Raw genomic sequence first — 42,957 nt, forward strand, 5'->3', positions numbered from 1 at the left:
AAAATGAAGAACCCAAAGAAGGCACTGCTGAGTATAGCAAATGGCAAGAGGCAATGGAGCAAGCCAAGGGCAAAGCTGAGGTTATTATAGCAAAACAACGCCATGGTCCGACAGGAATCGTCCCACTGGCATTTCAATCGGATTTTACACGCTTTAGTGATTTGGAAAAATAGGAGCAGAAAAATGCGTTAAAGGGAGCTTTAAATACCCTTTGAAAGGCATTTGAAGACCCTTTGAGAACATCTTTAAAACTCTTTGAGAAAAAATAAATTGGTACAAAACCTAGTGGCAAATTATACAAAACCTGCTGGCAAGCTACACAAGTGTAGTTTGACACTAGGTTTTATACTAAGTGGGATTAGGTGGGATTAGTTAGGAATACGTGGTAATTTGTTGTTTTTATGGTTATTTTTTACCATTAAATGCGCGTTTTGTCAAAATAGATTTTGACACCTAAAATTGCGAAAATTAGCGAAAATCAGAAAAAAGTGCGTTTTCATGGTAAAAATGAGAGAAGGCTTTGAAAGGTCTTTGAAAACCCTGTGAAAAATTTTGAAAAGTCTGTGAAAGCCCAGAAAACCGCCTTTGAAGACCCGGTGAAAAAAATTCGGTAAATTGTGAAGCTCACTCCAAAATCAACCAAAAATGACCAAAAAAGCAAAAAAGATTTTCACCTATTGATGATTATCTATTTTTAGAGGCAATATATACTTATTAATCAAATAGTTATATTATTTTTTTAATGTAAAAAGATTTTCATATCGATTTTTGATTTTAAAGGGGCATTAAGGCGTATCTTATTTAGTTTCTGGATGTGCATTTTCAGCCTCTATTTGACGCTTTAAATGCAATTTTAAAAGAGGCAAGGTGAGCTCGACCTCTTCCGTGTCGTTGATGTCTTGAACAAGCTCTTGCAACTTTATACAAAGCTCTGCCGCTAATTCCGCTATATCTTCAGGGGGGAGTTTTATATTTGCATCGCGATAGGTTGTATAAGCTATGCGACCGAGCTTTTTCATGAGACCAGTAGGGATAGTTTGTGGTTTAAAACCAGCTGCTTTCGCTTTTGCCATGTCACTAAACATTTCGCCTTCACCAGTGAGAAGCCAATGAAAGTCTACGCCATAAATTTTGTGATAGGCAATTGCGATAGATGCTGGTGGCTCATTTATACCAAGCTCATAATTTGCAAGCGTATTTTTTGCCAAATTAAGAGATTTGGCAAAAGCACCGCGTTCTTCGTTTCCGAGGATTCGTCTTATTTCACGTAGGCGTTTTGCTAATGGTGTTTTAGGTTCTAGTTCGGGGCGTGCCAAAAATGCTCCTTATTTATATTGAGATTTGTTTTAAATTACAGGATTTTAAAACGTAAAGAGATTCCCCCATTGATTTTAGAGTAGCATTAAGCCGTATCTTGTGTAGTTTCTAGATGTACTCTTTCAGCCTCTATTTGACGCTTTAAATGAATTTTAAGAAGAGAGAAAGTCGCTTCGACCTCTTCCATGTCGTTGATGTCTTGAACAAGCTCTTGCAGTTTTTTATAAAGTTCCGCCGCGAGTTCCGCTATATCTTCAGGGGGGAGTTTTATTTTAGCATCGCGATAGGTTGTATAAGCTATGCGACCGAGCTTTTTCATGAGTCCAGTAGGAATGGTAGGCGCTTTAAAACCAGCTGCTTTCGCTTTTGCCATGTCACTAAACATTTCACCTTCACCAGTGAGAAGCCAATGAAAGTCTACGCCATAAATTTTATGATAGGCAATTACGATAGATGCTGGTGGTTCATTTACACCGAGCTCATAATTTGCGAGCGTACCTTTCGCTAAATCAAGAGTTTTTGCAAAAGCGCCGCGTTCTTCATTTCCAAGCATTTTTCTTATTTCACGTAGGCGTTTTGCCAATGGTGTTTTTGGTTCTGAATCGGGACGTGCCAAAAAATACCTCATAAATTCATTTTTTATGTTTACAAAGCATAAAAAATGAATTAACTACATATTACCGCCCGATATAGAGGGCAGATATTTTACAATTAACCCCACAAAAAACGGATGTGGGAGCATCCGTTTAAAGCAGGAGCGAAGTTATGACAACCACCCAAACATGCATTCAAGTATGGGATCGCCATAGTATTTTAGCTGAGCTACGCCGCCGTAATATGACCTTGGCGGAGCTCGCGAAAGCTTATCAACTACCGTCATCCAGTGTTCAACATATCTGGACACGGACCAACGAGAAAGCTGAACGCGCTATTGCCGATTTTATCGGTTTGCCCGTCGAGCAGGTTTTTAGCGACCGCTACCCCAAAAGTCGCCGTCGCATTTTTAAAGCAGCAAAACATGCCAACACAGATTCGCGTGCGCATTCTGCTTTGCGTGGGAATGCTGCTTGAATTTCGTTACACGGCTTTGCGCTTTTGCGCATTTGCCATGAATTTATTACCATAAGATGAAAAGGTTTATCAATGTCTAAAGATCAATACGAAATGGGCAAGATAAATTGCAGAGAGTTGCATCATAGAACAGCCGTTTGCATGAGTTGGTTTTGGCGATTAGATGGTGGTCATATTGTTTTTATAGGGGGTGGTTATGGTTGCTGCTTGTAATTTATGGACCCCAGATGCCAGAAGCGATATCGTTAATCCTTATTCAGAAGTTGAACGTTTGGAAGCTATGCTTTCCTGTTCTTTAAAAGCCGTGAGTAGTGGATTTAAGCATCTGCCGATCCGGTATATTATTGACCCTCCGCATGGCTTATTTGATGCGGCGTTAGCACGACAGATTGTTATTCATATCTTGCATTATCAGTTTGAGGTACCGCGGCGGCGGCTTGTTGCCATGCAAGAGCGTGAACGCACTGCTGTTGCTCGCTCTTTGCGTACAATTAACCGGCGTTTGGAAGAACCCGTTTTTGCAAAAGCTTATCGAAGATGGGCAGGGCGTGCGATGGATTTATTCTTTAAAGAGATCAGAAAGGCGGCAGCGTGATGGCACAGTTTCAAAAGCTTGCTTTAGATTTGATTGTTGTACCGGAGCGTATACGCCCTGTTGATGATGAGCATGCCAAGGCGCTTGCGCAATCGATGGCACGAGAAGGGTTAATGAACCCGATTACGGTGCGCCATACCCCTAATGCGAAAGAGGGCAATTATACGCTTATAGCTGGTGCGCACCGGCTTCGTGCTGCTGAGCTTTTGGGCTATAGTGACATTGATGCGGTTGTGGTGCAGGCTGATAAGGATAATGCTGCGCTTTTAGAAGTAGCGGAAAACCTCTTTCGTAATGAGTTGTCTGTTATTGACCGTGCGCTTTTTGTCCAGACTTACCGCGAATTGTGGGAAAAGAAATATGGGGAAATTAAGGTTGGTGGTGACCATGGTAATCAATATACAAAGGACAAAGTGGCAAAGGGACAAGTTGTCCCTTTGCCAAAAGATGGTTCTTCAGAGCACCATGAAACTGGGTGTGAAGGGGATGAAAAATCAAAGGGACAACTTGTCCCTTTGATCGGTGGTGAGACAGATTTTGAGAAATTGGTGCAACTTGCACCTATTTCTCAAACAGAGGTAAAAGGTGAAAAAGGAACAGTTTTATCTTTTGCCGAACATGTGGCGGACCGCATTGGTTTGTCTTCAAAATCAGTAAGACGTCTCAACAACATTGCTCAGCATTTACAGCCGGAGTTGCGCTCTGTTTTGCGGGGGACAGCATTGGCGGATAATCAAGCGCAGTTATTGAAATTAGCAAAGATGGAGCCGGTTGCGCAACGGCGGGTGGCGATTGCTTTACAACAGGTTGAGGGGGATTTACGGCGGGCTGTTGATTTGGTCAATGGAGTTAATACACCTCCGCAAATTAATGAGCAGGAACGGATTTTTGCGCAGTTATTAGGGGTGTGGCAGAGGGCGGATGCGCAGACAAAGGCGCGGTTTTGTGATTATCTTGCAAGAGAACAAGGGGAGGAGCAGGCATGAGGAGGCATGGTTGCGGGCAGCTTGATTTTTTCCAAAAGCCGGTTTTTCCTTGTCGTGAACCCGTTGCGCAGATTGATTTAGGGCGGTTTCGCTCACGCATTAAGCGTGCGATGGCGCGGGCTTTGAGAGAATGCCGGCATGAGCGCAGTGTGATTGCGGAGCGTATGGCGCATTATTTAGGGATTGGGTGTTTAAGTAAGGCCAGTTTGGATGCTTATGTTGCGGAAAGTAAGCAGGTGGATATTTCCCTGCCGCGGTTTAAGGCATTTGTGCGGGCGACAGAGGCATTTTGGCTCTGGGATGAGGTGGTGAGTGAAGATGGATTGTTGCTGTTGCAAGGGGATGAGGCGCGGTTAGCAGAAATTGCAAGGTTGCAGCAGGAACAGCGGGAGATTGCAGCGCGATTGAAAGCCATGCGCGCAACGCCGGTTCGCATTAAAAGGGGGCAGCCATGAAGGAGTGGTTTCGTATTGCCGAATTGGCTGAGGCAGCTTTGCCAGGGTTGCCGAAAACAAAGATCGGTCTCAACAATCTTGCGCTTAAGAAATGGCGTTTGAATACACAATTGTTTCGCCAAACATTAGGTAAAACCAAGCCGGTTTGGGAGTATCACATTTCCTTATTGCCGGAGGTTTCACGGGCGGCATTGTTGGTGCGCTCTGGAGTGGGTGTTGATGTGAAACAAACGCAAGGGGAGCAAAAGGCAAGTATTTGGGTGCGTTATGAGGGGCTTTCAAAGGCGCATAAAAGGCGCTGTGAAGAGCGTTTGAAGGCACTTTGCTTTATGGATGATTTGCTCCATGCCGGTATGGGTGTGCATGATGCGGCAAGTTTGTGTGCGATGCAATTTGGTGTGAGCCGGATGTCGCTTTTTAATTGGCGGCAGATGGTTGAAGGCTATGAACGCCCTGATTGGTTGGCAGCGCTTGCACCTTGTTATGGTGAGGAGAATGTTTCGCAATTTGCGCCGTGTCATGAGGGGGCGTGGGAGGTTTTTTGTTCGGATTATTTGCGCCCCTCTCGCCCTGCTTTTTCGGCGTGTTATCGGCGCATGGTTTCTGTGGCGCAGGAGCGGGGTTGGGCGCCCATTCCTTCTGAGCGGGCTTTGCGGCGTCGTTTTAAGGCGCAAGTTTCCAAAGCGGTTGTGGTTTTAGCACGTGAGGGAGAAGAAAAGGCAAAAAAGCTTTATCCGGCACAACGGCGTGATCGCTCAAGCCTGCATGCACTGCAAGCGGTGAATATGGATGGACATAAGCTGGATGTTTTTGTGCGTGTTCCTTGGGGAGAGAAGCCTGTGCGGCTTTATCTGATTGCCATTCAAGATCTTTATTCGGGCAAGATTTTATCGTGGCGCTTATCGGATGCTGAGACTTGGGAAATCGTTCGTTTGGTGATTGGGGACATGGTGGAGGCTTATGGGATACCGGAGCGTATGACCTTGGATAATGGGCGTGCTTTTACCAGCAAGTGGATTTCTGGAGGTGTGCAAAACCGTTTTCGTTTTAAGATTAAGCCGGATGATCCGCAGGGGCTTTTGACGAGTTTGGGTGTGCAATTGCAATGGACCACACCTTATAGCGGACAGTCTAAACCGATTGAGCGGGCATGGCGTGATCTGGCAGAAGCGATTTCCAAACATCCCTTTTGTGCAGGGGCTTATACGGGCAATAAACCGGATGCCAAGCCTGAAGATTATGGCAAGCGCGCGATAGAATTTGAAGCGTTTAAAGCCCATGTTGGTGCGCAAATTGTGGCGCATAATGCGCAAGCGGGGCGTAAGGCGGTTAATTGTGCGGGGCGCAGTTTTGATGAGACCTTTACTGAGAGTTTGCAAGCCGAGGGGACGATAGTTCGGCAAGCAACGGCAGCACAACGGGCTTTATGGCTTTTAACCTCTGAGGCATTGCGTGCGCAAAAGGGTACGGGCGAGATCCATTTTTATGGCAATCGTTATTGGGCGCGTGAACTTAACCAGTATGCGGGGCAAAAGGTGATTGTACGTTTTGATCCGGATAATTTGCACCAAGATTTACGGGTTTATGATTTGAACAATCGGTTGCTTTGTTTGGCACCTTGCCTTTGCGATGTGGGCTTTTATGACCAGCATGCGGCGCGCTTGAATGGGCGTTTGCGTAAAGAATATGTGAAGGCTGTTAAAGCAGAAAAACAGCTGGCGGCAAAGCTTGCGCCTGATCACTTGGCCGATGTTTATGGGCGCCTTGAGAAAAAAGATGAAGCGTTGAAATCTAAACTTCCGATAAAGCCAAAGGTGAGCCGCTTGATGCCAAACCATGTGGGGAATTTAGCTTTGACAGCAGACGATGATGAGGTTTTGGAGAGCCAAGAATTTAGCACGCATTTGCATAAAGCTTTGAGAAAGCTTTCGGCCTCTGATGAGGGGCGTGAGGTGATCAAGTTTCCTAAACGATAGGAAAGGAAAGAGGGGGGATTTGTAAGAATTCTCAAAAGGAAGCTGGTTTTGTATCGCGTACCAGCTTGAAGCGTTAACAAAGAAAGGGGGGGAGAAGTCTTAATCCTTTAAAAGTTTAAATCAATACAATTAAATTTTCAGGTGCCTTTGCCTTAATCGGGCGAGGAGCGTGAAGTTAGCAAGTTCCCCGATGTGTAAGAAAGAGAGGGGAATTTATAAGGTTAGCCGTTTTAGTATCGCGTACGGCTTTAGAGTAACAAAAATGGGTAGGTGGGAGCCTACCCATTCAATAAAATCTAAAATCCATAAGAATCTAGATCAATACGAGAGGGAGATTATAGATGAAAAACGCGATAAATGCAACGGTCGATAAAAATCCTTGGGCGCGACCAAAAATCCAGCCCAATGGAACAGCACAAAACCGCAACAGTGATGACATTGCTTTATGGAATGAGCTTGTGGATTCAGTCAGAGCTTTGGGACAAATGAATGATTGGTCGAAAGCAGAGGTGGCGCGGCGCATAGGGATGCCGGATGGGACGTTTTCGCAATGGTATGCTGGCAGTTATGCGGGGCAATTGGGTAAGCAAAATGCGAAGGTTCAACAATGGGTTGAGGTTTTAAAGGAAACGGCGGGTTTTTTGGAGAAGATCCCTGAAAAGCCAGCCTTTCAGAGGAATCGTATAGCCAGTGAGATTATTGATACTTTAACGCTGGCACAAAGCACGGGGGATATGGTGATGATTACGCTTGATGCGGGCAGTGGCAAGACCGAAACTTGCCGCCATTATCGCTCTACCCGCCCGCATGTTTATCTGGTGACAGCCAGCCCGCATACGCGCAGTGTTCACGGTATTTTGAATGATATGGCAGCAGAATTGGAAGTGGTGGAATATAATCCCACCCGCTTAACGCGTGCGATTGGCAAAAAGTTAGAGCGTGTGGGCAGTGGCACGTTGTTGATCGTTGATGAGGCGCAAAATTTAACGGATGAGGCGATTAATCAGTTGCGCCATTTTGTTGATATCAATGGCACGGGGCTCGCTTTGGTTGGGAATGATGAGATCTCGGGGCGGTTGGTTCACCGTCAAAATGGTCCCTCTTATGCGCAAATTAAAAGCCGATTGGCGATGCATTTGAAACGGCGCAAGCCCTATAGTGAGGATATTGCTGCGCGCATTCATGATTGGGGGATTGAGGATGTTGGGGCGATAAAGTTTCTGACAGGGATAGGCTTAAAGGCTGGAGCTTTGCGGCAAATTGACAAAACCATGATGTTGGCACGCATGGCAGCGCTTGGAGATGGGTGTGAGGTGACCCTGAAACATGTCAAAGCGGCATGGAAAAACCGTGACGTGGAGGAATTGGCATGATCCCTTTATGTGACAAAGAATTATCCGATACGCTTGTTGGTCTTTATGACGATTATCAATGCGGTTTTGATATTGGAGAAAAGCTTAAATTGTGTGTTGATTTGGCGTTATTGCTTGAATTGGAGTTGAGTGTTCACCGTTTGGGGGAGGCGGATGCGGTTTTGGAAGCTGAAGTTGCAGAAGTTTTGGCTGAGTGTGAAGACTCTCATCGAGATGAAGATAAGAGCAATCGTGTGATTTATATGGATTTTGGAGGCGGAAAATGATGGAACGGAACCCTTATATGGTGAGAGATAGCTTGATTGCTTTGCGCTCTGCCTTGTTAAAACATGAAGTGAATGGGATTTTTTTGCATGGACAAGATGTTCGAGAATTAAATGAGTATTTGCGCCGCCTAGCGGGCTATAACCACATTTTAGGTCATGAGCTTATGCGGTGTCGTTGGCAATTGAAAGCGGGATGTGCGCCTTCTTCAGGGGATGTTGTGCCGTTTCGTCGTTTTCAAAAAACATAAGGAGGAAGTTGGTGATGAATCCACAAATTGAACTTGAAGGAACGCATTATATGAAGGATGCGAAAGGGGCTTTGGTGCCGGTAAGCTTGATCCGCCCTGCGGATTTATTGGAAGATGAAACGGTGCGTAAAATTATGGGATTTGCCAAAGAGTTATCGGCAAGGATTGCACGTTTTAACAACCATACGATTGCAGATTTGGGTGCTTTTGATAGCTTGCTTGCGCAAGAATATGGTGTGGAGCGGCGTGGCAAAAAGGGCAATTGTACTTATACAAGCTTTGATGGTTTGCAGCGTATTAAGGTGCAAGTTCAGGAGAGTTTTGATTTTGGACCGCAATTGCAAATTGCCAAAAGCCTTCTTGATGAATGTTTGAATGAGTGGTCTGCCGATGCGCGCCCCGAAATCCGCGCGATTATTACGCGTGCTTTTAATACGGATAAAGAAGGCAAGGTGAATCGGGGGGAGATCTTTATGCTGTTGCGTTTGGATATTGATGATCCACGCTGGAATGAGGCTATGCGGGCGATCCGTGAAGCGATCCGTGTGACGACATCTAAGGAATATGTGCGTTTTTATGAGCGCGATACATTAGAAAGCGCTTGGCGTGCTGTGACCATTGATCTGGCGAAGACGTGAGGGGGTGACATGTCTTTAGCTGTCCTTCATATGGGAAAACGCGCGTTAGGTCTTGATGATGAGACCTATCGCGCACTGCTCTATCGCTTGACAGGCAAGCAATCGGCGAAAGATTTGGATTTTTTAGAGAAACGTTTAGTCGTCGCTGAAATGAAAGCGTGTGGTTTTGAGCCGAATGTGAAGCGTTTAGAGGGTAAATATGCTAAGAAGCTCCAGGCGCTCTGGATTGCTGGGTGGAATCTTGGCATTATTCGTGATCGTTCAGACAAAGCATTGCTTGCCTTTGTGAAAAGACAGACGGGGATTGATCATATTCGTTTTTTACGCGATAGCGATGATGCATGCAGAGCTATTGAGGCGTTGAAAGGTTGGTTGCAGCGTGAGGGTGGGGTTGACTGGAAAGGAAAAAAGATTCAAGATTCATGGCAGAAAATGCCAGGATATTTGATTTTGTGTGCCCAATGGAAGCGTTTGAATCCCGATGCTGTGTTTGATGTGGAAGCTTTTCATCAAAGTGTTATGGCGTTAAGTGGTAAAGCTTTGGGCGAGATGGATGGGGGCGACTTTAGAGAAGTGATGAATGTTTGGGGGCGGAAAATCCGTAAAAGTGTTAAAAGCGAGGGGTAAGCATGCATGCACGAGGAAGTCTATAGCGATTTTCCTGCCTTATTGCGTGAAATAGCTGATGTTGCGGGCAGTGAAGCGGCATGGAATATGATGCGTGCTTTTGGCGGACGAGAAGTTTATATACCTGGGCGTCTTGAGAATGCGGATTGGTTGATTGAAATTGTTGGGTTTGAAGAGGCGCAGCAACTCATCAACCATTTTTGTTTTAATGGTTCTGGTGTGCGCCTTCTTATCCCCCTTGGTAGAGATGCTGAACGGCGGCAAAAAATGGTGCAAGCGTTGCAAAAAGGTTGGTCGGTGGATACTGCGGCTGCTGTTTCTGGTATGCATGTGCGTACAGCCTATCGCTTGAAGAAGAAAATTTCTTCAAAAGAACCACAAGGTTTATTATTTCCAGAGTTTTATGAGTATTGAGAGTTTTGACTGACAGTGTCAGTCTTATATTGGGGACGTGAGATTTCATAAACTGCGAATGGATTTTTATTCATTGAGTGGTTTGTTATGATTTCAATAGATGCCTCTTTTCTTCATCAACTTGCGCCTAAACTGACGCATCATGCGCGCCAAGATTTTATTATTGTTGAAATGGCACGCGTGTTGCCTGAAGCTTTGTCTTATGGTGCGATCACGACACATTTACGTGTTGCGCATTTTTTAAGCCAATGTGCCCATGAGAGTGATGGCTTTTTTACCCTGCGTGAATATGCCTCAGGGCGCGCTTATGAAGGACGGCGTGATTTAGGCAATGTCACTCCTGGTGATGGTGTGCGCTTTAAGGGGCGTGGTTTGATCCAATTAACGGGGCGCAATAATTATCGCCGTTTTACGAAGTTTTGGCGCTCAGTAGATGATCAGGCGGTTGATTGTGAAGCATTTCCAGAAGTGGTGGAACAGTTTCCAGCTGCTCTTTGGTCTGCTGTTTGGTTTTGGCAGACGAGAGGCTTAAATAGGCTTGCTGACCAAGATGATTTACTCAGAATTACTAGAGCAATTAATGGGGGGAAAAACGGTCTTGTGCAACGGTTGACGTATCTTAATCGAGCTAAAAAGCTTTTGGAGCTTTCATGCGAGGTGAAGGTATGAAACCGTCTTATCGTGGTTCTAGGCTCTATTTATGGTGGTCCTTTTGGTTTGCTTGGGGGGTTATTTTTTTGCTCGTTTCTGGTGGCTTGTGGGGAGCACCGCATATTGTTGATATGGCAGGCATTTCTATTCCTTCGATGGTGGCGATTATTGTTGGCAATTTGGGTGTGCATCGTGGTTTTGGTTCGTTGGATTTTTCCAATAGGAAACATTCCCATAAGCGGCGTAGCAGCTCCTATGATGGGGTGGAGATAACGGGGTGGGGAGATAAGCGCAATGTTTAGCCCACTTTCAAAACTGTCTTTTGGTTTGTTGTTTTTGGCAAGTGTGATGTTGGCGGCTTTTGGCTTTATGAAAGCGCAAGTTTTAAAGGCGGAAAGAGCGCGTGATTTGTACTGGCAGTTGGAGATTGCCAAGGCTTCTGCACGCGCACAGCTTGAGATGGAGCGACAAAGGCAAGCAGCGTTTGAAGCTGAGCATCAAGCGCAAGGGGTAATTTCGGCTTTGGAACAAAAGCTTGTGAAAATGGAGGAGGTCAATGCAGCATTGCCAACTACTGGCTGTGGTATTGGGCTTGAGCGTGTGCGCTTGCTCAACAACCAAGCCAAGGGATAGTTTTGCGTATCATTTTTTATCGGTTGAATTGCCGCCTGTTGTTCGCATGGCGTGTGCCCGCCCAGCTTTACTGCCAGAGCGTGCTTTGAATGCGCGCGAAGTGGTGCATTATTGGGGGCGTGATCGTGCTGCTTTATTGATTTGTGAACAACGCAGAAAATCTGTGGAGTGGGCGATTTTAGGCAAAAGAGAGGGGGGGTTCAAGTGAACTTGGATATCAGTGTTGCGAATGGCTGGTTGTCTTTATTGTTATCGGTTATTGCGATTTGTGGGGTTTTGAGAGCCTATTTTTCTTCAGGTGCGCGGGAAATGCTGAAAGACATGACAGTGCTTAAAGAGCGTGTGCAAAAGTTAGAAACGGAGATGGACTTTTTGCCTGATCGCGATGCGATGCAAAGATTAGAAGTGAATATGGAACGTTTGAATGGTCGTATCAACACGCTTTCTGCGCAATTGCAACCGGTGGCAGCCATTGGTGAGCGCTTGCAAGAGTTTTTACTGGAGAATGCCAAGAAATGAAAGCAGATATGGATAAAATTATCCGTGAAGAAGCGCGGTTAATTATTTTAAAAGGGCTTGCTTGTGAGCGCAGTGAAACTTTATCGAGTGCGATGATCGAGCGGCTTTTATACAGTTATGGCATCAGACGCGATCGCGATTTTGTGCATAATGAACTGGCTTTTATGGAAGATCAAGGTGCTGTTACATTAAAACAGGTGGGTTCAGTTTTTCTTGCGGCGTTAACAGAACGGGGAGCGCGTCATTTAGACCGGAGCTTTTCCATTGAGGGGATTAAGCGGCCTAAACGTTCATCAATAAAATACGAGGTGAAGGATGCGCAAGGTCGGGCGTGGACGTTTAACGGCGATTGATTTATTGCCGCAAGCTTGTGATCAGATTATTGCTGCGGCTGCTGAGGCTTTAAATGGGCGTGAGAAGACACAAATGGCTATTTATGGTGAGTTTAAAGCGGCTTTGAAGGCTCTACAAAAGGAAACAGGTTTAAGCTTTTCTATACCCTCTTTTTCCAGTTTTAATCGTTATTCTTTGCGTTTAGCAGTGATGTCAAGGCGCCTAGAACAGACGCGGGAAATTGCCGCAAGCCTTTCCAAGCGTTTTGATGCCAAAGCTTCTGACAATATTACTCTTTTGACGGCAGCGGCGATTAAAGAACTGATTTTTTCCACGTTAAGCAGTGGGAAAAACCTTTCGCCAAAAGCGGCACAAGAATTGGCCAATGCGCTCAAAGGGGTTTTGGCGGCTGAACATTTGTCGACCACGAGGCGGCAAAAGTTGGAAAAGGATTTTGCCTCTAAAGCAAATAAAGCGGTTGAGATGGCAGCAGTCGCGGCGGGGCTCTCAGAAGAGACAGCGCGCGCTATTCGTGCGCAAGTGTTGGGGGTGAAAAATGGCTGAACAGCCCCTCTCAAAAAGTCATGTCTTTGATCATCAAAGTGGTTTTGATATTTGGCAGGCGAGTACTTTCCCTCAAGAGCAAGATCCTTTAGCGGAAGGTGTTTTGATGGCGCATCAACGCGCATGGATTGAAGATAAGTCCCCATTAAAATTGGTTGAAAAGGGGCGGCGGACCGGCATTACTTTTGCGGAAGCTTTGGATGATACTCTTATTGCGGCAGCAACGCGTGAAGCTGGTGGCGATAATGTTTTTTATATTGGAGACACCAAAGAAAAGGGACGTGAATTTATTGGTTATGTGAGCAATTTTGCAAGGGCAATCACTCGTAATAGTGGGGATGTGGAGGAATTTTTATTCTCTGATCAAAGGGGGGATGGGTCAACAAAATATATCTCTGCTTATCGAGTGCGTTTTGCTTCAGGTTTTCGGATTGAGGCGCTTTCTAGCCGCCCTGAAAACATTCGTGGTCTACAAGGCATTGTGGTGATTGATGAGGCTGCTTTTCATCAAGATGTGCGCTCTGTTTTGGATGCGGTCAATGCTTTGTTGATTTGGGGAGGCAAGATCCGTGTGATCTCCACCCATAACGGTGTTTTAAACCCTTTCAATGAATTGATCCGTGAGGCGCGCGCAGGCAAAGTGCCTTTTTCGGTGCATTGTTACCCCTTTGGTGTCGCTGTTAAAAATGGCTTGTTTAAACGAGTTTGTGCTATGAAGGGCGAGGTGTGGAGTTTAGCGTCTGAGCAACAATGGGAAGAGCAAATTCGTGCCTCTTATGGGGTGCGTTTGGCTGCTATGCGCCAAGAATTAGATGCCATACCAGCCGATCAAGAAGGAGCGGCTTTAACACGCTTACAGATTGAAAATTGTTGCGCGCCTGATATTGCGGTGTTGCGTTTTGCTTGTGTGGATAATTTTAAAAATCAATCGGATTATCAACGAAGTCAAGCTGCTTTTAATTGGTGTGAGGGGCGCTTAAAACCTCTTCATATTGAGCTTGACCGACGGCGCCAACATGTTTTTGGCGTTGATTTTGCGCGCAGTGGCGATACGACATCCATTGTGGTGATGGAAATTGGGCAAGATCTGGTGCGCCGTGTCCGGTTTATGGTGGAATTGCGCAATACGCCGTTTGATCAACAAAGAGAGATTTTATTTTATGTGGTGAATGGCTTGCCGCGTTTGTTGGGGGGCGCTTTGGATGCACGGGGCAATGGGGCTTATTTAGCGGAAAAAGCAGCACAGCGTTATGGGGCTTGTGTGAGGGAAGTGCAATTGTCGCAAAGTTGGTATGGCAAAGAAATGCCGGCTTATTTGGAAGCTTTTGGGGATGGGTCCATTGTTTTGCCGCGTGATAGTGACATTGTTGCCGATCATCAAGCGCTTGCTTATGTCAATGGCATTGTGAAAATTCCAGACAATCATCGTTTTAAAGGCAGTGATGGTTTTATGCGTCATGGTGATAGCGCGATTGCTTGCGCTTTGGCTTATTTTGCCAGCCGCCAGACGCCTGAAATTTATGATTATACACCTGTGAGAGAGGCTTATCGTTTTGATGAAAGCTCACTCTTTTCAACGCCTTTTTTTTCAACAATGCGATCAAAGATTTATTGATGGGATGATGAGATGGTAAAACTTTTAGATCAGTGGGGCAGGGCGCTTAATATCAAAGGGTTGGAGAGAGAAGTCGCAAGCCCTACCATTAATGGTGTTCGTGATGTGTGGTCACAAACCATTGTCAGTGGTCTCACCCCTGCGCAACTTGCTGATATTTTACAACAGGCAGCACGGGGTCATCCAGAGCAGTTTTTCCAACTTGCCGATGATATGGAAGAGCGTGATTTGCATTATCGTGCTGTGCTTGGCATGCGTAAAAATGCTCTCACAGGGGTGGAGCCTGGAGTGATTGCAGCAAGCAACAGTGCACAGGACAAAAAGATAGCGGATGCTGTTCGAGAAGTGATTAGTGCACCTACTTTTGTTGATGATTATGTGACGGATTTGTTAGATGCTTTGGGAAAAGGCTATGCGATTGTTGAAACCTTATGGGACAAGAGTGCCAAAGAGTGGTGGCCGGTTGCTTGGAAATGGCGTGACCAGCGGTTTTTTCAATTAGACCGGCGGGATGGTTTTCATTTGCGTTTAAAAGAAGAGGGGTCTCATTATGGTATTGAGTTGCCTGCTTATAAATTTTCCATTCATCGCCCAAAGTTAAAAAGTGGTTTACCTATCCGCACGGGGCTTGCACGCCTTGCAGCTTGGGCATTTCTCTTCAAGTCTTATACCTTAAAAGATTGGATGGCATTTTTAGAAGTTTACGGCATGCCGTTGCGCGTGGGCAAATATGGTGCGAGCTCTTCTCATGAGGAACGGCGGGTTCTCATTCAAGCGGTGCGTGATTTATCCAGTGATGCGGCAGCGATCATTCCCAAAGAGATGGAGATTGAATTTATTGAAGCAGCGGGAGGCAGTGGCAATGCGGTTTTTGCCGCAAAAGCCGAATATTTAGATCGGCAGATTTCAAAGGGTGTGTTGGGACAAACGATGACGACGGATGATGGTGCGTCCTTTTCGCAAGCGCGCATTCATGAAAATGTGCGCCATGATATTGCCAGAGCTGATGCACGGCAATTGGCATTGACGGCCAATCGTGATTTGATTGTACCTTTTGTTGAGATTAATTTTGGGCGCCAAGAGCGCACCCCCCTTGTCTATTGGCCGATTTCGGAAAATGAAGATATTAAAGCGATTAGTGATGCGCTGGAAAAACTCGTGCCTTTAGGTTTGCGTGTTGGGGCGCAAGAAGTGCGCAATAAGATTGGCTTTTCGCAACCAACAAAAGAAGAAGATGTTTTAAAGGCTCCTGATAATGCGCTTGATGATGAGAGGGGACAAGAGGATGGTGAGGGTAAACAAAAGGCTCATGTTTGTGCTGATTGTGGGGGTGCTTTTGATGTTTCTGTGACAAGAGAGAGCAAGGGTGAAAAAAAGCATGGTGGGAAATATCACGACGAATTGGACCGACTTTCTGAAGAAGCTTTAAGTGACTGGGAAGAGGATTTAGAACCCCTTTTAGAGCCTTTTAAAAAGCTTGTGAGAGAAGCAAAAAGTTATGAGGATATCCTCAAAGGCTTAGATGAATTGTTGGGCGAGATGGATCATCACGCATTAGCCGCACGTTTGGCAAAGGTGCAAATGATTGCACGTGGGCTTGGGTATCATGGATGAGGAACTTTTTAAAACCGCCCCTAAAGAGGTCACCCGTTATTTTGAAGCCAAGGCACTTGTTCCAAGCTTTGATTGGCGGGATATAGCACCAGAAGAACATGCTTTTTCCTTTACGGTAGCAAAATCGGTGGGCTATGACATTTTGGATGATTTTAAGCGAGCGGTTGGAGAAGCCATAAAACATCAAGTTCCTTTCCAAGAGTTTCAAAAAAATTTGATGCCGATTTTACAGGAAAAGGGTTGGTGGGGTAAAAAGACCAGCATTGACCCGAAAACGGGTGAAAAGAGCGTGGTGCAATTGGGCAGCCCACGGCGTTTAGAAACGGTCTATTGGGCTAATACCATGAGTGCCCATGCGGCAGGGGAATGGGAGCGCACACAAAATAATAAAGAATTTTTGCCCTATCTCACCTATGCTTTGTCGAGTTCAGAACATAAGCGTTTAGAACATGAAAGTTGGGTGGGGTTTACCGCACCCGTTGATGATCCGGTTTGGGATTGGCTTTATCCACCCAATGGTTGGCGGTGTAAATGCAGTGTGCGACAAGTAAGCCGCTATGAGGCGGACAATTTAGGCTATGAAGAGGGGGCAGAGCTACTTCATGTTGAAAAGCAGGTTTGGCACAATAAACGGACGGGGAAAGTAGAGAAGATACCAAAGGGGATTGATCCTGGTTGGCATTTGAACCCTGGGAAACATCGTGCGCAAAATTTAAGCCGATTTTTGAGTGATAAAGTCTCTGTAATGGAGGACAATGACAAGCGTATTGCCATTGAAGATATTGTGGGTTCGCCGCTTTTGGAAGCCATGTTTGAAGGACGTATGCCTCGCGGGTTTATACCCATTGCACCTATACCACAAAAGGTGGGTGATGTTTTTGCAGCGGAAAATTCTCTTATTCGCTTATCCTCAGACAGTGTGAAACATATTTTGTTAGAGCATCAAGCGCGTTCTCTTCACTTGGATGATTTTCGAGGCGCTATTCAAACACTCATCCGCCCCCATGGCGTTATCAGACGAAAAGGTGTACCGAGCGTTGTGTTTTTGGGTGAAAATGATGGGGTATGGTGGCGTTTAGCGGTTAAATTTGTGGCAAGCAAACAAGAATGGTGGTTGACCTCCATGCATAAAAAAAGCTCTAGAGAAATTGGACGCTTATTGGATGCGGCTGAAAAAAAGAGCGAGAGGTTGTTGTAAAGAAAACAACAGGAAGAAAGTCTTGTGTTCTTAACGGAAAAGAGGCGAGGAAAATGAGAAGGCGTGGAGGGCGGTCAACTCCTCGCAGATCCGGTAAAACCGTCCTGGTATAACTGGCTCACGCCTCGTGGATAGAAGTAACAGTTTAAAAGTTTAAAAGCAATCTTTAAAAAACGACTTGAGAAAAACCATGTTGGCTTTTGTGAAGAGAGTCGATGCGTGAGAAAAGAGAAGGCGTGGAGGGCGGTCAACTCCTCGCAGATCCGGTAAAACCGTCCTGGCAAAACTGGCTCACACCTTACATTCAATGATATAATGTTTTTAAGCCAAAAAGCAATCTTTAAAAAAACGGCTTGAGAGAGGCTTTTTTTGTATAAGATGATAAATTGTACCTCTCACTTTACAACGGCACTCTATCGCCTTTGAAGTGCCTTTGAAAACGATTTTATGGGATGGTTTAGCACGGGGGTTTCTTTCACAAGGAGAAGAATAGGGAAAAGGGTGCTTTTTTGAGAAATGCTCTTTTGACTGACAGTGTCAGACTTATAGCGGGAGTAAGTTTCATGCATTGTATTGCCAATGACAATTGTAAAGCAATAGGCAATGTATGGAACAGGAATTTCACGAAGATCAAAAAGATGGGGATGCAGAAACATTTTATGATGGGACATTTCATGCTGCGTTAATAGATCTTTGCCCAGACGTTTTATGCCAAGACATTTCATGTGAAGACGCCACCGTTAGCCAAGCGCCTGAATGGGTAGAGCTTTTGCCCAAAGCGCCTCATGTGAAGGCACGTGATGGACGACAATGGCATTATAACCCGCAAACGATTTTAAAAGCCTTTGCAGCCAATAAAGGACCGCTTGTGATTGATTATGAGCATGGGCAACATCACCGTGCGAGAAATGGTTTAGAAGCACCTGCCAGTGGCTGGATTGAAGAATTAGCAGAGCGGGATGGTGCGATTTGGGGGCGTGTTAAATGGACCGATATGGCTACCAAAAAAATTATTGCCCGAGAATATCGCTATCTTTCGCCTGAGTTTCGCCATTCCAAGAAAGGTGAAATTTTGCATTTAGCAGGTGCTGGTTTGGTGAACCGTCCAGCCCTTGTCATGACGGCTTTAAGCCGTGAACAGCCTTCCCCTATAACTTTGACGGAGAAAATGATGGATTTGACAGCCATTGCCAGTGCACTATCGCTGGCAGAAGATGCTAAAGCGGATGAGGTTTTAGCAACGCTTAAAGCGCGCGAAAAGGAACGCGTGGAATTAAATGCCCAATTAACAAAAGCGCGAGAAGATTTAGCGCTTTTGCAAGAAGAGCAAAAAAACAGTGCCATTGAGAGTCTTTTAGACAAGACAATTGAAGAGGGCAAGATTTTGCCGGCTGCGCGCGAGGAATATCGTGCGCTCTGTAGCCTTGAAGGGGGGATGGAGCATTTTAAAAGTTTGGTCGAGAAGTTGCCGGCGCTTGCCTCAACAATCCCTCTAGAAGTGTGTGCCTTAGCACAAGAACCAAAGCTTGCTCCAGAAGAGGTTGCCCTTGCGGCACGTCATTATCAGGAAGAGCAGAAGAAAAAAGGCTTCGACATCACCATTAGCCAAGCGGTTGAGTATATTAGCGAGCAAAAGGAGCGCCAATCATGAGTACGATGATTTTGATTAAATCTTTTCGCGCTGGAGATGTGATCTCACCTTATTGCATTGTTGCAGCCCGCACTGAGGGAATGGTGGCAACGGCTTCTGGTAAGGGTGATAAATTATTAGGGACCGCTGGGTCTTGTGAAGCCAAGGCTGGTGAGATGATTGATGTTGGCCAATGTGGTTGGAGCGAAGTGGTTTGTGGAGGCAATGTTTCCTTTGGTGATTTTTTGACCTCTGACCCAAAGGGGCACGCCATAAGGGCAGAAGCAGCAGATCGCACCATTGGTATTGCCATGAGTGATGGCTCTGCTGGTGATATTATTTCTTTTAAAATTAATTAATCGAGGCTTAAAATGAACAGACCTTTTCCCATTGATCCAACACTTACTGCTATTGCTATTGGTTATCGCAATCCAGCAGGTTCTCTTATTGGCGATAAAGTTTTGCCACGCGTTTGTGTTTTAAGTGAGGTGTTTAAATATAGTGAATTTCCTTTAGCGGAAAATTTTACCGTGCCTGAACTTGAGGTTGGGCGAAAAGGGCGCCCGAATGTGGTGGAATTTTCTGCCTTTGAACGGGAAGCCAGTGTCAAAGATTACGGATTGGATGATCTCATCCCCAATTCAGATATTGAAGCAGCGGCACGCGCACGGGCGGAGCGACGCTCTCGTTATAACCCCGAAAAGACAGCTGTAGAGGGACTTGCCAATTTGCTAGAATTGGGGCGTGAAGTGCGTGTTGCAGCTCTTGTACAAAGAAGTGAAAATTACGCACCAGAGCGGGTGATTACTCTTAAGGGTGAGAATAAATTCAGTGATTATGAAAAATCTGACCCTTATGCCACTTTAGATGAAGCGATGGATAAAAGTCTCGTCTATACGCCCAACACCATTGTGATGGGTAAAGTTGTTTGGTCAAAACTCAAACGTCATCCCAAAATCATTAAAGCCGTTAAAGGGGGTGGTACTGCTGATGGTTTTGTCACCAAGGCGCAATTTGCTGATCTGATGGAAATACACCCCGATCGTTTACTCATTGGTGAATCGCAAGTGAATTTGGCACGCAAAGGGCGTTCGGCACAATTGGCACGCGTTTGGGGCAATAAGATTGCACTGCTTTATATTGATCCCACCAAACAACAGGCGGATGGATCGGTCATCAGTTGGGGCTTTAGCGCTCAATTGGGTGAGCGTTTGTCTGGAGTGATCATTGATCCAGATATCGGCTTATCAGGCGGTAAACGGGTGCGTGTGGGGGAACGTGTGTGCGAATTGGTGGCAGCAAAAGATGCCGGCGTTTTATTGCAAGAAGTTGTCTAAGGGAAACTTTGAAATATGGCTTATGCAAGCAAAACATTGATTGAAGAGCTCTGGGGTGATGACTTCTTGGATGACTTATGTGGGATGGATGAGAATTCTGATCCAGTTTTTTCAGAGCAAGCCATTGCCCGCGCGCTCGAACAGGCAAGCGGTGAGATTGATGTGCATTTGTCTCATCGCTACTGCGTCCCCATTGCTGGACAGCCGGCGGCTTTGGGTATGATCTGTGTCAATATTGCTGTTTATAATTTAGCCATACGCCATACGGCACTGACCACGACTATTGAAGATCGTTACAAACAGGCGGTTGAACTCTTGAAACGCATTGCGGAAGGCAAAGCGGGTTTAGGCATAGATGAGCCTAAAATTATGAGCGAAGATGGTCCCGTGCGTGATGGGGCTTTCTTCCATGCTAAGCCGCGTTTGATGGGAAGGTAACATGTCTGTTGCAACCCATATTGAGATTAAAGAGACAGGGCTTGAAGCGGCTTTATCCTTTTTGCAAAAGGGAGCTGATAGCTCGATGGGGACTTTGGCACAAGGGGTTGGTCGTCTCATCCAAGAAAGCACAAGGCGGCGGATTCAAAGCGAAAAAACGTCTGCCCAAGGAGAGAAGTGGAAAAACAATCATGCTCGCACCTCCATTCTTTATTCCAGTGGGGCGCTTTCACGCTCCATTGATATGAAAGCTTCACCAGAACAGGTGATTGTGGGCTCTGGGTTGGTTTATGCGCGGATTCATCAATTGGGTGGGGTTATTCGCCCGAAAAATGGCAAGACACTGCGCTTTTTTCTTAAAAGCGGCAATGCACACCGCTTTGTTTGTGTGCATCAAGTGACCATGCCCGCACGCCCTTATTTGGGGCTTTCAGAGCACAATAAAGTGGAAATTGTCAAAGCGGCAGAAGATTGGCTGGAAAGGGTCTTTTCATGAGTCAAACGATCACACAAGCAGGGCGCATTAATCAGTTTCGTGAAGCGGTAATAAGAAGCCTTAAAGGCGCTTTGCCAGATGTGCGCGATTGCGGCTGTCAATTTGGGCGCTTTAACTTAGAAGAACTTGAAACACAGATGCTGGTGGCTCCAGCAATACGGGTTGCGGTATTAGAAAGCCGTTTCAATTCTGTTGCTTCTGGACACATGAGTGCGGATCTTCATTTAGGGGCTTTTATTATCACCACAGGTAAAGAGCGTGATGTTTCCAGTTGGCTTTTAGCAGAAGCCATTGCGGTGCTTTGTCATAGCGGGCAATTGTGGGGGCTAACGCATTTGAGTGCCCCGCGTGAGGTGCAAATTGAACCGATTATCTCTGCGGCGATTAAGCAGCGTGGTGTATCGATAAGCGTGGTGGAATGGCACCAAGATTTGCATCAGTTGGGACAGGATATTTTTTGTGATGAAGGACAACTCAAAAGTGGTTTGATTTCATGTGATGATGAGGTGTTGCCATGAATGATGCGCATCTTTTGAGTGATACCTTGCGGCAAATAATGAAGCGTCTTGATGCGCTTGAACGCTGTCTTGCCAACCAGCACATGATTGGGCGGGTTGCAGAAGTTGATGGACATAGGGTGCGGGTGAAACTTTCCGAACAGGGTTCCAATGGACAAGCGGTTTTATCGCCTTGGCTACAAGCGCAAGAAGCTTCTGGCACTCTCTCAAGCAATATGCCCCTCCATGTTGGTGACCCAGTGCGGTTGTTAAATCCCCATGGCGAAATTGGTTCTGCCTCTCTGGTGGTGCGCGATAGTTATAGTGAGGATGCGCCTAATCCCGCACGCTCGCCGCAAGAGCTTGCTCTGTGTTATGCGGGTGGCGCTTTGCGTATCACGAAGGATGAGCTCATTCTCTCCCATGGGGAAAACAAAATTCATTTGAGTGAAAAAGGTTTGGTGCTTTCTCATCAATCAACCCGTGTTGAATTAACGGGCAGTGTGCATATTCAAGCAGAAGATTTGCAGCATAATCAAAAATCTGTTGGCGCAAGCCACAAACACGGTGGGGTCAAAATGGGTCCCTCCACAACCTCTTACCCCCTTTAAAGGAGTTTATCATGCGTGAGAACACTTATGTTATTTTAACCAATGCCGATTTTGTTGCAGGCAAGCGTTCACCGGGCAAAGGTGAAGAAATTTGTTTAAGTGAGGAAGCGGCTAAATATCCGTTGCTGCTTGGACAGATTGCTGAAAAACCAGCCCCTGTTGTTTCTGCGCCCCCAACTGTTTCGACCACAAAGACAAGCAAAGGGGCTTAAAGCATGCGGTGTGGGATAAGCGAAAAGGATGGCTCTCTCTTATATGGTTGGGCACATTGCCAACAGTCACTCCGTAAATGTCTGACGACAAGGATTGGGACACGGGTTTTGCGTCGTCATTATGGGTGTGATGTTGGAGCATTCCAAGATGCCAATGCTGATCCTGCGACGATGATGCAGCTTTATCAAGCAATTGTTGAAGCGCTCGATGATCCAGAGTGTGGAGAGCCTGGGTTTTCGTTGCAGAGGATTGATCTGACAAAAGCAACGCGTGAAGGCACATTCCATTTTGTTTTAACGGGTGTTTTTTATCCCGATGGGCATTTGGGGGATTGGTCACACAAAGAGCCAATGAGCATCAATTTAGAGGTTGGTGATGACAGAGCTTGAACCTTTACCCCTCCCACAAATTCCCCCTCCACAACTCCCTTTGCCACAAATTATTGAAGAGCTTTCTGTTGAAGCAATTTTAGAGCAAAAGATCACGCGTTTGACTGAGCTTTTTGCGGCGCATCATATTCCTTATAATGTGGAAAAGACGGCTTATGATCCGGTGGTCATTCAATTGCAAGCGGCGGCTTATGAAGAGTTGCTCTTGCGCCAGCGAATTAATGAAGTGGCGCGGGATAATTTACTCACATTTGCGCGTGGAACAAGTTTAGATCATTTGGGGGATTTTCATGGGGTTACGCGCCTTTTGGATGAAGATGATGAGCGTTTGCGCCGCCGCATTCGCTTGAATAGACAAGGACATTCCACAGGTGGCACAGCACCACGTTACCAATATTTTGCCCTCTCAAGCGATATCCATGTCAAAGATGCTTTTGTTTATCGTGAGGGTAAAAGCCCGCTTATTCATGTTGCGCTTTTTAGTGACGCCCCTTCAGGGGTGGCTGATGAGACTTTAATTGCAAAGGTGCAAGCAGCCCTTGATGCCCCCCATGTTAAAATGACCAATGACCACATCTTTGTGAAAAGCGCGGTACAACGAATGATCAATGTTTCTGCTGATTTTTGGTTGTTACCGGATGAAGGCTCCTTTGTTTTGGAAAGAGCGGAGCAGAATTTAAGAGCAGAATGGGCGCGTGCGCAAAGGCTTGGGCGTGATTTGTCTTTAAGTTGGATACTAAGCCGCTTGATGGTTGAGGGCGTTCACCATGTAAACATAACGCAACCTTGTGAGGATATTTTGGTCGCACCTGATGAAGCGGTCGCACTAGGGGATATTGTTTTGTCTGAACGGGGGCGTGCTTATTGATGCTTTCCTCACTTTTGCCACCGAATTCGAGCTTATTTGAACGCTGTTTTGCAGAAGCAATGGCTTTTGACCCTCACGTTAAAACGGCACTCGAAGAAATACTTCGCGCGAAATTTATCACGCGTCCGCCTTCTTGGTTGCCCTTTTTAATAGACGAATATGGCTTACAAGAATTAACCCCTTATTTCTCTAACCTTTATGATTTAATTGATCAGGGTCTTGCATGGCAGCGGATACGTGGCTCCCTTGCGGCAATAGAGATGGGGCTTGAATGGCTAGAGATTTCGGCACGCTTTCAACCCGCCTGGACGGGGCGGATATGGTGGAATTCCTTTCAACTTTACTTTGACAGCCTCCCTGAACGCAAAAGCCTTGAAGCCATTGAAGCAATCACAGATCTTTCCAAAAGTTTGCGCTCTGATTTTCGTCGAGGGACCTATGGTTATGATGTGCAAGCTGTTGAATGCAATATGTCACGCCTTGATGACAGCATGTTGGAGTATGAGAGCGGTGTGCGCTTAACAGCTGGGAACACTTTGTTTTCCTTTGGACGCACGACAGAGATAGAGCACGTTCTCACAAGAGAAGAAGGCAAGCTTATTGGCAATTGGATAGATGATGGGGATGAGGAATTAAGCTGGGAACAGATTGATTACCCATGGGACATGGCAAATTTTCCGTGGTGTTCGGTCAAAAAACATGAACGCGATATGCTCATGGCAGAATGGTTTCATGGCCGCACGCTTTATCTCGTGTTAAGAGACACCCAAAATGCCGTGATTGGCACTCGCAGATGCTATGCTGTAGCGCCTGTCGAACAGGCTTTGGATGGTGTGTACAGCCATTGTGGTAACAGATTTAACCCTTCCCCAACAGGCACCTTGTTGTTTCTGGCAGCACGAACAGACTTTCGCGATGTTGACGGCAAACAAGCAGCATTTGTTTCCATTCTCGTTCATGCTACCCCCGCAGAAAACATAGCGGTTGGCAAGCTTTGGTTGGAGCTTGATGAACTAAGTGGTGGTGTCGAGATACTCAAAACGCCCATTAATATTCCTTTGCGTGCCGATGTTCGCGAACAATTCAAGATTTTATTGAGGTTTTAACATGAAGCATGAAAGTGGTCTACCGTTTGCAATTGACAGATCTCGCGGCAAAGAGGAACAACAAAGCGTTGTCTTTTATGGCACGCGTCCCTTTATTCAAAGTGGTGAACTGAATGAAGTTCAAACCATTATAAGGGGACGGCATGACCGTTTGGGGCGCCTTGTTGCACAAGAAGGAGACCGTGTTGAACGGGCTGATGCTTTTGTCAACAAAGAGACAAGGACCGTAACGTTAACGGATGGCAAGATTTATATTGCCGGTGATATCTTTCCGGTCTCTGAAGCTGTACTCAACAATGTTGCCATGATTGGACGCTTGGAAATTGGTGTGAAGCTACAAAAAAAATGGGTGACATATGAGGATGATCCAGAGCTGTTGGGGCAAGTCCCTGGCACCTTGGCAGAAGGAGAGCCTGGTGCCGCACGCGAAACAGCAAAGCTTGTTTGGGCACTCAAAGAGGATGCGCAAAGTGGCACTTTCTTTCCCGTTTATATTTTACAAGATGGTGTTCTGATTGATCAAAAATCCCCATCACTGCTTGAACCCGCCATGCAAGCCATTGCGACATATGACCGTGCCCATGGGCATTATATCGTGAGTGGCTGCCGTGTAAGCGCTTTAGGACAAAACAACGGTTGCCAAGTCTTTAGTATTCAAGAAGGAGAAGCCAATATCAATGGCTTTAAACGCAAGCGCTTAGCCGCCTTGCGCCATGAAGAGGTGGAGGATTTTTCGACAAGCGTTGTTCCAAGCGAAACGCATATTTTTGCGCCTCCAAAAGGGAAAACAAGCTTTACCTTTAAACCCTATTATTTTCCTATTGCCGATATTCAGTCTCTTTTATTGACAAAAGAAAAAACCGTTAACGTCACCCGTGGTGCAGTTGCCGCAGGGCGTGATGGTGTTCCCGATAAAAGCATCACCGCGTTTATCAAAGTCGTTCAAGGAAGCAAGGAATTTAAAGAAGGCACAGATTTTAAAAAAACCGGAGACACCATTGATTGGGCACCCGTGGGAGACGAACCTTTACCGGGGAGCAGCTATAAGGTGACTTACCGTTACCGCGCAAAAATCACGGCTGAGAAAGTAACGGCAAAGGAAATCACCGTCTCAGGGGGGGCGCAAGGTGGTGATATTATCGTCAGTTACACTTACAAATTGCCCCGCATTGACCGTATCGGATTCAACACAGGGGGCAATGTGGTTTACATCAAAGGCATTTCATCAGATCACCCTATGGCACCCAGTGTCCCTGATGATGTGTTGTCCCTTGCAACGATCACCAACAATTGGCTTGAAACGCCGGTTGTGGTTAATGATGGCACACGGGTTGCCCCCTATGATGAGATGTGGCGTTATTTTCAACGGGTGCTCTCCCTTGACCGGTTGATGCAGTTAGAGCGCATTAAAAGCAATGTGGACTCTAAAGAGCCTGTTGCCAAAAAAGGCATGTTTGCTGATCCCTTTCTTGATGATCGTTACAGAGATGAAGGCTTTCAACAAACCGGCGCAGTTGGCAACGGCATTTTGCAGCTTGCTATTGACCCAACCTTTTACACTGCTCCTTTGAAAACGCCCGTCACCCTTGACTGGACAAATGAAGTGATCATTGCGCAAGAGTTGACAACGGCTTGCGAAAAAATCAACCCCTATCAAAATTTTGCACCCCTGCCTGGTACAGTAACCCTTGAACCCGCGACAGACTTTTGGCACGAACAGCGCACCGATTGGCTCTCGGGTATCACCAATCAGATCATCATGGGCAGGAACCGTGGCAGAACTATCCGTAACACAGAAATGCGTGATGATCTCATCAATGAGACTCAAGAGCAAATCGATTTTTTGAGACAAATTACCCTTCACTTCAAAATTGAAGGTCTTGGCAGTAGAGAAATCTTGGAAAGTCTTACCTTTGATGGTGTGAATGTCTTGCCAGCAAGCCGCCTTGTTGCCGATAGCAAGGGCACCCTTGAGGGCACTTTTAAGATTCCACAAAACATTACGGCTGGCACAAAAAATGTTGTGGCACGGGGGAAAGGTGGAACAATTGCAACGGGGCTTTTTACCGGTCAAGGTGTGATTGATGTGAAAGTGATGCGGCGCACCACAACGGTGAAGATATGGACACAAGTCGACCCACAAGCGCAAGTTTTTACACCGGATGAAACACGGCAAATCACAGGAATTGACTTTCATCTTTGCAAAATCGGTAATCAAAACCATGATCTGGTGATTGATTTGGTCACCACAGAAAATGGCTATCCGACCGCCGATATTCAAGCACAAAGCTTTTATTCTATGAAGGGCGCAAAGCTAGGGTGGGCAGAGGCACGCTATGATGTACCACTCCTTGTGATGGATGACCGCTTAACGGCTTTCGTTATCAAGACAGATGATGCTGACCATTCCGTCTCTTTAGCAAAGCTTGGGGATTTTGATGCAGAACACCAGAGATACGTCTCAAGCCACCCTTACGTGACCGGTCCACGCTTTTCTTCAGTTAACGCACAAAGCTGGACCGCTCATCAAGATGAGGCTTTAGCCTTTCGCGTCTTGGCAGCCCGTTACACACAAACAGAAAAAACCATTGATCTTGGCACATTTGATCTTGTTGACTGCTCTGATTTACAAATACGCGCAGCCATTGAATTGCCTTCAAGCGATTGTTCTGTCATCTTTGAAATTGAACGAAACAATGGCACGGTTTATCAACTGCTTCCCTTTCAATTGCTAAGCCTTACCGAATATATCAGTGAAAAGGTAAAGCTTCGCGCCATTCTCAAAGGCACAGAGAAGCTCTCACCCGTCTTGTTTGCGCCTGTTCAATTGATCGCGGGGAAGATTCATAAGGAAGCTACTTATGTCACCCGTGCTTTTACCTTTGGGGAAAAGGCAAGGTTAACGAGCTATATCAAAACATTTTTACCGGGCGGTGCAACCTTTTCACTGGAGATGCAACTGGATGATGGTGCTTTTGTTCCTCTCACATTAGAGGAAACAGAGCAACTTGCCGAGCCGCTTTGGACAGAGCGCAAATTTGTGAGCAGCGATAAGACAGCCAAACAAGCACGCTTGAAACTCATGCTTACCGGTGGACCAGCAGCGCGGTCAATGGTGAGTGATTTTGGCGCCGGCATATTGTGATGGGAGAATGAGAGATGACCAAAACCAAAAAACTCGACATGGAATTGCCTAAAGAAGGACGCTTTATCAGTTCTGAATTCCCAATCTTGCGGGAAAACTTGACCAAAATTGATCAAGCCATTGTTGATATTGAGGAAAAGGTAGACGAAAAAGCGCCTTCAAAACACACGCATAGCATAAGTGATGTCACAGATCTTGAAGCAGCCCTGAAGTCCAAGATGGCAGCGGATAAAACCTTCTCATTTGCTGATTTAAGCGATATCGAGGGTGCACAAGATGCCGCCAATAATTATGTTCTCTATAAATCAAGCAACAATCACTTTACCTTTGGCAGTGCGATATCACTTTTAGGAACGCACCAGCATAAAACCGAAGATATTGTGGGGCTTGACGATTTTAGAGCCAAGATTAACGAAGATCTCACAGCCTATGGTCGCCTAAAACAAGCCAATGAATGGCAGAATTATAATAAATTTACCAGCAAAGTCACTATGAGTGGTAGTTTAGAGCTGTTGGGTAATTCGTCGTTTAACCTTATCCATAACAACAAAGTCGTTAGCAGTCTAAGCACAACCGGAAGCATGTTGAAGGGACCTCTTAAAGTTGATGGTGCGGAAGTTTATAGCAAAAATGAAGCTCTTGTTGCTCTTCAAGAAATACGTGATGAAATCACGAAATTAAGAAAAGCGACGTCCCCCCTTGAAATCCTCATGACAGAAAGTGGGGCCATTCCATGGCCTGAAGGTATGACCGATAACACAGGAATCGAAATATGGGCATGGGGTGGTGGCGGAGGTGGGGGAGATGGGGCCAAAGGTAAATCCAGCTACGGTGGCGGCGGCGGCAGTGGAGGCCAAAGTGTGTATGTTAAAATTAAAGCTTCACAGTTAAAATCCGCAAAAATTATTGAAATTGGTCGAGGTGGACGAGGCGCTTCTCCGGGAGGCGGTGGAGGTGTTGGTGGTTATACACGCATTGAAGGAATTATTACAGCATATGGGGGGGCAGGAGGAGGTGGTGGTGGCAGCGGCGGCGTATCAAGTTTCAATGGTAGTTTTGGGGGCGATGCTAGTTCTAATGGTTATAGAGGTAGTTCTTTTATTTACGCTGGTGGGAATGGCGGCAACGGTGGTAGTGGTCATGGTGGAAATTCTTTTTTTGGCGGCGGCGGCGGTGGGGGTGCTGGTGCTAATAATGGTAACGGCGGTTATGGCGGAGAGAGCCATAAAGGTGGCAGAGGTGGTAAAGGCTGCAAAGGCAGTGGACAAGGAGGAGGTGGTGGTGGTGGTTATTTCCCAGGAGAAGATGGTGGTGTTGGTAAAGGAGGAAATGGCGGTAATGGAGCAGTGTTGTTGATATTTTTTATATAGGAGCACTTCATGGAATATGCAGTTGTTGAAAATGGTGTGGTAACAAATATTATCGTAGCATCAGAAGATTATATTCACGCCCTTGATGGTGAAGCTATCCCTTCAAGTGAAGCGCAGATCGGCTGGACTTATAAGGACGGAGTCTTCTCTCCTCCTATTGTTGATGAAAACACAAAACAGCTCTCATCTACTAAAATGGCAGAAATAGACGCACCCGTAGAGCCTGTAAAAGAACAGCAAGAGAAAGTTGATTAATTCTAGGCGATAAGGCTTGTATGATTTTCTTTCTTTAAAACCATTTTTGACTGACAGTGTCAGTCTTATGAGAGAGTGTAGATGATTGTTATGGTCTCTTCATTGATTTGGAGAGCAAGATGACAATAGAATTTAAACTTCGTATTCACTTTATTAAGAATGGCAAGGGATCTAAGTTTTTAGCAATATTTGATCAGACAGCCGTTGGTATGGTCGTAAAATCCTTGATGTTAACGTGCAAACTTATCCCTTCCATGCGCCTATCCTTCTCTTTACGCATGAGGTGGAGAAAAGAAAAACAAGTCTAGACGATAAGGCTTTCTAATGGAATGTTACTGTTTTTTCCATTTTAGCACTTATAATGTAAGCTATTTGTTGACATTAGCAGTATTTTACGCTATATAAAAGAATGATTAAAACGTTTAAAAGCAAAACATTGGCAGAATTATTCAAAACGGGAAATTCATCCAAGATTGATAAGAAACTTGTAAAACGTATCATGGTTCGTCTTGATCGTTTAGATATTTCTGAAAGACCAGAAGATATGAATCTTCCAGGATTCAACTTTCATTCTTTGATTGGATATTCACCCACGCGTTACACTGTCCACGTTAACGGACCATGGTGTATTACCTTTGAATTTTACTCATGTAATGCTTACCGTGTTGATCTTGAACAATATCACTAAGGATACAGTTATGAATGACATTCCTGCACAAAGAGATAAAAACCGTTGTCCTACTCATCCGGGAGAAGTTTTAGCAGAAATTATTCCTGAAACAGGCAAAACAAAATCAGAAATTGCGCAGATGCTTGGTATATCACGCCAACATCTCTACGATATTCTGAACGCAAAAAAGCCTGTTTCTCCTGCTGTTTCCGCTTGTCTTGGCAAAATGTTTGGTGATGGAGCTGCTATATGGTTACGTATGCAAGCCAATTATGATGCGTGGCATGCTGAACGCGAAACAAATGTTAGCAAAGTTCCAACACTTCACGCTGTTTGATCTCTTCCTCACTTTGAAGAGACGATGTTTTATGAAATACTGGATAAATAATAATATTGAACAACATCCCCTGCTTTAAACATGTTCGTCGCCATTTAAAATATCATCTAAACCACGATCTAAGTCGTCTAATATATTTTGCGGTGCATCTGCATAAACAAAAGATTGTATACGAGAACGCGCTTTTATTAATTCATGATATAAATCAACAGGAAGCATAATGATTTTCTCACGACCTCGCTTTGTTAAAGCTACAGGTTTAGACATAGCCTCATCTAAAATATCGCCTGCCCCGCGGTTTACATCTGTAAAACTATATTTTTTCATATGCACATCCTATCTTTAATGTATCATACATATTATACGTATAATACGTATTATGTAAAGATATTTTACGGCATTAACCACCTCCCCGCTTTTGAAACGAGGAGATAAAATTATGTTGTAGGTCTAAGCTACTTTTGCAATCGGGTTTGCTAAAACCCTTTGCTATTCACTCGCATTTGAAATGCGAATGAACCAAAATCCTTATGATTTGCTGTTTTAAAGTTAAGCAGCTTTCACAACAGATTTTGCTAAGACCTTTTTTGCTTCTTTAATGAGAGCTTTATATTTTCTATTTTCTTCATCGACTCTAAAAGCATCAAGAAGACGCATATGAATTGGACCTAAAAGATACAAAACTTTTTCACCAGGTTTCATACCTTCCCAATAACTTGGCAAATCAAAGCGTGTATCATTATTATAATCAACAGATTGGCTTTTTAGTTTCTTTTCACACTCAATAAAGTAACGACGTGCTTGACGTCCTTTCTCGTTACGTTCCACCATTGAGAGCTCTTTCGCCATGTCTAAGGTGAGGTGATATTCTGTACTTGGACGACCGCCTTTAGGTTTTACTAAATTTTTAGTAAAACTCACAACGCCTTGATTTTCCTGAAAGGTATTAGGTTTTACTCTTTTTTGAGTAAAACTCACAAAGTCCTGATTTTCTTGAAAAGAATATTCTTCAATCCGTCGTGAAATCCAATCGTTGAAGCGTATATTAACTTTTAAAAACGTATGCAACTCGCGTGCGTTAACAGTTTGAACAGTTTCTTGTCCAATGATTTGTTCTGTAATTTTAATAAGAGTGTTCATGAGAACTCCTTGTTGTTAGACGTTTTTCATTGACATTTTTTATAAAAATGCCGGGTGCTGAAAAACACGGCAACAAGCCCGTCGTTATGCCTTTCCCCCGAAAGGGTATTGTATAGCGTAACCACACCCGACAAAGCTATTATATGCGTGTAGCATATAATGAGTCAAAGTCTTTAATGTACAGAAGACTGATTATTTCGGTAACCAATCCGCTTGTTGTTTTAAGGTGTTTTTCAAGCACCTTTGTATGAATCTAACGATTTTGAATATTTTGTCAAGTCGTTCTCAAAAGCGGCTTTTTACCTCTCATTTTTCACATTCACTTCATTAGCCACTATTTTAAAGGAGCATAAAGTATGGCAACAGGTTTTCTACACAGTGTTGAAGTTGTCGAGGTTGACGACGGCACCCGCCCCCTTCGCGCGGTTCAGTCTGCCGTTATCGGGATTGTTGGCACGGCGCCCGATGCTGATGAACAAGCCTTTCCTCTTAACACACCCGTTTTGGTTACCGGTTCTCTTTCACAAGCTGCTAAACTGGATAAAACAGGCAAGCGTCAAGGCACCCTACCCAATGCCCTTGATCTTATTTTCAAGCAAGTGGGAGCTATTGTTGTTGTCGTGCGCGTGAACGAGGGTGACAATGAAAATGCAACACTCACCAATATTCTGGGTGGTGTAAACGCAAATGGTGCTTATGAAGGTGTTCATGCTTTCATTGGAGCACAATCCATTGTAGGACAAACACCACGCATTCTGATTGCGCCAGGCTTTACACATCAACGCCCTTCCAGTGTGAATATTGAAGAGAATGGAACTGGTGCAACTGCCAACCCCGTCGCAGCAGAACTGATTGGCATTGCAGAGCGTCTGCGTGCTATTGTGGTGCTTGATGCACCAAACACAACAGATGAAGCATCCCTTGCCGCAGCAAAGGATTTTGATTCAAAGCGCGCCATTATCGTTGACCCTTTTGTAAAGGTGAATCGTGATGGAAAAATTGTAGAACAGCCAGCAAGTGCAGCAGTTGCAGGTGTCATTGCTAAAACTGATTTTACACACGGTTTTTGGCATTCCCCTTCAAACAAAGTGATCAATGGCATTATTGGAACTGCGCGCCCCATTGATTTTTCCATTGGGGACAGATCAAGCCGCGCCAACCTTCTTAACGAACAAAACATCACAACAATTATCCGCGAAAATGGTTATCGTCTTTGGGGTAATCGCACCCTTTCAAGCGATACAAAATTTGCTTTCTTATCGGTGGTGAGAACCGCAGATATGATCAATGATGCCATTTTGCGCGGGCATCTATGGGCTGTCGACCGCAATATCAAAAAAACCTACATGCATGACGTAAGTGAAAGCGTCAATGCCTATTTGCGTGATTTAAAAGCACAAGGCGCCATTCTTGGTGGGCGTTGTACGCCTGATCCAGAGTTGAATACAGCAAGCGCTATTGAAGGCGGCAGAGTCTATTTCAATGTTGAGTTCACACCAACAACACCAGCAGAACACATCACATTCCGTTCACGCATTGTGAATGATTATTTAGAGGAGATTTTTTAATGGCTATCCCCGTTTTACCAAGAGTTTTGAAATATTTTAACATTTTTGTCGACGGCATTCCCTATCAAGCAAAATGTGAAAGCGTAACATTACCAAATTTGAACTTGGTTGTTGAAAGTTATCGTGGCGGAGGCATGGATAGCTCTATTGAAGTTGACCTTGGTCTTGAAACTCTCATTCTCACCATGACCATTTCTGATTGCTCTCCAGAGTTGATGGCACTGTTGGGGCGCACTGATGTCGATATTTCATTGAGAAGTTCAATGCAAGCGCAAGGCACACCAGCAGAAGGTGTTGTCATTACCATGAGAGGACTATGCAAAGGCTTTGAAATGGCAGAATGGCAACCGGGGAGCAAAGCTACATCCACGGCTACATTTACATTGCAGTATTTTAAATATGTCCAGAAGGACGTTGAAATTGTTGAGATAGACGCCCTCAACATGGTGAGGAGATTCAATGGCGTCAATCAATTAGCAGATCATAGAGAAAACATAGGATTATAAAAATGACAGTACAAACAAGCATTACACATAAATTACTTGTACCGATTACCTTTGAAGGAAAAGAACATACCGAAATCAACTTACGGCGCCCGAAATATAAAGACTTAAAAGCGACCTTTAAGGAAGACGATGCTGATCAGTTAGAATTCATTACTTCACGCCTTTCTGGCTGGCCCATAGATGCCGTTGAGGAAATTGATCCTTATGACATGGAAGATATTCGTGAGATTATAGATTTTTTTTCAAGTCGGCGGGCTTCCAAGACTGCGAAACTGCCGCGAAACTCATAGCCGATATTGCCATTGTTTTTCATTGGCCACTTTCAGACATGATGGAAATGGAACTGGAAGAATTGGTCTTTTGGCGAAATCAAGCAGCAGAAAGGTATAAGACAAAATGAGTGAAAAAGTTGCTGATGCAAAGGTGAGATTATCTCTTGAAGACAAACTCACCGCACCTCTTAAACATCTTCAGAAAAAATTCGATACATTGTCAAAAACACTCTCACTGAGATTGAGTATTCCACGCTTTTCTGCTGCTGTCAAAAACATGACGTCAAGTTTGAAAGGTGTTCAAAGTGCTCTTGGAGTGGCGGCAAGCCGTGCTTCGGTCTTTACTGGTGCTTTAGGGCTTGCTGGTGGTGGACTTGTGGCAAGTGTAACCGCCCTCACCATGAAAACCATGCATCTGGGGGATAGTCTTCACCACGCATCACGACATTTGGGGATGAGTGTTGCATCGCTTCAATTATGGGGCGATGCAGCCGATAATTCAGGATATTCTGCTGAACTTTTTCAACAATCTCTAGCAACTTTAAATAGGCGTTCTGCGCAAGCATATGCTGGACAAAAAAGAGGCATGATGGGCTTTGAAGCGCTTGGCATTTCTGTCAAAAACGCTTCTGGAAAACTCAAATCAAATTCGGCTTTGTTGGAAGAAATTACCGACAAGATGAGTAAGATGAAAAATCAAGCACAAAGACAGCATATTGCTGCCCTGCTGTTTGGTGGGGATGGCAAGGAAATGGCCGCCATGCTTGCACAAGGCATGGCGCCAATCAAAGAGCTCTTTGCAAAGGCGCGGAAAGGAAAATGGCTGATAGGTGCTGATGTCGCACGCTATGCAGCGGATTTAAGTGACAAGATGGGAGCCTTTAAGAAAAAAATAGGCGGTATCGCGAGCTTTATTGGCGCGCGTTTCATGCCCGTCATCAATGACATGATTGACGGTTTTTCTCGCCTGATTGATGAAAACCGCGACCTCATTCAAACAACCGTTGCGAGCTGGGCGAAAACCTTAAGAAAAGTCTTTAATGATTTGCTTAATCCTACCTCTGATTTAAGAAGAGGCATCAGTGATCTCACAGAGAGAATTAAAGGCTGGTTTCGCTGGCTAGAACCTCTGATTGGTGAAATAACCCTCTTTAAGGTAGGACTTGTAGCACTTGGTTCATTCATTTTTGGTCCACTCATTGCCGCGTTAGCCGCAGCGGGAGCAGCGTTTGTCACACTTGGCTATACTATAATGACGACACCTATCGGGTGGCTAATTGGCGGCATCGCAGCGCTCTTCGTCCTCTATCAATATTGGGACAAACTCAATGGTTGGGTAGCAGCATCTTTAGCCGCGGTTGGGGCAGTTCTTACTGGGGCATTCATTTCGGCAATGGCACCGGCTGCTTCCGCAATTGCTGGTCTTGCTATAACTCTTGTAGCTTCACTCATTCCAGCAATAACTGCCGTTGGTTCTGCTTTTATATCGCTTGGTATCGCAATCATGACCACACCTATCGGCTGGATCGCTGGCGGCATTGCTGCCCTTGTTGGAGTTGGATATCTGCTCTACAAAAATTGGGATACGGTAGTAAGCTTCATAAGCAACTTGTGGAATTCTTTTGCGAGCTTATGTAGTAACGTTTTCAATAACCTCTTGACGCTCTTTAAAAACTTTTCACCACTCTCTTGGATTTCAAAAAAAATCAATGCATTGATTGAGTGGCTGTTTGGGATCAATCTTATGGAAGCAGGGTCCAATCTGATTAACGGGCTTTGGGAAGGTATCAAAAGCCAATGGAATGCTCTGTCTGAATGGTTTAGCGGCATGATAAGCAAATTAACCAGTTGGATGCCTAATTGGATGAAAAAAAAGCTAGGCTTTAATGTCTCAATCAACAAAACTTCAACCCAGACCATTAAAACCTTTACCAATGAAACCAATGCACGCGCAAAAAAAATGCTGGGTACAGTAGTGGTTACAAATACCCCACCTGAAAAACGCAAGAGTGGTTTTAATACAAGTGTCGTTGAAACAGGACAAATGCAAGCAACAAATAAAGTGGGTGCCTTTAAAGCTCCAAAACCCATTACGGTTCACAAACCCGTTGAAGTAGACGCGCGTGTAACCATTACAAATCTCAATATTTCAGTACCAAATGGTCTCAAGGACGAAATCAGAGACGCTGTCAATCAAGCACTTGAACGCTATGCAAAACAGCAACGTTTAGCCATAGCCTCTAGCCTTTCGGATTAAATACCATGATGTTAGCTTTGGGTGGTTTTATCTTTTCCATTGAAACAGCAGCTTATCAAACACTTGATATGTCTTATGGAGTTCCATGGGTAGAGCAAGGGCGATTGGGGAGAAAGGCTGCTCTTCAATTGCCAGCTGTTGCAAATGCGGAATTTTCTTTAGCAGGCGTGATTTATCCAGATTTCAAAGGTGGTCACAGACAGCTCGAATATTTACGGCAAATAGCGCATATGGGACCTCATATTCTTGTGACCGGTCAAGGCAAAATCTTAGGTAAGTTTGTCATTCTTTCTGTAGAGGAAAAACAAAGCGTTTTTCATCATAATGGCACCCCCAAAAAACAAGAATTTACAATAAAATTGAGAGAGTATGGTGAAGATCTATGAGTGACCTTTATATGACCAAAGATGGCGATATGGTGGATGCCATTTGCTGGAAATACTATGCCAAAGGTCAACAAGCGCTTGCTGTTGAACACGTCTATGCAGCGAATTTGGGGCTTGCAGACTATGGACCCATTTTAAAAGCAGGCATCACGATACTCTTACCAATCCTCCCCTATCCGAAAGCCACCCCAGTGATCAGAATTTGGGGTAGCAAATCATGAAACCTTTTTGCATGGTTCTGGCAAATGGAGAAGACATCACCAAAACGCTCATGGATTATGTTTTATCAATTGAAATTACCGATGAAGCAGAAAACAAAAGTGATCGTATCACTATAGAGCTTGATGACCGTGCGCGTGACAGCGATAACGGCTTTCTTGATATTCCTCTTATCGGGACAGTTATTTCTGTAACACTTGGCTATGAAGGCGGAAAAAACCGCGATATGGGAGCCTATCTGATAGACGAAATCTCTGTAAGCAGCCCACCACAAAGCTTAAGCGTGACAGGGCGCGCCGCGTCCATGAATACATCCTACAGAACCCCAAAAAGCCAATCCTATCACCAGCAAACACTCGGTAGCATTATTCAAGAAATAGCAAAACGTAATGGCTACACCCCCAAAGTTGATCCTGCTCTTGCAAAAATTGTTGTGCGTCATATTGACCAAACTGCTGAAAGCGACATGGCTTTTGCCACACGCCTTGCAGAAGAATATGATGCGGTAGCAAAGCCCGTTGATGGCAAACTTGTGCTTGCCAAACGTGGTGAAGGCAAAGCCATCACCGGTGAAACACTCCCTATTATTGTTATTCATGAGAAACATTGCACCTCTTGGGATTTTAAATACAGCGCACGGGATGAAGCAGGTGCAGCCAATGGCTTAGAAACGGATGTGGGGGACGACCAAAAAGCTGCGGCTGATGCACGAGAACCAGAAGAGATTGATGATGAAAACTTTATCCATATGAATGACAATGACAGAGCAGCACCATCACCATCTGAATCGGAAAAAGTAGAAACAACACCTGAGAAAGAAGAAGAAGAGAAAAAAGGCGGTGTTCTCGCAACCTATCATGATATCCGCAGTGGTGAAAAAAAAGAAGTCAAAGTTGGTAATCCGCCGTTTCATGAACTCAAATATACCTACCATAACCAATCAGAGGCTGTTGCGGCCATTGCCGCTTATCGCAATAAATCATCACGCGGTAAGTCTTCTTTCTCATGTGATATCGGTGGTGATCCGTTTGTGCAAGCAGAAGCAAAGCTTGTTCAAGAGCCCCCTTTCCGCCCCTATATTCCAGCAGAATGGCGCATCAAGAGCGTTAAGCACAAACTTGATAAAACGGGTGGTTACACCACAAAAATAGAGTGCGAACTTTTTGATAAAGCGCAAGAAGACACGGCTGGAAACGTTGCAAACACAACACCAGACAAGGATGATACCCTTGATCCAAACGCCCCACCAAACGCATGCGACGAAGGCGAAGGCGTAATCCATATGGATGAAGAGGATACATGATAGGTTATAAACCAGATGTAGAGCCCCTCATTAAAAAGATTGCTTAAGTACCTCCCTTCCCCATCTTTAAAGGTGGGGAGGTAGTCAAGATGCTTCTTCTAAAGCTGTCTGCTCCTTACAATTCTTTTGAATAGGTGTCAAACTCATTTGCAAATTTAAAGCATTCAAAACACTAAGAAAAGTAGAAAGTCGTGGATCACCTTTATCGCTTAAAGAACGATAAAGAGACTCGCGATTTAGTCCTGTCTCTTGAGAAACAGTTGTCATTCCTTGTTTACGCGCAATAATACCTAATACATGTGCAATATAGCCACTATTTTTGGTTTCTAAAGCATCATCTAATAAGATCTTAAAGTCTTCAGGCGTATTAAAATATTCACTTACATCAAATTTAGTAATTTCCATGTTTCATTTCCTTTACTAATTGAAGGGCTTTTTCGATATCTTTTTGTTGTGTGGATTTATCACCAGCATTTAATAACAAAATGATTTGTTTCCCTTGTTTTACAAAATAAATCCTATAGCCCGGTCCATAATTTATTTTTAGTTCACCAATGCCACGGAAATATTTCACGTCTCCTAGAAGCCCATATTCAAGGCGGAAAATACGTGCAGCAATTTTCTTTTGTACTTGTTTGTCTTTTAACGAGTCTAACCACTCTGTAAAATAGTGTGTTTTTTTAACAATAAACATCTGTAGTTTATATGCTACAGAATAAATAATGTCAAATACATTCTTTTGTTCCAATGAAAAAGCGACATGAGTTTTAACAAGCTATCTTTCCGAATGGGAAAGATGTCAATTTTTTAATCCAGCTCTGCTTTTTGCGGGGCTTTTTTTATGGAGAATCATATGCGAAAAATATCATCAGAAGGACTAGCACTTATCAAACAATGGGAAGGTTTGCGTTTGAACGCCTATAAAGATGCCATTGGGGTGTGGACAATAGGTTATGGACATACAAACAGTGCTGGAAAGCCTTTTATTTACGAAGGCATGACAATCACTGAAAAGCAAGCAGAAGAACTTCTTCGCCAAGACTTAAGACAATTTGAAAATGTCGTTGAACAAGCAGTTCAAGTTTCATTAACGGATGAACAATTCGCGGCGTTAGTGTCCTTTTGCTATAATGTAGGAACAGATGCCTTTTGTAACTCGACACTATTAAAAAAGCTCAATCAAGGTGAATATGAAGCTGTCCCTGCAGAGCTACAGAAATGGACCAAAGCAGGCGGGAAGCGTCTTGAAGGTCTCGCACACCGGCGTGCGGCAGAAACAGGCTTATGGGCAAAAGGGGCTTATGTTTCCTCCAATTATCAAATAGTAGAAACGCAAGCACCAACGGGGGTTTTCAAAGCAGAAGCCCTTGCACCGATTATTGGCTCTTTTTCAGGTCTTGGTGGTTTGTTAGCAGGCAATGGACCAATCCAATGGGCATTGGCCACCATTATGATTTTAGCCGCATGTGCTGGCATTTTCTTTGTTGCTAAACGCTTTCAGGAGCACCGCCTATGATCTTATGGTTGAAAAGAAACTTGATGCTAACAGGTGCGGCTTTAGCCGCTTTTTTTATTGCATTAGCTAGAGCATTTACTCTTGGTAAAAAGAGTGAACAGCAAAAGCAAACAGAAAAAGCTTTAAAAGCAGCCACAACACGGCTTGAGGTAGAAAATGAAATTAATCAAAAAAGTGATGCTGATGTGCGTGCTGCTCTCTCTGACTGGTTGCGCGACAAATAAATATGTTTCTTCTTGTGTTGGCTGGTTGCCAATTTATTTAAAACAGCAAGATCTGAACGCCATCAGTTCCAATTTAGCAAGAGAGATCTTAAAGCATAACAAGCAGGGCGAACGTGTGTGTGGGTGGAAACATGGCTAGAAAAAAAACACAAGACGATATAGAGCTTACAGAAGCAGAAAAAGAAATACTTCAAGAAATCATCATGACCTACAAAAGTGTAAAAGTGATGTCTCGTTATACAAAATGGATTGTACTCATTATACTCTTATTAGCGCTTGATTTTTCACGTATTATGGATGCGTTTGTAAGTATTTTTACACAAAAACCAAATATCCGACTCTAAACATACTCTGAGACGCGCGAAATTCTTTAGAAAATGGTTTCTTAATTTTGCTCGTCTCATGGAGGCGATAGAGAATGCCTTCGCCCATTTAAAACAGTGGATTTCAAAAATTAAAACTTCACCCCCTCCCCACTTTTGAGGCAGGGAAAGAGAGATTATACCGTAATCTATCCGCTAATCACTTGAGTGTTTCTTAGATACCTGAATCGACAATAGACATATTATCAAGCCTCTCCTGTTATAAATGAAGCCCACTGTTCCAAGAGAACATGTCGCTGTTCTAAAAAATCCGTTCGCATATAAGCTTTTGTCACTGAACTCCCAACTGAATGGGCAAGAACAGTTTCGGCAATCTCAAATGGTGTTGACGTTGTCTCTGCTATCCAATCCCGTAAGCTTGAACGAAAACCATGGGGACGATAAGTCAAACCACAAACTGTCATATACTTTGCCATGGTGGCATCAGAAATGGGGTTGCCTTTAAGACCAGAAAAGAGAAAACCATTCTTTTCAAAGGGGAGAGTTTCTTCAATAACTCTCAAAGCTTCATCACTTAGTGGCACGCGAAAGTCTGAAACTTTCCCTACAATACCTTTCATGTTTTCTTTTGGTATTGTCCATATATTTTTGTCAATTTGTTCAAGGCGCAAATAGCGCAATGGATATGACCGTGCTCCCGTTAAAATGAGTAACTTCAGTGCTAAATTTGAAAGGATATCATCCTTTAAGTTTTGATAAAAAGCCGGAACTTCTTGCCATGGCATAGCAGGAATATTTGTTGATGTCGCACGTGGTTTTCCTAAAAGAGCGCGTGCTTTCATACAAGCCTGTAAATCAACATCTAAACCAAGAGCCGCAGCATATTTCAAACAAATATTGATACGGTTAAGTGCTTTTCGCGCTGTATCCGCTTTTTCATGCCAAAGGGGTGAGAGAACATTGCGAATAATATTGGCTGTTAATTTTTCTATAGGTAAATTACCTATGTGTGGAATAACATGCAACTCTAGTGGAGAAAACCAGCGACCGTTTTTGCCTTCATTTTTCAACTCTGCTTTTTTGCTTTCAAAAGCCGCTTTTGCAATTTCTTGAAAAATATTGCTTTGCTGTTTTAAAATAGTCTGTTCTCGAAAGACAATAGGATCATTGCCTTCTTTAAGAATATCACTATAATATCTTGTAAGCTCACGCGCTTCTTTTAAAGAGAGTTTCGTAACAGGACCAAGTCCCATTTCACGGCGCTTATTGTGGTGCGTATAGCGAAAAAACCAAGAGCGTGTATTGTCTTTTCGAACATTCAACCACAACCCTGCCCCGTCACAATATTTACCCTGCGGAGACGTCTTTACGAATGATGCTGATAACCGATGAATCGCCCTCACTTAACGTCCCCTCTCGTCCACCTTTTCAAGCATTGCTCGTCCACCTTTTTGGGTCCACCTTTTAGACCACCTTTAATTTCTGATTTGAGATTTTTTCTTTAATACTTAATTTTTTTATTGAATCATAAAAAGCTATAAACATCAATATGCTCTTGCGCACCTTGATACAACTTGATTCTTGTTGCTAAAGCCTGATTCGCTCTCTGGGGGCACCATACTCTTTTTTATCTAAAATAATTTATTGAGTTTCCATATGTTTTTTACAGTGAGGGATACGTAAATAAAAGTTGGGGAATAGGATTTTCTAACATTTCTCTATAAAGCACGCTTCGCACAATGTTTCTAATGTTTCTTTGAAGTCTGCTAACGCTTCTTGATGTAAGCCATCTAAAAGTCTCATAAACGCAACAATAGTTTCACGTTGCAACGGAGTAGAAGACTTTATTATGATGCTTTTTCGACAAAAATAGGCTTCTTTTTTTAAGAGAGAAGCCATAGCTTTATCTAAACCATAAAGCTCTATGATCTTTTCCTCCAGTCCTACAGGAACAGATTTTTTGCCAATTTCTACAGAAGATAAAAATGCTACAGATATGTCTAATTTCTTAGCCATATCTAAAAGGCGTTCTGAGTGATCAACGCGAAGTTTACGTAAAATTTTACCAAAGGGTGTAAGCATATAAAAAGTCCTATTAGAGAAGAAATATTTCTTCTGATTCTAACAAATCTTTTTATGATTTTCCTCAATTATTGCGAATCAAGAGTTCTTTTCGGGGTATTTTTTTAGCCGTACCTGCTGCCCAAAGGGTCTCTAATTCTAAAAAGTCAAAATCCCTAAAAATCTCTCGAACCGCATCACAATCATTCAGACTCAAGACAAATTTACCTTGGATTCCTTTGAGAACTTTTGCCATGTTCACAAAATCATCTTCAACAAAATTTCCAAAACTATAACACTTCTTCTTTACAAGATAAGGCGGGTCTAGGTAAAATAAACTGTCGGGTGCATCAAAAAGTTCAACAACCCGCTCCCACGACAAATTTAAGATTGTCGTATCAAGAAGCTTCTGTCTAACACGCCGCATCCTTGATAACAGCTTATCGGGATTAAACTCTGCCGTTCTTTTTCTTCCAAATCTAAAAGAAACATAATCTTTTTGCCCATACATCACACAACGTTGGAGAAACAAAAAACGTGCGGCTCTTTCAACTTTGGAGAGGCTCTCTGGTTCAATAGCCGCAAGTTCAAAAAACAACTGTCTTGAACAAACAAACCATTCTAGTCGTTTGGCTAAATCATCAAAGTCATTTTGAACACATTGAAACAGATTCGTGATCTCTCCATTCAAATCATTAATCACGGAATATTTTGCTGGTCTTTTATT

The 42,957-nt window shown here is 44.2% G+C and carries 60 protein-coding genes; 51 read left to right on the forward strand and 9 right to left on the reverse strand.

The features are described 5' to 3' along the window. A partial coding sequence (locus U736_RS11860) for a DnaB-like helicase C-terminal domain-containing protein (protein ID WP_280939966.1) occupies positions 1–173 on the forward strand: 173 nt, incomplete at its 5' end. 624 nt (positions 174–797) lie between these two features. On the opposite strand, the gene U736_RS0105990 is transcribed toward U736_RS11860, so the two are convergent. Both U736_RS0105990 and U736_RS0105995 read right to left on the reverse strand, forming a co-directional pair. Further along, positions 798–1,316 (reverse strand): helix-turn-helix domain-containing protein, encoded by a 519-nt coding sequence (locus U736_RS0105990; protein ID WP_026500451.1) that lies wholly within the window; start codon positions 1,314–1,316, stop codon positions 798–800. 86 nt (positions 1,317–1,402) lie between these two features. Then, the gene (locus U736_RS0105995) at positions 1,403–1,933 is read right to left on the reverse strand and encodes a helix-turn-helix domain-containing protein (RefSeq protein ID WP_026500452.1); all 531 of its coding nucleotides are present in this window, start codon (positions 1,931–1,933) and stop codon (positions 1,403–1,405) included. Between the two features lie 149 nt (positions 1,934–2,082). On the opposite strand from U736_RS0105995, the gene U736_RS0106000 reads away from it, so the two are divergent. The 39 genes from U736_RS0106000 (at position 2,083) to U736_RS0106190 (ending at position 30,455) form a co-directional block, all read left to right on the forward strand. After that, the gene (locus tag U736_RS0106000; RefSeq protein ID WP_026500453.1) at positions 2,083–2,388 is read left to right on the forward strand and encodes a helix-turn-helix domain-containing protein; all 306 of its coding nucleotides are present in this window, start codon (positions 2,083–2,085) and stop codon (positions 2,386–2,388) included. A 72-nt stretch (positions 2,389–2,460) separates the two neighbouring features. After that, a complete protein-coding gene (locus U736_RS12555; RefSeq protein WP_169728636.1) occupies positions 2,461–2,601 on the forward strand; it encodes a hypothetical protein in 141 nt (46 codons plus the stop codon). Next, positions 2,585–2,983 (forward strand): hypothetical protein, encoded by a 399-nt coding sequence (locus U736_RS0106005; protein WP_026500454.1) that lies wholly within the window; start codon positions 2,585–2,587, stop codon positions 2,981–2,983. The genes U736_RS12555 and U736_RS0106005 overlap by 17 nt, the downstream gene beginning before the upstream one ends. Beyond that, positions 2,983–3,969: a ParB/RepB/Spo0J family partition protein gene (locus U736_RS0106010; RefSeq protein ID WP_026500455.1), complete on the forward strand. Its 987-nt coding sequence runs from the start codon at positions 2,983–2,985 to the stop codon at positions 3,967–3,969. The genes U736_RS0106005 and U736_RS0106010 overlap by 1 nt, the downstream gene beginning before the upstream one ends. Beyond that, positions 3,966–4,424 (forward strand): hypothetical protein, encoded by a 459-nt coding sequence (locus U736_RS0106015; RefSeq protein WP_026500456.1) that lies wholly within the window; start codon positions 3,966–3,968, stop codon positions 4,422–4,424. Before U736_RS0106010 ends, U736_RS0106015 begins: the two co-directional genes overlap by 4 nt. Beyond that, a complete protein-coding gene (locus U736_RS0106020; RefSeq protein WP_026500457.1) occupies positions 4,421–6,400 on the forward strand; it encodes a transposase domain-containing protein in 1,980 nt (659 codons plus the stop codon). Before U736_RS0106015 ends, U736_RS0106020 begins: the two co-directional genes overlap by 4 nt. Positions 6,401–6,741: 341 nt before the next feature. Then, positions 6,742–7,773: an AAA family ATPase gene (locus U736_RS0106025; RefSeq protein ID WP_026500458.1), complete on the forward strand. Its 1,032-nt coding sequence runs from the start codon at positions 6,742–6,744 to the stop codon at positions 7,771–7,773. Next, entirely contained in the window at positions 7,770–8,039 is a 270-nt protein-coding gene (locus U736_RS0106030; protein WP_026500459.1) for a hypothetical protein, read from the forward strand. The genes U736_RS0106025 and U736_RS0106030 overlap by 4 nt, the downstream gene beginning before the upstream one ends. Beyond that, positions 8,036–8,287 (forward strand): hypothetical protein, encoded by a 252-nt coding sequence (locus U736_RS11030; protein ID WP_244596086.1) that lies wholly within the window; start codon positions 8,036–8,038, stop codon positions 8,285–8,287. Before U736_RS0106030 ends, U736_RS11030 begins: the two co-directional genes overlap by 4 nt. A 14-nt stretch (positions 8,288–8,301) precedes the next feature. Continuing rightward, complete coding sequence (locus U736_RS0106040) at positions 8,302–8,925, forward strand: DUF3164 family protein (RefSeq protein ID WP_026500460.1); 624 nt, start codon at positions 8,302–8,304, stop codon at positions 8,923–8,925. A gap of 9 nt (positions 8,926–8,934) precedes the next feature. Further along, positions 8,935–9,552: a regulatory protein GemA gene (locus U736_RS0106045; protein ID WP_026500461.1), complete on the forward strand. Its 618-nt coding sequence runs from the start codon at positions 8,935–8,937 to the stop codon at positions 9,550–9,552. Positions 9,553–9,558: 6 nt separating this feature from the next. Further along, a complete protein-coding gene (locus U736_RS0106050) occupies positions 9,559–9,966 on the forward strand; it encodes a helix-turn-helix domain-containing protein (protein ID WP_026500462.1) in 408 nt (135 codons plus the stop codon). Between the two features lie 87 nt (positions 9,967–10,053). Then, positions 10,054–10,635 carry a glycoside hydrolase family 19 protein gene (locus tag U736_RS0106055; protein ID WP_026500463.1) on the forward strand — a complete coding sequence of 194 codons (582 nt, stop codon included), beginning with the start codon at positions 10,054–10,056 and terminating at the stop codon, positions 10,633–10,635. After that, entirely contained in the window at positions 10,632–10,919 is a 288-nt protein-coding gene (locus U736_RS0106060) for a hypothetical protein (protein WP_026500464.1), read from the forward strand. Before U736_RS0106055 ends, U736_RS0106060 begins: the two co-directional genes overlap by 4 nt. Further along, entirely contained in the window at positions 10,912–11,250 is a 339-nt protein-coding gene (locus U736_RS0106065; RefSeq protein ID WP_026500465.1) for a hypothetical protein, read from the forward strand. Before U736_RS0106060 ends, U736_RS0106065 begins: the two co-directional genes overlap by 8 nt. 46 nt (positions 11,251–11,296) lie before the next feature. Beyond that, positions 11,297–11,458: a hypothetical protein gene (locus tag U736_RS0106070; protein WP_245256880.1), complete on the forward strand. Its 162-nt coding sequence runs from the start codon at positions 11,297–11,299 to the stop codon at positions 11,456–11,458. Beyond that, complete coding sequence (locus tag U736_RS0106075; protein WP_026500467.1) at positions 11,455–11,769, forward strand: DUF2730 family protein; 315 nt, start codon at positions 11,455–11,457, stop codon at positions 11,767–11,769. The genes U736_RS0106070 and U736_RS0106075 overlap by 4 nt, the downstream gene beginning before the upstream one ends. Then, a complete protein-coding gene (locus tag U736_RS0106080; RefSeq protein WP_026500468.1) occupies positions 11,766–12,122 on the forward strand; it encodes a VpaChn25_0724 family phage protein in 357 nt (118 codons plus the stop codon). Before U736_RS0106075 ends, U736_RS0106080 begins: the two co-directional genes overlap by 4 nt. Beyond that, positions 12,085–12,666: a phage protein Gp27 family protein gene (locus U736_RS0106085; protein WP_026500469.1), complete on the forward strand. Its 582-nt coding sequence runs from the start codon at positions 12,085–12,087 to the stop codon at positions 12,664–12,666. The genes U736_RS0106080 and U736_RS0106085 overlap by 38 nt, the downstream gene beginning before the upstream one ends. Beyond that, positions 12,659–14,281, forward strand: a complete 1,623-nt coding sequence (locus tag U736_RS0106090) for a hypothetical protein (protein WP_026500470.1) — start codon at positions 12,659–12,661, stop codon at positions 14,279–14,281. The genes U736_RS0106085 and U736_RS0106090 overlap by 8 nt, the downstream gene beginning before the upstream one ends. Positions 14,282–14,293: 12 nt before the next feature. Next, complete coding sequence (locus tag U736_RS0106095) at positions 14,294–15,895, forward strand: DUF935 domain-containing protein (RefSeq protein ID WP_026500471.1); 1,602 nt, start codon at positions 14,294–14,296, stop codon at positions 15,893–15,895. Beyond that, positions 15,888–17,093 carry a phage head morphogenesis protein gene (locus U736_RS0106100; protein ID WP_026500472.1) on the forward strand — a complete coding sequence of 402 codons (1,206 nt, stop codon included), beginning with the start codon at positions 15,888–15,890 and terminating at the stop codon, positions 17,091–17,093. The genes U736_RS0106095 and U736_RS0106100 overlap by 8 nt, the downstream gene beginning before the upstream one ends. Before the next feature lie 607 nt (positions 17,094–17,700). Then, on the forward strand, positions 17,701–18,744 hold the full coding sequence (locus tag U736_RS0106110; RefSeq protein ID WP_026500473.1) for a phage protease: 1,044 nt from the start codon (positions 17,701–17,703) through the stop codon (positions 18,742–18,744). Further along, the gene (locus U736_RS0106115; RefSeq protein WP_026500474.1) at positions 18,741–19,082 is read left to right on the forward strand and encodes a DUF2190 family protein; all 342 of its coding nucleotides are present in this window, start codon (positions 18,741–18,743) and stop codon (positions 19,080–19,082) included. The genes U736_RS0106110 and U736_RS0106115 overlap by 4 nt, the downstream gene beginning before the upstream one ends. A 12-nt stretch (positions 19,083–19,094) precedes the next feature. Continuing rightward, entirely contained in the window at positions 19,095–20,060 is a 966-nt protein-coding gene (locus U736_RS0106120) for a major capsid protein (RefSeq protein WP_026500475.1), read from the forward strand. Between the two features lie 15 nt (positions 20,061–20,075). Next, the gene (locus U736_RS0106125) at positions 20,076–20,498 is read left to right on the forward strand and encodes a gp436 family protein (RefSeq protein WP_026500476.1); all 423 of its coding nucleotides are present in this window, start codon (positions 20,076–20,078) and stop codon (positions 20,496–20,498) included. Position 20,499: 1 nt separating this feature from the next. After that, on the forward strand, positions 20,500–20,994 hold the full coding sequence (locus U736_RS0106130; RefSeq protein ID WP_026500477.1) for a phage virion morphogenesis protein: 495 nt from the start codon (positions 20,500–20,502) through the stop codon (positions 20,992–20,994). Next, the gene (locus tag U736_RS0106135) at positions 20,991–21,512 is read left to right on the forward strand and encodes a hypothetical protein (protein ID WP_026500478.1); all 522 of its coding nucleotides are present in this window, start codon (positions 20,991–20,993) and stop codon (positions 21,510–21,512) included. Before U736_RS0106130 ends, U736_RS0106135 begins: the two co-directional genes overlap by 4 nt. After that, positions 21,509–22,102 carry a phage baseplate assembly protein V gene (locus U736_RS0106140; RefSeq protein WP_026500479.1) on the forward strand — a complete coding sequence of 198 codons (594 nt, stop codon included), beginning with the start codon at positions 21,509–21,511 and terminating at the stop codon, positions 22,100–22,102. The genes U736_RS0106135 and U736_RS0106140 overlap by 4 nt, the downstream gene beginning before the upstream one ends. A gap of 11 nt (positions 22,103–22,113) precedes the next feature. After that, complete coding sequence (locus U736_RS0106145; RefSeq protein WP_015856807.1) at positions 22,114–22,314, forward strand: hypothetical protein; 201 nt, start codon at positions 22,114–22,116, stop codon at positions 22,312–22,314. Positions 22,315–22,317: 3 nt separating this feature from the next. Further along, positions 22,318–22,704 (forward strand): GPW/gp25 family protein, encoded by a 387-nt coding sequence (locus tag U736_RS0106150; protein ID WP_026500480.1) that lies wholly within the window; start codon positions 22,318–22,320, stop codon positions 22,702–22,704. Continuing rightward, the gene (locus U736_RS0106155; protein WP_026500481.1) at positions 22,691–23,572 is read left to right on the forward strand and encodes a baseplate J/gp47 family protein; all 882 of its coding nucleotides are present in this window, start codon (positions 22,691–22,693) and stop codon (positions 23,570–23,572) included. The genes U736_RS0106150 and U736_RS0106155 overlap by 14 nt, the downstream gene beginning before the upstream one ends. After that, a complete protein-coding gene (locus U736_RS0106160) occupies positions 23,572–24,678 on the forward strand; it encodes a phage tail protein (RefSeq protein WP_026500482.1) in 1,107 nt (368 codons plus the stop codon). Before U736_RS0106155 ends, U736_RS0106160 begins: the two co-directional genes overlap by 1 nt. A gap of 1 nt (position 24,679) precedes the next feature. Then, positions 24,680–27,823, forward strand: coding sequence for a DUF4815 domain-containing protein (locus U736_RS0106165; RefSeq protein WP_026500483.1), 3,144 nt, complete (start codon positions 24,680–24,682; stop codon positions 27,821–27,823). 14 nt (positions 27,824–27,837) lie between these two features. Beyond that, positions 27,838–29,193: a Bgr_08870 family protein gene (locus tag U736_RS0106170; protein WP_026500484.1), complete on the forward strand. Its 1,356-nt coding sequence runs from the start codon at positions 27,838–27,840 to the stop codon at positions 29,191–29,193. Positions 29,194–29,202: 9 nt separating this feature from the next. After that, on the forward strand, positions 29,203–29,448 hold the full coding sequence (locus tag U736_RS0106175; protein WP_015856246.1) for a hypothetical protein: 246 nt from the start codon (positions 29,203–29,205) through the stop codon (positions 29,446–29,448). A gap of 119 nt (positions 29,449–29,567) precedes the next feature. Then, positions 29,568–29,756 (forward strand): hypothetical protein, encoded by a 189-nt coding sequence (locus tag U736_RS0106180; protein ID WP_026500485.1) that lies wholly within the window; start codon positions 29,568–29,570, stop codon positions 29,754–29,756. A gap of 101 nt (positions 29,757–29,857) precedes the next feature. After that, a complete protein-coding gene (locus U736_RS0106185; RefSeq protein WP_015856245.1) occupies positions 29,858–30,136 on the forward strand; it encodes a type II toxin-antitoxin system RelE/ParE family toxin in 279 nt (92 codons plus the stop codon). A 10-nt stretch (positions 30,137–30,146) separates the two neighbouring features. Beyond that, positions 30,147–30,455 carry a HigA family addiction module antitoxin gene (locus U736_RS0106190; protein ID WP_004856867.1) on the forward strand — a complete coding sequence of 103 codons (309 nt, stop codon included), beginning with the start codon at positions 30,147–30,149 and terminating at the stop codon, positions 30,453–30,455. Positions 30,456–30,530: 75 nt separating this feature from the next. Here the strand turns inward: U736_RS0106190 and U736_RS0106195 are convergent, their stop codons facing one another. Continuing rightward, positions 30,531–30,782, reverse strand: a complete 252-nt coding sequence (locus U736_RS0106195) for a type II toxin-antitoxin system Phd/YefM family antitoxin (protein WP_015856244.1) — start codon at positions 30,780–30,782, stop codon at positions 30,531–30,533. 222 nt (positions 30,783–31,004) lie between these two features. Beyond that, positions 31,005–31,595 (reverse strand): phage antirepressor Ant, encoded by a 591-nt coding sequence (locus tag U736_RS0106200; RefSeq protein ID WP_015856243.1) that lies wholly within the window; start codon positions 31,593–31,595, stop codon positions 31,005–31,007. Between the two features lie 356 nt (positions 31,596–31,951). On the opposite strand from U736_RS0106200, the gene U736_RS0106205 reads away from it, so the two are divergent. From U736_RS0106205 to U736_RS0106235, 8 genes are read left to right on the forward strand one after another with little or no spacing between them, the layout of a single operon-like run. Beyond that, positions 31,952–33,163, forward strand: coding sequence for a phage tail sheath subtilisin-like domain-containing protein (locus U736_RS0106205; protein ID WP_015856242.1), 1,212 nt, complete (start codon positions 31,952–31,954; stop codon positions 33,161–33,163). After that, positions 33,163–33,669: a phage major tail tube protein gene (locus U736_RS0106210; RefSeq protein WP_012754716.1), complete on the forward strand. Its 507-nt coding sequence runs from the start codon at positions 33,163–33,165 to the stop codon at positions 33,667–33,669. Before U736_RS0106205 ends, U736_RS0106210 begins: the two co-directional genes overlap by 1 nt. Positions 33,670–33,671: 2 nt before the next feature. Further along, positions 33,672–33,959, forward strand: a complete 288-nt coding sequence (locus U736_RS0106215) for a phage tail assembly protein (RefSeq protein ID WP_015857123.1) — start codon at positions 33,672–33,674, stop codon at positions 33,957–33,959. Between the two features lie 47 nt (positions 33,960–34,006). After that, complete coding sequence (locus U736_RS12800) at positions 34,007–34,069, forward strand: GpE family phage tail protein (protein WP_244395846.1); 63 nt, start codon at positions 34,007–34,009, stop codon at positions 34,067–34,069. Then, positions 34,066–36,198, forward strand: coding sequence for a phage tail tape measure protein (locus U736_RS0106220; RefSeq protein ID WP_026500486.1), 2,133 nt, complete (start codon positions 34,066–34,068; stop codon positions 36,196–36,198). Before U736_RS12800 ends, U736_RS0106220 begins: the two co-directional genes overlap by 4 nt. 5 nt (positions 36,199–36,203) lie before the next feature. Then, positions 36,204–36,584 (forward strand): phage tail protein, encoded by a 381-nt coding sequence (locus U736_RS0106225; RefSeq protein WP_006589081.1) that lies wholly within the window; start codon positions 36,204–36,206, stop codon positions 36,582–36,584. Further along, positions 36,581–36,805 (forward strand): tail protein X, encoded by a 225-nt coding sequence (locus U736_RS0106230; RefSeq protein WP_026500487.1) that lies wholly within the window; start codon positions 36,581–36,583, stop codon positions 36,803–36,805. Before U736_RS0106225 ends, U736_RS0106230 begins: the two co-directional genes overlap by 4 nt. Beyond that, entirely contained in the window at positions 36,802–38,106 is a 1,305-nt protein-coding gene (locus U736_RS0106235; protein ID WP_026500488.1) for a contractile injection system protein, VgrG/Pvc8 family, read from the forward strand. Before U736_RS0106230 ends, U736_RS0106235 begins: the two co-directional genes overlap by 4 nt. Before the next feature lie 84 nt (positions 38,107–38,190). On the opposite strand, the gene U736_RS0106240 is transcribed toward U736_RS0106235, so the two are convergent. After that, on the reverse strand, positions 38,191–38,511 hold the full coding sequence (locus tag U736_RS0106240) for an addiction module antidote protein (RefSeq protein WP_012754712.1): 321 nt from the start codon (positions 38,509–38,511) through the stop codon (positions 38,191–38,193). Next, a complete protein-coding gene (locus U736_RS0106245) occupies positions 38,498–38,800 on the reverse strand; it encodes a type II toxin-antitoxin system RelE/ParE family toxin (protein ID WP_006589072.1) in 303 nt (100 codons plus the stop codon). Before U736_RS0106245 ends, U736_RS0106240 begins: the two co-directional genes overlap by 14 nt. 159 nt (positions 38,801–38,959) lie before the next feature. Here U736_RS0106245 and U736_RS0106250 point away from each other — a divergent pair, with 159 nt between their 5' ends. From U736_RS0106250 to U736_RS0106260, 3 genes are all read left to right on the forward strand, one after another. Continuing rightward, the gene (locus tag U736_RS0106250) at positions 38,960–39,622 is read left to right on the forward strand and encodes a lysozyme (protein ID WP_012754711.1); all 663 of its coding nucleotides are present in this window, start codon (positions 38,960–38,962) and stop codon (positions 39,620–39,622) included. After that, entirely contained in the window at positions 39,619–39,846 is a 228-nt protein-coding gene (locus tag U736_RS0106255) for a hypothetical protein (RefSeq protein WP_012754710.1), read from the forward strand. Before U736_RS0106250 ends, U736_RS0106255 begins: the two co-directional genes overlap by 4 nt. 131 nt (positions 39,847–39,977) lie before the next feature. Continuing rightward, positions 39,978–40,190: a hypothetical protein gene (locus U736_RS0106260; protein WP_015856478.1), complete on the forward strand. Its 213-nt coding sequence runs from the start codon at positions 39,978–39,980 to the stop codon at positions 40,188–40,190. 224 nt (positions 40,191–40,414) lie between these two features. Here the strand turns inward: U736_RS0106260 and U736_RS0106265 are convergent, their stop codons facing one another. The 3 genes from U736_RS0106265 to U736_RS11035 all read right to left on the reverse strand — a co-directional run. Next, positions 40,415–41,572 carry a tyrosine-type recombinase/integrase gene (locus U736_RS0106265; RefSeq protein ID WP_012754708.1) on the reverse strand — a complete coding sequence of 386 codons (1,158 nt, stop codon included), beginning with the start codon at positions 41,570–41,572 and terminating at the stop codon, positions 40,415–40,417. A 304-nt stretch (positions 41,573–41,876) separates the two neighbouring features. Continuing rightward, positions 41,877–42,251 (reverse strand): helix-turn-helix domain-containing protein, encoded by a 375-nt coding sequence (locus tag U736_RS0106270; RefSeq protein WP_012754707.1) that lies wholly within the window; start codon positions 42,249–42,251, stop codon positions 41,877–41,879. Between the two features lie 64 nt (positions 42,252–42,315). Beyond that, positions 42,316–42,957: DNA adenine methylase (locus tag U736_RS11035; RefSeq protein WP_034451845.1), on the reverse strand; the 642-nt coding region annotated here is incomplete at its 5' end.

Origin of the sequence: Bartonella grahamii ATCC 700132, from assembly GCF_000518085.1 — a bacterium.
Taxonomy (GTDB): Bacteria; Pseudomonadota; Alphaproteobacteria; order Rhizobiales; family Rhizobiaceae; genus Bartonella; species Bartonella grahamii.

What these genes read in the sequence shown, in the direction of transcription:
- U736_RS0106230 (WP_026500487.1), top strand. Translation starts at nt 36,581, where the DNA reads ATGAGTGACCTTTATATGACCAAAGATGGCGATATGGTGGATGCCATT.
- U736_RS0106005 (WP_026500454.1), top strand. Translation starts at nt 2,585, where the DNA reads ATGGTTGCTGCTTGTAATTTATGGACCCCAGATGCCAGAAGCGATATC.
- U736_RS0106205 (WP_015856242.1), top strand. Translation starts at nt 31,952, where the DNA reads ATGGCAACAGGTTTTCTACACAGTGTTGAAGTTGTCGAGGTTGACGAC.
- U736_RS0106150 (WP_026500480.1), top strand. Translation starts at nt 22,318, where the DNA reads ATGCGGTGTGGGATAAGCGAAAAGGATGGCTCTCTCTTATATGGTTGG.
- U736_RS0106070 (WP_245256880.1), top strand. Translation starts at nt 11,297, where the DNA reads ATGGCGTGTGCCCGCCCAGCTTTACTGCCAGAGCGTGCTTTGAATGCG.
- U736_RS0106165 (WP_026500483.1), top strand. Translation starts at nt 24,680, where the DNA reads ATGAAGCATGAAAGTGGTCTACCGTTTGCAATTGACAGATCTCGCGGC.
- U736_RS0106015 (WP_026500456.1), top strand. Translation starts at nt 3,966, where the DNA reads ATGAGGAGGCATGGTTGCGGGCAGCTTGATTTTTTCCAAAAGCCGGTT.
- U736_RS0106100 (WP_026500472.1), top strand. Translation starts at nt 15,888, where the DNA reads ATGGATGAGGAACTTTTTAAAACCGCCCCTAAAGAGGTCACCCGTTAT.
- U736_RS0106055 (WP_026500463.1), top strand. Translation starts at nt 10,054, where the DNA reads ATGATTTCAATAGATGCCTCTTTTCTTCATCAACTTGCGCCTAAACTG.
- U736_RS0106250 (WP_012754711.1), top strand. Translation starts at nt 38,960, where the DNA reads ATGCGAAAAATATCATCAGAAGGACTAGCACTTATCAAACAATGGGAA.
- U736_RS0106020 (WP_026500457.1), top strand. Translation starts at nt 4,421, where the DNA reads ATGAAGGAGTGGTTTCGTATTGCCGAATTGGCTGAGGCAGCTTTGCCA.
- U736_RS0106260 (WP_015856478.1), top strand. Translation starts at nt 39,978, where the DNA reads ATGGCTAGAAAAAAAACACAAGACGATATAGAGCTTACAGAAGCAGAA.
- U736_RS0106040 (WP_026500460.1), top strand. Translation starts at nt 8,302, where the DNA reads ATGAATCCACAAATTGAACTTGAAGGAACGCATTATATGAAGGATGCG.
- U736_RS0106000 (WP_026500453.1), top strand. Translation starts at nt 2,083, where the DNA reads ATGACAACCACCCAAACATGCATTCAAGTATGGGATCGCCATAGTATT.
- U736_RS0106090 (WP_026500470.1), top strand. Translation starts at nt 12,659, where the DNA reads ATGGCTGAACAGCCCCTCTCAAAAAGTCATGTCTTTGATCATCAAAGT.
- U736_RS0106065 (WP_026500465.1), top strand. Translation starts at nt 10,912, where the DNA reads ATGTTTAGCCCACTTTCAAAACTGTCTTTTGGTTTGTTGTTTTTGGCA.
- U736_RS0106240 (WP_012754712.1), bottom strand. Translation starts at nt 38,511, where the DNA reads ATGGAAATTACTAAATTTGATGTAAGTGAATATTTTAATACGCCTGAA.
- U736_RS0106245 (WP_006589072.1), bottom strand. Translation starts at nt 38,800, where the DNA reads ATGTTTATTGTTAAAAAAACACACTATTTTACAGAGTGGTTAGACTCG.
- U736_RS0106135 (WP_026500478.1), top strand. Translation starts at nt 20,991, where the DNA reads ATGAGTCAAACGATCACACAAGCAGGGCGCATTAATCAGTTTCGTGAA.
- U736_RS0106050 (WP_026500462.1), top strand. Translation starts at nt 9,559, where the DNA reads ATGCACGAGGAAGTCTATAGCGATTTTCCTGCCTTATTGCGTGAAATA.
- U736_RS0106060 (WP_026500464.1), top strand. Translation starts at nt 10,632, where the DNA reads ATGAAACCGTCTTATCGTGGTTCTAGGCTCTATTTATGGTGGTCCTTT.
- U736_RS0106045 (WP_026500461.1), top strand. Translation starts at nt 8,935, where the DNA reads ATGTCTTTAGCTGTCCTTCATATGGGAAAACGCGCGTTAGGTCTTGAT.
- U736_RS0106185 (WP_015856245.1), top strand. Translation starts at nt 29,858, where the DNA reads ATGATTAAAACGTTTAAAAGCAAAACATTGGCAGAATTATTCAAAACG.
- U736_RS0106190 (WP_004856867.1), top strand. Translation starts at nt 30,147, where the DNA reads ATGAATGACATTCCTGCACAAAGAGATAAAAACCGTTGTCCTACTCAT.
- U736_RS0106235 (WP_026500488.1), top strand. Translation starts at nt 36,802, where the DNA reads ATGAAACCTTTTTGCATGGTTCTGGCAAATGGAGAAGACATCACCAAA.
- U736_RS0106025 (WP_026500458.1), top strand. Translation starts at nt 6,742, where the DNA reads ATGAAAAACGCGATAAATGCAACGGTCGATAAAAATCCTTGGGCGCGA.
- U736_RS0106130 (WP_026500477.1), top strand. Translation starts at nt 20,500, where the DNA reads ATGTCTGTTGCAACCCATATTGAGATTAAAGAGACAGGGCTTGAAGCG.
- U736_RS0106155 (WP_026500481.1), top strand. Translation starts at nt 22,691, where the DNA reads ATGACAGAGCTTGAACCTTTACCCCTCCCACAAATTCCCCCTCCACAA.
- U736_RS0106160 (WP_026500482.1), top strand. Translation starts at nt 23,572, where the DNA reads ATGCTTTCCTCACTTTTGCCACCGAATTCGAGCTTATTTGAACGCTGT.
- U736_RS0106200 (WP_015856243.1), bottom strand. Translation starts at nt 31,595, where the DNA reads ATGAACACTCTTATTAAAATTACAGAACAAATCATTGGACAAGAAACT.
- U736_RS0106140 (WP_026500479.1), top strand. Translation starts at nt 21,509, where the DNA reads ATGAATGATGCGCATCTTTTGAGTGATACCTTGCGGCAAATAATGAAG.
- U736_RS0106120 (WP_026500475.1), top strand. Translation starts at nt 19,095, where the DNA reads ATGAACAGACCTTTTCCCATTGATCCAACACTTACTGCTATTGCTATT.
- U736_RS0106220 (WP_026500486.1), top strand. Translation starts at nt 34,066, where the DNA reads ATGAGTGAAAAAGTTGCTGATGCAAAGGTGAGATTATCTCTTGAAGAC.
- U736_RS0106145 (WP_015856807.1), top strand. Translation starts at nt 22,114, where the DNA reads ATGCGTGAGAACACTTATGTTATTTTAACCAATGCCGATTTTGTTGCA.
- U736_RS0106180 (WP_026500485.1), top strand. Translation starts at nt 29,568, where the DNA reads ATGACAATAGAATTTAAACTTCGTATTCACTTTATTAAGAATGGCAAG.
- U736_RS0106215 (WP_015857123.1), top strand. Translation starts at nt 33,672, where the DNA reads ATGACAGTACAAACAAGCATTACACATAAATTACTTGTACCGATTACC.
- U736_RS0106195 (WP_015856244.1), bottom strand. Translation starts at nt 30,782, where the DNA reads ATGAAAAAATATAGTTTTACAGATGTAAACCGCGGGGCAGGCGATATT.
- U736_RS0106030 (WP_026500459.1), top strand. Translation starts at nt 7,770, where the DNA reads ATGATCCCTTTATGTGACAAAGAATTATCCGATACGCTTGTTGGTCTT.
- U736_RS0106125 (WP_026500476.1), top strand. Translation starts at nt 20,076, where the DNA reads ATGGCTTATGCAAGCAAAACATTGATTGAAGAGCTCTGGGGTGATGAC.
- U736_RS0106080 (WP_026500468.1), top strand. Translation starts at nt 11,766, where the DNA reads ATGAAAGCAGATATGGATAAAATTATCCGTGAAGAAGCGCGGTTAATT.
- U736_RS12555 (WP_169728636.1), top strand. Translation starts at nt 2,461, where the DNA reads ATGTCTAAAGATCAATACGAAATGGGCAAGATAAATTGCAGAGAGTTG.
- U736_RS0106255 (WP_012754710.1), top strand. Translation starts at nt 39,619, where the DNA reads ATGATCTTATGGTTGAAAAGAAACTTGATGCTAACAGGTGCGGCTTTA.
- U736_RS0106175 (WP_015856246.1), top strand. Translation starts at nt 29,203, where the DNA reads ATGGAATATGCAGTTGTTGAAAATGGTGTGGTAACAAATATTATCGTA.
- U736_RS0106095 (WP_026500471.1), top strand. Translation starts at nt 14,294, where the DNA reads ATGGTAAAACTTTTAGATCAGTGGGGCAGGGCGCTTAATATCAAAGGG.
- U736_RS0106115 (WP_026500474.1), top strand. Translation starts at nt 18,741, where the DNA reads ATGAGTACGATGATTTTGATTAAATCTTTTCGCGCTGGAGATGTGATC.
- U736_RS11030 (WP_244596086.1), top strand. Translation starts at nt 8,036, where the DNA reads ATGATGGAACGGAACCCTTATATGGTGAGAGATAGCTTGATTGCTTTG.
- U736_RS0106085 (WP_026500469.1), top strand. Translation starts at nt 12,085, where the DNA reads ATGCGCAAGGTCGGGCGTGGACGTTTAACGGCGATTGATTTATTGCCG.
- U736_RS0106170 (WP_026500484.1), top strand. Translation starts at nt 27,838, where the DNA reads ATGACCAAAACCAAAAAACTCGACATGGAATTGCCTAAAGAAGGACGC.
- U736_RS0106010 (WP_026500455.1), top strand. Translation starts at nt 2,983, where the DNA reads ATGGCACAGTTTCAAAAGCTTGCTTTAGATTTGATTGTTGTACCGGAG.
- U736_RS0106210 (WP_012754716.1), top strand. Translation starts at nt 33,163, where the DNA reads ATGGCTATCCCCGTTTTACCAAGAGTTTTGAAATATTTTAACATTTTT.
- U736_RS0106110 (WP_026500473.1), top strand. Translation starts at nt 17,701, where the DNA reads ATGGAACAGGAATTTCACGAAGATCAAAAAGATGGGGATGCAGAAACA.
- U736_RS0106225 (WP_006589081.1), top strand. Translation starts at nt 36,204, where the DNA reads ATGATGTTAGCTTTGGGTGGTTTTATCTTTTCCATTGAAACAGCAGCT.
- U736_RS0106270 (WP_012754707.1), bottom strand. Translation starts at nt 42,251, where the DNA reads ATGCTTACACCCTTTGGTAAAATTTTACGTAAACTTCGCGTTGATCAC.